Raw genomic sequence first — 43586 nt, 5'->3', positions numbered from 1 at the left:
TGCGTCATGAACACCGCTTCCAAAGCGGACAGCGGCGATTCGGCTGTCGCTATGGCGCGGTCGACTCGCGCCAGTAGGCGATCGGCGACCCAGGAGATGACCGCCTGCCAGATTGCATCCTTGCTGGGGAAATGACGAAACAGCGCCCCTTGCGTGAGGTTCATTCGCTTGGCAATGGCGGCAGTTGTGATTTCGCTTGGATTCTGTTCGGCGGCCAGCGCGACAACCGTCTCGACCGTGACGGCCCGGCGCTCTTCGGCTGGGAGGTTTCTGGGCCTGGATGGCATAGCAAGTTCCCTAGGAAAGATAGTAATTGATTACTCACATAATGCACCTTTATCGAAATGGCAAGGCTGGTCCAAGGGATGCCGTGTTTGATCATGGAGAAGGGGAGCGGGGTTGCCCGCATCGAGACGCAAGTCTCAGCACCTCCGCAACTTTCAGTGGAATGGTATTCGCCAGGTCGGCATCAAAATCCGCCTGCCTGAAGCCGCTCGTGGCGGTGATCTTTTCCACGAGCGACATGGGCGACCAAGACTCGTCCTTGCCGGGGGCGGCCCACCAGACGTGCCAGAGCGGGATCATGTATTGATGGATCAGGGCGAGATCGGCATAAACTCTGACTTGGCGGCGTCCGCCCGCGGCGAGTGCCTTGTTGATCGCGAGATCCGCCATGTGTAGCCGCCAGCCGAACATATCGTCCGGTACCGGCTGGAAGAAATTCCAGGTGCCCGATTGCAGCCACTGAATGCGGGTGCTGGCCTCCCCCTCTTTGAATACGGTAGCCTCAAAAAGACCTCCGAGCGGACGAACAACTTCAACGGCCAAGCCTGCGGATTTTAAGGCGGCGATATCTCTCTTGGCGACAGATGCGATGTCTGCGGCGCCGCATGGCCGAGGGGCTACGGGGCGACAAATGCTCGATTTCCGGCGGCAAATCGAGATTGTCCAGTGGGTTTTCCTGTCCGGATTGCCGCGTCGGTCGCAGCAATTTGATGATTGGCGTCATCAGGCTATCTTGATCCCACAAGTTTAGGTTGTGTTTCGCGTTAGCGCTCCGACCCGGATCATTATCGCTTAATTTCTCTCGCAGACGATCCATTCCGCGCTGGAATCTAAGATCGTCATGACCCGTTCGTGGAGCGGAACCGTCGGCGCAGCGGGCGACAATCGGCAGGCTTGGCTGAATAACGCGGGCCGGTCCGTCCGCGGTCAGCTCACCAATCGTTCCCGGTTTTCCCAGAACGGCCTGCGCAGTTCGCGCTTGAGAATCTTGCCGGCTCCGGAGAGCGGCAACGGGCTCTCGCTGATCTCGATGCTGCGCGGGCATTTGTAGCCGGCGATCAGCGTCTTGCAGAATTCGATCAGTTCGGCGGCCGAGACCTGCGCGCCGCTCCTGGAAACGACCACGGCATGGACCTGTTCGCCCCATTGCTCGTTCGGAATCCCGATCACGGCGCATTGGGCAACCGCGGGATGCTGCGCAATCGCGTTCTCGACCTCGACCGAATAGATATTCTCGCCGCCGGATATGATCATGTCCTTGACCCGGTCGACGACGTAGATGAACCCGTCATCGTCCATATAGCCGCCGTCGCCGGTGTGCATCCAGCCATTGACGACGGCTTTCGCGGTCTCTTCGGGACGCTCCCAATAGCCCATCATGACGTTGTCGCCGCGCGCCACGATCTCGCCGACCGTGCCGCGGGGCACCGGCTCGTCGTCGGTATCGACAATGCGAACTTCGCAACCGAGCGTGGGCCGACCCGCACCCCGATGCCGCCCCTTGGCGCGGCCGTCGCCGGTGTGCTCCTTCCAGTGCAGCAGGGTGGCGATCGGCGACAATTCGGTCATGCCGTACGCTTGCGTGAACTGCACGCTCGGGAGTGCCGCCATGGCTCTGCCGAGCACGGCCTCGCTGATCGGCGACGCGCCATAGATCACATTTTTCAGTGACGACATGTTGTAGGAACCCAGCGCGGGATGGTCGACCAGCATCTGGATCATGGTCGGGACCAGAAGCACGTCGGTGACCCGATCGTTCTGTACCGCGGCCATTACGCCTTCCGGCGTGAACGCCTGAATGATGACGTTGGAGCCGCCGCTCAGCAGCAGCGAATACATCGCCGCACCGTTGGCGAGATGAAACATCGGCGCGGCATGAAGATAGATCGCCGAGGCCGGAAACAGGCCTTCGCCGAGCGCATTCAAGGCGTTGGCCATCAGGTTGCCGTGGCTGAGCATCACCCCTTTGGAACGGCCGGTGGTGCCGCCGGTGTAGAAGATGCCGGCGAGGTCGGCACCGGTGCGCATCGCGTCCGGTATCGGCTCGCTTCGCGCGAGCAAGGTTTCGTAACTTTCCATTCCGGCCGGCACGTCGCCGTCGTCAGCATAGACCAGATTCAAAGCGGGAAGGGCTTTCGCCAGCCCGGCGCCCGTCGATGCGAACGCCTTGTCGACCACCAGTACGTCGGCGCGGCAATCGCGCAGGGCGTCCTCGTTTTCAAGCGGGCTCCACCTGATGTTGAGCGGAACGATCACCGCGCCGGCCCATGCGGTCGCCAGATAAAGCTCGAGATACCGGTCGGAGTTGAGCGACAGGATCGCGACGCGGTCGCCGGGATTGGCGCCGAGCGCCCGCAGGCCAGCCGCCAGCCGCGATACCCGTTCGCCGATCTCGCGCCAGTTCCGTTGCCTGTCGCCGAACACGGTGGCGAGGCCGTCCGGATTGATCTGTAAAGCGCGGCGCAATCCCTGCGTTGTGTTCATCGTATTCCCCCTCGTGATGGTTTCTTCTTCGCGACGGTTGAGGCTGTCTTCTTCACCGGTCGTGCCGCCAGCCCCTCGGTGAGCCGGTCCGTGAATTCGTCTGCGATCGCCGTTGCCGACATCGCCCCGTCCGGCTGAAACCAGTGACCGATCCAGTTCAGGGAACCGGCAATGGCGAATGCGGTCATCTTGGGGTCGCACGGCTTGATCGATCCGTCGGCGATTCCGTCGGCGATGTATTTCCGGAACGTCCGGTCGATGCTTTTTTTGCCGGCGCGGACGATCCTGCTGTTTTTTTCGCTCAGGTCGCGCGGGTCGAACCGCACCAGGCTGGCGCCGTGGTCGGTCGCCATGTTCTCGGCATAGGCGTGCACCAGTTGCCGCAGCTTGACGAGGCCGGTGCCGCCGCGGGCGTTGATCCCGGCGATGAAGCCGTCGACCTGCTCCTGTCCGACAGCCCAGCACTCGAACAGGATTTCTTCCTTGCTGCGGAAGTAATTGTAGAGCGCGGGCTTGGTGATGTTCAGGCGCTCGGCGACCTCGTTCAGGGTGGCGCGATGATAACCCTGCTCGAGAAACAACTGCACCGCGGTCCGCAGCACGGCGTCGCGCTTCTCGTCGCGGGCGCGGCGGCGGTTCTCGAACGGCAGCCAGGGTGAGGATTCGGGAGAAGGGGGCAGTGCGTCCATATCGAATTCCGGCGAGTCGCATTGACTCGGTTGTTGTTGCCCGTATATTACCCATCGGTAATAAAAAGTCCAACGGGTCATTTTCGGAGAATTCAATGTCATCTCGCGCTTATGTCGTCGGCGTCGGCATGATCCCGTTCGTCAAGCCGGGCGCCAACGAGCCGTATAATGTGATGGGCGCGGAGGCGACCAGGCTGGCGCTCAACGACGCCGGCCTCGACTATGGTGCGATCCAGCAGGCCTATGTCGGTTACGTTTACGGCGATTCGACCTGCGGGCAGCGCGCGTTGTACCCGGTCGGGATGACCGGCATCCCGATCGTCAACGTCAACAACAACTGCTCCACCGGTTCGACCGCGCTGTTCCTCGCCCGTCAGGCCATCGAATCCGGTGCCGCCGATTGCGTGCTGGCGCTCGGCTTCGAGCAGATGAAGCCCGGGGCGCTGGGGGCGGTGTTCACCGATCGGCCGAGCGCGTTCGATGAATTCGACGCGGCCGCGAACAAGCTGGTCGATGCGCCGGGCGTTCCGCTGGCGCTGCGCTATTTCGGCGGCGCCGGCCTCAGCCACATGAAGAAGTACGGCACGCCGCTGACGTCCTTTGCCAAGGTCCGCGCCAAGGCGAGCCGTCATGCCAGGAACAACCCGCTGGCGCTGTTCCGCAAGGAAGTCACCGCCGACGACGTCATGAACGACCAGGTGATCTGGCCGGGCGTGATGACCCGGATGATGGCGTGCCCGCCGACCTGCGGCGGCGCGGCGGCAATTCTGGTCTCGGAGAAGTTCGCCAGCCAGCATGGCCTGCGCAAGGACGTCCGGATCGCCGCCCAGGCGATGACCACCGACACGCCGTCGACGTTCGAGGCCGGCGACATGATGCAGGTCGTCGGTTTCGACATGGCGCGCGAGGCTGCGAACAGGGTCTACGAGGCGGCCGGCGTCGGGCCGCAGGATCTCGACGTGGTCGAACTGCACGATTGCTTCGCCCAGAACGAGCTGATCACCTACGAGGCATTGGGACTGTGTCCCGAGGGCGATGCTGCGAAGTTCATCGACGATGGCGACAACACCTACGGCGGCAAGTTCGTCACCAATCCCTCCGGCGGTCTGCTGTCGAAGGGACATCCGCTCGGCGCGACCGGATTGGCGCAATGCTATGAACTGACCCGCCAATTGCGGGGAACCGCCGACATCACGCAGGTCGATGGCGCGCGCCTCGGATTGCAGCACAATCTCGGCCTTGGCGGCGCCTGCGTCGTGACGCTGTACGAACGCGCATAGGAAAAAGCCATGGTCGACCAATCCGCCGTCGGGCGTAGCTTTACGCCGGTCACCGCGCGCGTCGAGCCCGGACGCCTGCGCTATTTCCTCGACACGCTCGCCGAGCGTAATCCGGTCTATCGCGATGAGGCGGCCTCACGCGCCCAGGGCTACCCGGCGACACCGGTGCCACCGACCTATCTGTTCTGCCTCGAGATGCTGGACAACGAGCGTCCGTTCGAGTTCCTGACCGAATTGAAGATCGATCTGGGTCGCGTGCTGCATGGCGAACAGCGCTTCACCTACCACGCGCCCGTCGTCGTCGGCGACACCCTGACCTTCAAGTCACGCGTCACCGGCGTCACCGACAAGAAGGGCGGCGCGATGACGATGGTGGCAGTCGAAACCGAGGTCATCAACCAGGACGGCGTTCATGTCGCCGATACCGCGCGCACCATTGTCGTGCGGAATTAGGAGGAAGCATGAGCGCAACCGCAACCAGCCATCCGGCGGTCGGCGACCGCATCGTTCACAAGACATTTCCGCCGATCACGCGCCATACACTCGCATTATACTGCGGCGCTTCCGGCGATCATAATCCGATGCATGTCGATATCGATTTCGCAAAAGCCTCGGGTTTTCCGGATGTGTTCTCGCACGGCATGCTGGTCATGGGCTATCTCGGCCAGGCGCTGACCGATGCGGTTCCGCCGGGCCGTATTCGCTCTTTTTCGACTCGCTTCGCTGCGATCACGCAGCTCGGGGCACGACTGAGCTGCGAGGGCCATGTCACCGAGTTGATCGAAGACAAGGGCGAGAAGCGAGCCAGGCTCGCACTGACCGCCAAGGACGAGACCGGCGAGGTCAAACTCGCCGGGGAAGCAATCATCGCGCTCTGATCGAGGATGCCAAATGTCGAAACTCAAGGGAAAAGTCGCGCTCGTCACCGGTTCGGGGCGCGGCATCGGGCGCGCCATCGCGCTGAAGCTCGCAAGCGAGGGCGCCAGGGTCGTGGTCAATGACCTCGATGCGGCGCCCGGCGACGCGGTTGCCGCCGAAATCAAGGCGGCCGGCGGCGAGGCGATCGCGGTCAACGGCAGCGTATCCGAGGCCGGCTTCGCCGACCGTTTCGTCGGCGCCGCCATGGAGACGTTCGGCGGCCTCGATATCATCGTCAACAATGCCGGCTACACTTGGGATTCGACGATCCAGAAGATGACGGACGAGCAGTTCCAGGCCATGCTCGACGTGCATCTGGTCGCGCCATTCCGCCTTCTGCGCGCCGCCGCCGAGCCGATCCGGATCATGGCCAAGAAGGAAGCCGAAGCCGGACGCGAAATGTTCCGCAAGGTCGTCAACATCTCCTCGATCGCGGGACTCTACGGCAATGCCGGGCAGGCGAGCTATTCGTCGGCCAAGGCGTCGCTGGTCGGGCTGACGCGCACGATGTGCAAGGAGTGGGGACGCTACAAGGTCAACGTCAATTGCGTGGCCTTCGGCCTGATCAACACCCGCCTGACCCAGCCGATCGAGGCGCAGCAGAAGACCATCGACGTCGCCGGGCGCGACATCAAGGTCGGGGTGCAGCCCCAGATGCTGGACGCCATGGCCCGGATGATTCCGCTCGGGCGCGGCGGCACGCCGGAAGAGGCCGCCGACGCGGTTTACCTGTTCTGCAGTCCGGAATCGAACTACATCAGCGGGCAGGTCGTTGTCGCTGGCGGCGGCCTGCTGATTTAAGGTACGGATGCATCCAGTCGGAAGCACTGGTCTCGCCGCGGATAGTGGCGTTACATGGGCTAGCTGTTGGGCTTGCTGCCGTGCAACGCGTTGTTGCATCCATTCTCTCGTGCGAGGCGATACCGAATGACCTACCGTTCCTCCTGGATGACCGAAGAGCTGGACGTGTTTCGCGATCAGTTCCGCAGATTTCTCGCCAGGGATCTGGCTCCGCATGCCGACAAATGGCGTCAGCAGAAATTGGTCGATCGTTCGGCATGGCGGGCCCTGGGGGAGATGGGCGCCTTGCTGCCGAGCGTGCCCGAGGCCTATGGCGGTCTTGGCGCCAGCTTCGCCTATGACGCCGCCGTGATCGAGGACATCGAAAGCGTGGTACCGGAAGTAACGACCGGGGTTTCGGTGCACAGCGGCATCGTCGCGCACTACATCCTGAACTACGGTTCCGAGGAACAGAAACTGCGCTGGCTGCCGAAAATGGCGAGCGGCGAGTTCGTCGGAGCCATCGCCATGACCGAGCCCGGCACCGGGTCCGACCTGCAAGGCGTGCGGACCACCGCGAAAAAGCAGGGCAACAATTATGTGATCAACGGCCAGAAGACCTTCATCACCAACGGCCAGGCCGCCGACCTGATCATCGTGGTGGCACGCACCGGTGGACCGGGCGCCAAGGGCCTTTCCCTGATCGTGGTCGAGGCCGCCGGCAATGATGGCTTCCGGCGCGGGCGAAACCTCGACAAGATCGGTCTGCAGGCGTCCGACACCTCCGAGCTGTTTTTCGACAACGCCGTGGCGCCGCCCGAAAACCTGCTCGGCGGCGAGGAAGGCAGCGGCTTCGTTCAACTGATGCAACAGTTGCCGCAGGAGCGGCTATTGCTCGCCATCGGCGCCGTGGCCTCGATGGAGCGCGCGGTGCGGTTGACGGTCGACTACACCAGGGAGCGCAAGGCATTCGGTCAGCCGATCATCGAATTCCAGAACACCGCCTTCACCCTCGCCGAGCGCAAGACGGAAGCCACCATCGCGCGGGTGTTCGTCGACTGGTGCATCGAGCGTCTCATCGTCCGCGATCTCGACACCGTCACGGCGTCGATGGCCAAGTGGTGGTGTTCGCAGAAGCAGGTCGAGACCGCCGACGAATGCCTGCAGCTGCACGGTGGCTACGGCTACATGCAGGAATATCCGATCTCCCGGATGTTCGTCGATGCGCGCATTCAGAAGATCTACGGCGGCACCAACGAGATCATGAAGCTGTTGATTGCGCGCTCCCTGTAGCGGGCGTCCGGCCGCCCGCGGCGTGCCTCAAGTCTTGGCAGCGGGACCCTTCAGTGCCTTCCACGCGGCCTGATTGGCTTCATCGAAAGCCCTGCGCGATTCCGTCAACGCGTCGCTCAGCACCGACCAGGAACTGCTTCCGGCCTGCCTGAGCTTTTCAAGTCGCGCTTCGGCTTCGGAGGCGTCCGACTTCATTTGCTTCAGCGCGGCATCGATATCGGCGCGCCGGGCGGTCGCCACCTGGCTCGCCGCGTCATGGAACTTGTCCGCTGCCTCGCGCCAGGCCTTGCCTTGTGCGGCGGCGATGTCCTTGAAGGTTGCCTGCTGCTGCTCGATCTGCTTACCGGCGCTTTCGAAGTAGGTTTTGACCTGGGCCTCGAATCCGTTCCACTGCGGCTCCAGATCTGCCTTGGCGCGGGCCCACGTGGCTTCGGCGGCTTCGGCCTGAGCCTTCAGCGAGGCCTGAAATTCGTCGCGCCGCTTTTTCAGATCGGCGATCAACTGGTCGGCCTTCACCTTGGAATCGGCGCTTGCCTGCGTCGCCTTGACCTCGAGCGACGCCAATGCAGCATCCATCTCGTCGATCCGCTCCTTGGCCCAATTCAGGTAATAATGCATTCTGCTCTGCTCTGGCATGACAGTCTCCCTTGATTGGTACGCGCTCGGCTTATTATTCTCGAACTTGGCATTGCTCACATTGACCTGAGTCAAAATGAGAACACGACATTGACGTTCGCTGTCCAGGCCGGGATACAAGGCGCTGGCGCAGGGTATCACAAGCGCAGCTGACGGCCTCGTATGCCGCCGTTCTCAGTCCTTCTTGCCGGCGGTGTCGCCGTCGTCGTCCTTGACCAGCGGCAGCAGCCTCAGCGTCAGGAACGTGAAGGCCGCGACCGTGACCGCCACGTCGAAAGCGCCGAGCCCCACCGAAACGCCGATCGCGCCGGTGGCCCACAGGCTCGCCGCCGTGGCGGTGCCGAGCACGGTAGTGCCCTGTTTGAGGATGGCTCCGCCGCCGATGAAGCCGATGCCGGTGATCAGACCTTCGATGACTTTCGCCATGCCGTCCGGGGAATGCACCAGCAGGCTCTCGCTGGCCTGCACGAAGCCGCAGCTCGCCATGGCGACCAGCGGAAACGTTCGCAGGCCGGCGCTGCGGGCTTTCTTCTCGCGATCCCAGCCGATCGGCGCCGCGAGCGCGAGGGCTGCGGCCAGGGCAATGATGTGGGGAAGAATCTGCAATTTGTCCAAAGTGCGCACTCGACGGGCTACGGAAGGAATTCAAAGCCTTAGCCGGCGTTTTGGTTCCATCGTTCGTGATCGCGTCGATCTGCCGGAGGCGGAATCGGGCGGCGGAACCCGGTCACGCCGGCCGCGGTGGAGTCGCCCCGCTAGCCCACTGCCCGTAAACTGCGCTCTCGATATATCGCATCAAACGTTCAGTCGCCGCTGCTGCGCCGTCGGGATTTCCCTTGGCAATCTCCCGCGCGATCTCGACATGACTCTCCACGCCTTCGCGCGGCAACGTCCTGCCGTGATGCATGAACCAGAACCGGCGGTTCAGCGTGCCGATGAGGCGCATCATGGAGGCGGCGGTGGTGTTGAGGCAGGCGACCAGACACAACTGATTGAACTCGGCATCGAGCCGAGCGAAGGCGATGAAGTCGTCGGCTACCAATGCATCGGCCATCGAGTTTGCGATGTTCTCGAATTGCCGGCGCTGCTCCGGATTGGCGCGCAGCGCCGCCGCGCGAGCAACGAGCAGTTCAAGCGGGCGCCGGACTTCGATGACGCCCAGTTCGTCCTCCAGCCGGCACTCCGAAACGATGCAGCCGCGGCGCGGCAGGATATGGAGCAACTGCTCACGCGCCAGCCGCTGCATGGCTTCGCGGACCGGCGTGCGGCCAATACCCAGACGGGTACATAGCTCCGCCTCGGATATCAGTGCGCCGGGACGGAGCTGGAGCGTGGCGATCATCTCCTCAAGCTGCAAATAGGCCTGTTCGGTCAGGCTTGCGAGTTCGTCTGCTCTGGCCGGCCGTTTTGGCGCCTTGGGTTGCGCCTTGGGTTGCGCCTTGGATTGCGCCTTGGAATGCGCCTTGGGGGTCGCTGCGGTGCGTTGACGCTTGCTCATATATCAGCTAATATATCTGTAGAGCGTGAGAACGGAAGGGGAGGGCATGGCGCGAGTTCCTGTTGCGGACTGGTCGTCGGATTGGGACCATCTTGATCCGGCATGGGTCGTCGATCCATACCCGATCTGGCAGCAATTGCGCGAAACTTGCCCGGTCGCCCACACCACGCGCTATCGGGGCGTCTATTTTCCGACCCGTTACGGGGATATCCGCGATGTCGCCTACGATCCCGAGCGGTTCTCATCCCGACGGGTGGTGATCCGGGAGGGCGACTACCGGGTCAATTCGCCGCCCATCACATCCGATCCGCCGGAACATCGGCCGATGCGGATGGCGCTGATCCCGCCTTTCACGCCGCAGGCCGTGGCAAAGCTCGAGCCGCAAACGAGGATCCTCTGCAACGAGCTGATCGACCGCATCATCGGACAACGCCATTGCGATGCCGCGGTCGACTACGCCCAGCACATTCCTGTCCGGCTCATTGCCCATATGCTCGGGATTCCCGCCGAACAAGGCGACCAGTTCCGCACCTGGATCAAGATGGCTTTGCAGGACGGGATTACCAACCAGGCCGCGCTGAAGCAGGCCGAGGAGGAGATCTCCGCGTATTTCGCAGAGCAGATCACGAAACGGCGCGGCGATGGGCCAGGAGACGACCTTGTCAGCTTTCTCATCAAGGCGCGCCTTCCTGACGGTGAGCCGTTCTCCGACCGGCAAGTGCTTGGGGCGTTGCGTCTGCTTCTCGTCGCCGGCATCGACACGACGTGGAGCGCGATCGGATCATCGATCTGGCATCTCGCGACCCACCCGGGCGACCGCGAACGTCTCGTTCGTGAACCCGATCTGATTCCCGGCGCAATCGAGGAGTTTCTACGCGCCTATGCGCCGGTGACGATGGCGCGCGAAGTCGTCGAAGATGGCGAGCTTGGCGGCTGTCCGATGCGGAAAGGCGAGATGGTGCTGCTGTCTTTTCCGTCCGCCAATCGCGATCCCGAAAAATTTTCGGACGCAGGTGAGGTGAGGATCGACCGCAAGGAGAATCCGCACGTTGCGTTCGGCCTTGGGATTCATCGCTGCATCGGATCGAATCTGGCGCGCATGGAGATGCGGGTCGCGCTGGAGGAATGGCTGAAGCGGATCCCGGATTTCGAGCTCGACAGTACGCGACCCATGACCTGGTCCGAAGGCACGGTGCGAGGTCCGCGCTTGCTGCCCATCACCATCGCCCCGCGATGATGCAAGGCTGATCCTTCCACACTGGAGACCACATGTTCTTCCTCCGAAAGCACGACATTCTGATCGGTGCGCCGCCTGAGGCCGTGTTCGACTACGTATGCAATCCACATTCCTGGCCGGAATGGCTCGCCGCATCGCACAAGATCGAAGGTCCGGATCGTGCGCTGGAATTGGGGCAGACCTTTCGTGAAGAATGGCAGATCCGGCGTGGCGTGATCGCGCTTCATTGGAAAGTGACGGAAAGCAATCGGCCGGGCGCCTGGACGTGCGAGGCGGACACCGATTTCATCGGTCCCATCGTCATTCGCTATACCTTCGAAAAGGAAGGGGGCGATACCCGTTACACCCGCCAGCTCAGCAATCCAAAGCGCCCCTCGGAGCCCACCGAAGATCAGCTCGATCGCATGGACGAAGAGGCCCGCGTTGGTCTTGCCAACATCAAGCGGCAGGTCGAGCAACGTGCCGTGGCTTTCAATTCCACACTTCAACCGCGTTGAGCCGCCGCATGCAAACCATGGGAATGCCTTATCGCAAGTCGACTGGGATCAAAGGCAGCTTCGATGCCGTGGTCATTGGCTCGGGAATGGGCGGGCTCAGCGTCGCTTCCCTGCTCGCCCAAAACGGCCGCCGCGTGCTCGTTCTGGAGCAGCACAATGTGATTGGCGGCCTCACGCAAAGCTACACGCGGAAGGGCTACCGCTGGACCGTGGGCCTTCACTATATCGGCGACGTTGGTTCGCCGGCGACAACGACCTGGAAACTGTTCGACAAGGTCACCGGCGGAGGAGTTCGGTGGGCGCCGCTTCCGGACATCTACAATCGCATGGTGATCGGCGGCCGCCGTTACGACATTCCGGCCGGTGCGGCGCCCTATGCCGCCGCGCTCAAGGGTTATTTTCCAAAGGAAGCCGCTGCTATCGACCGGTATCTCGGCCTCGTTCGCAGCGTCTCGAAAGCGTCCGCCGGCTATTTCGCGCAAAAGGCGCTGCCTCAATCCCGAGCCGAGGACGTCTATGATCGTATGTGCGGGGACTTCCACGATTACTCCGACCGGCTCACCATCGACGTGCTCAGAGAATTGACGGCTGATCGAGAACTGATCGCCGTGATCTGCGCCAACTGGGGCGACTACAGCCTGGAGCCCACCAGGAGCTCCTTCGCCATGCACTGCATGCTGGCAAAGCACTATCTCAACGGAGGCCATTATCCGGTCGGCGGCGGGGCTGCCTTTGCGCGATCCATCGTTCCAATCATCGAAAGCGCAGGCGGCGTCGTGTTGCACAGCGCCGAAGTCGCAGAGATCATGGTCGCGCAGGGGCGGACGACCGGTGTCCGGCTTGCCTCCGGAGAAGAGTTCGCCTGTCCGCTCGTGATCAGCAATGCCGGTGTGCAAAATACCTTCGGGCGCCTGCTGTCGGCGCAGGTGAAGACCACATCGGGGCTTGACCATGCGACTTCGCAGGTTGTCGAAAGCTATGCCGTCGTCGGGGTCAATATCGGCTTCAACCGCCCGGCAAGCGAACTTGGCTTCGACGGCGCCAACATCTGGGCACACCCGTCGAACGACTTCGAGGCCAATCTCGAAGCTCACCGCCGCGACTTCGAAGCACCCTTCCCATGGACGTTCGCAACGTTCCCGTCGGCCAAGGATCCGTCGTGGGACGATGACTATCCCGGCAAGGCGACGGTGGAGATGTACGGCTACACCGACTTCAGGCATTTCGAGAAGTGGTCGGCAACGCAATGGATGAAGCGGGGCGAGGACTATCTGGCCCTTAAGGAGAAGATCAGGGAGCGTCTGCTCGAGGAGCTGTTTCGCCACGTGCCCGCGGCGCGGTCGGCGCTTGACTATGTCGAGGTTTCGACCCCGTTGAGCTACGAGACCTTTGTCAAGCGTGAGCGCGGCGGCTTCATGGGAATCGAGAGCTCGCCACAGCGCTTTCGCCAGAGCTGGCTGAGGGCCACCACTCCGATTGATGGACTGTATCTGTCCGGTCAGGACGTCTCGACGGACGGTGTCATCGGCGCCCTCGTGGGCGGCGTTCTGGCAGGCTCCGCTGTACTGGGACGCGACCTCATGCGCGACATCAGGACCCCGATTGAACCGGTGAGTGCCTAGGAAGGAAGCGCGATGACGACTGGAATCACCGTTCGTGTCGATTCAGACAAATGCCAGGGCCACGCCCGCTGTAGTGCGCTCGCCCCGGAACTGTTCCTGCTCGATGAATTCGGCAATGCGCGAGAAGCCCGAAGCGGCTGCGTTCCCGCTGAACTCGTCGACAAGGCCTACATGGCGCGGGCGAACTGTCCGGAAGAGGCCATCATTGTCGAGTCCGAAGACTTGGTCTGACCGCGAGACCAGTTGCGAGGCCATTCAAAAGGTCAAGTGCGGCGCCTACGTCCGAGGTCGTCGGGCCACGACGAGCCGTGAACCTCCGGCCGGCCGCATGGCGCGACTGCCGTAGTGGCAGGCCGGCAACCAAAATGTTGCCAGCCTGCGATGAAGCGTTGAACGCTCCGGCCGGATTCGAAGCCGTTACGGCTTGAACACAAATCCCGGTCCGATCGCCACGTCCGCCGGGATCGGCGGCAGATCGGCGAACAGTTCGGGGCTGTCCTTCATGACCTTCAGGATGTGCTTCGGCTCGATGTGCTTGTTGACGTCGAACGTGGTCTTCAGGATGCCGAGGCGGTTGAGGCGTTCTTCCGCGCTCCACAGCGCCCGGTAATTATTCGCCGAAAGCCGCCGGTCAGCCTGCTGGATGTTGAACTGCATCGCGGCTTCGGCGATTTCCGGTTTCAGGCCGGGAATCCAGCGGGTCGCGATCTGGGCGGCCTGTTTCGGATTCTTGCGCATCCACTGGTCAGCTTCCGAGACGGCGGCGAGGAATTTCTCGATATTCTCGCCGTTCTTCTCGACCCAGGGACGCAAGGCCACGTTGAAGCCGAGATAGGAGATCACGTCGCCGCCGCGGATGATTTCGATCGCGCCCGGCACGTCCTTGCTCGCCACGATCGGCCAGGGATCCCATCCCGAAAAGGCGTCGATGCCCTTGGCGAGCAGCGCCACCGTCATGTCCGGCGGCGGCGTATTCACCAGTGTCACGTCCTCCGGCTTCAACCCGGCCTTTTCCAGAATGGCCAGGATGTAGAGGTGATTGATGGTGCCGAAGGAAGCGGCGATCTTCTTGCCCTTCAGGCTGGCGAGGTTGCCCTTGACGATGCCGGAACCCTCGCGGGCGATGATGGCCATGGTGGCATCGGAGCCGGCCTTGGTGGCATTGCCGCTGTAATTGCCCAGCGCCACCAGATCCATGCCGCGCAGCACGGCGCCGATCATGGGGACGCCGACCTGCACGATCTCGCTTTCACCGGCCTGCAACGCGTTGAGCGCATCGACGCCGGTGGCATAGGGGCGGGCGATGGTGACGTCGAGCCCGCGCTTCTCGAAGAAGCCGCGCTCCAGAGCGATCGGCAATCCGATCTGGTCGAAGCCCGAGACCATCCCGGCCTTGAGCTTCGTCATGGTCTGCGCCGCGGCCGCCGTGCAGCCCAGCGCCAGTGCGACACCAAGTACAAGTAGTCGTTTCATTTCAACCTCCCTCTTTTATCGGTCCAACGCTCGTCACCCAGTAAGGCCGGGCAACCGCGTTGAGATCCGTTCGTTTCACGCCACGTAGTTCTATCGAATGGCCTTCCGCGCCGGAGACCCTTCCATATTGCTGAAACGCCAGAACGTGGAAACGTTCCGGCGTAAATGGCAGTTCGATCTGGACGTTGACCTTCGGCGAGGTGCCGTCGAGTTCAGCTGAAATCTTTCCGGGCGCCGCCAGCGTCAGCCACAGCTGAAACATCAGCCACGCCGCGATCACGCCGAGGATGAAGCGCGCCCTGGACGAGCCGGCGATTTCCGGAACGATACTCACGCGGAGCGCACCATGTGCAGGACGTGGGCCGACAGTCGCTTGAACGTCTCGTCCTCGATCAGATCGTCCCAGACCCGCGGCCGCGGCAGCGCGACCTCGACCTCGTCGAGCACGCGGCCTTTCGACAGCACGACGACGCGGTTGGCCAGGAACACGGCTTCCGCGACGTCATGGGTGATGAAGATGACCGTCGGCCGCCGCTCCTGCCAGATCCGGGTCAGTTCTTCCTGCAGGGTCATGCGCGTCTGCGCATCGACACTCGCAAAAGGCTCGTCCATCAACAACACTTCTGGATTGTTGGCCAGCGCCCGCACCACGCCGACGCGCTGCTGCATACCGCCGGAAAGCTCGTTGGGGTAGCGGTTGGCGGCATGCGACAGGCCGGCGAGTTCCAGATATTCGTGCGCGATCCTGTCGCGCTCGGCCTTCGGTACGCCGCGCATCTTCGGCCCGAAGCCGACATTGTCGAGTACGGTCTTCCAGGGAAACAGCGCAAAGGACTGGAACACCACGCCGCGCTCGGGGCCCGGGCCGCTGATCGCCTTGCCGTTCAACAGAATCTCGCCGCCGGAATGCGGGATGAAGCCGGCCACCATGTTGAGAATCGTGGTTTTGCCGCAGCCGGACGGTCCGACCACGGAGACGAAATCTCCCTGCTGCACGTCGAGCGAGACGTCGTGCACCGCGGTGACATGGGATCCGGCATAGGGATCGAAATAGGTCTTTGCGAGGTTGCGAAGCTCGAGGGTTTTCATGACGTCACCAATCCCCAGCGCTGGCCCGTCGCGCGCTCGATCGGCGCAAGGATCCAGGCGTCCACGATATACCAGAGCAATCCCAGGATGATCATGCCGAGCAGGATCTCGACCACGGAGCCGGAGCGGCGTGCGTCGAACATCAGAAAGCCGATGCCGCTGGTGCCGACGATCATCTCGACGGCGATCAGTGCGCGCCAGCCGTAGCCGAGACCGTTGCGCAGACCGGTGATGATATTGGGCAGCGCGCCGGGCAGGGTGACTTCCCACAGCACGCGCGCTGGCGAGGCGCCGAGGCTGCGCGCGGCGCGGGCGAGGTCACGCGGCACCGATTCGACGCCGAGCACGGTATTGAGCACCACGGGGAACAACACAGTGTAGACAATGACAAAAGTCATGGTGGTGAGGCCGAAGCCGAACCAGATCAAGAGGATCGGCAGCCAGGCGATGTCGCCGATGGCCTGGAAGAACAACAGGATCGGCCACGATACGCGGTGCGCCCATCTGCTGGTGCCAATCAGGACGCCTAAGGGAATACCGATGAGCATGCCGAGTGCCGCGCCGGTGAACAGGCGCACCAGGCTGTCCTGCAGATAGTCGGGCAGGATGCCGCGGTAGGTCAGGCTGAAGAACGCTTTTACCACCTCGACCGGCCCCGGCAGAAAAGCGCGCGGAAACATCCCGGATTCGGTGACGGCGACCCAGAGCGCGATGACGGGGATGAACGGCACCAGCGCCGCGAGCCCCGGCCAGCGCGCGGTGGCGCGGGTATAGGCGCTCCAGCTGCGCAACAGGATATTCATGCGCGCCTCACCATGCCCCAGCGCTCGATCGTCGAACGCTCCAGCGGAACCAGCAACAGGCGGTCGATCAACAGCCAGATCGCGCCGATCACGATCATGCCGAGGATGATCACCTCGGTGCGGTAGAAATCGCGCGCCACGAACAGCATGTAGCCGAGGCCGACATTGGTCGCGATCATCTCCGCCGCGATCAGGCCGCGCCATGCAAAGCCGAGCCCGGTGCGGATACCAGTGACGATGTTGGGCAACGCGCCCGGCAACAGCACCTCGGTCAGCAACGCCCATCGCCCCGCGCCCAGCGAGGCCGCGGCGTTGCGAAGGGTGAGGGGAATGGTCGAGACCCCGAGCAGCGTATTGTAGGCGACGACAAAGAAAACCGCGTTGAAAATGACAAAAATGATCGCGCCGAAACCGTAGCCGAACCACAGCGTCGCGATCGGGATCCAGGCGATGCCCGCCAGCACCGAAAAGAAACGAAACAGCGGCGTCAGAAACGTCGAAACCGCCGGGCTGACGCCCATCGCAATCCCGAGCGGCACCGCGGTCACGATTCCGATCAGCGTTCCCAACCCGACGCGGAGCAGGCTCGCGCCGATGTGCTCGATCAGGGAACCGTCGCGGATCGATTCCATCGCAGCCCCGGCCACCGCGGCAACCGAGGGGAAGACGCGGGGATTGATGTCGAACAGCGGCACCGCAATCGCCCAGATCAGCACCAGCGCCAACAGCGGCGCAACGAACATCGCCGCGCCACCGGCCGACGCCAGGCCGCGCGTCAGCCAGCGCGGCTGCAGGGCACTCACGTCACGCTGCATTGCGCTTCCCTTTGACTCTCGCGGCGGCCTTCGCGGCCGGCTTGCGCGATTTCGCCGTTGTGCGTTTCGACAGTCTGAGCTGCGTATAGCCCAGCACCTGCTCCATGGCGGCGCGGGCCTTCCTGGCATTGCCCTCGTCGATGGCGCGCGCGGCGACGGCGTGATTGGGCAGATTGTCCTCGAACCAGCCGGTGGTGCCGACCGCGACCAGAAACACCGCGCTCAGAATGGTATCGATCGCGCCGCGAAACCCCTGCAGCACCGGATTATGCGTCGCATCGAGGATGGCAAGGTGGAATGCCTTGTCGGCGGCGGTGGCGCTGGCCTGATCGTGCGAGGTTTCCATCGCCACCAGCGCGGCATTGATGCGCTGCCGGTCGGTCTTGGTCGCCCGCTCGGCAGCGAGGGCTGCGGCTGCCGGCTCGATGATCAACCGCACTTCCTGAATCGCCAGCAGCAGTTCGCGGTCGGGCTCGCGGCTTCCGGCCAGCCATGTCAGCACGTCGCGGTCGAGCAGGCTCCAGTCCCGGCGCGGCCGCACATGGGTGCCATGCCGTGGCCGCACGCTGACGAGACCTTTTGCCGCGAGTGTCTTGATCGCCTCGCGAACCACGCCGCGTCCGACCCCGAAACGGATTTCCAGATCATGCTCGGGGGGCAGCGCCTCGCCGACCGCGATGACATCCTGCGCGATCTCGCTGCCGAGCGTCGTCAGCACCGCATGAATGCGGCCCGGTTTTGTACCCTTGTCGGCGGATTTCGTGCGCGTCCTCAGCAAGACGTTTCGGCTCCCGGTGTCCGGCTCTAGGGGCCGGTCAGCCGGCAACCTATCATGCGGCCGATTGCCGGCGCAATCATCCGATGTTAAACATCGGATGATTAAGCGCATGTTGCGATGCGAAAGGTTCTCGCCCGTGACATTCCACTTCGGTATGCCTAAAAAGCCGAGGAAGCGCGGACCAGACCGGGGGCTAACGCACACCATGACGACTGAAAAATCTCCTTCCGAATTCGACTACGTCATCGTCGGCGCCGGCTCCGCCGGTTGCGTGCTCGCCAATCGGCTCAGCGCCGACGGCAAGCATTCGGTGCTGCTGCTCGAAGCAGGACCGAAGGACAGCAATCTCTGGATCCACGTGCCGCTCGGCTATGGAATGCTGTTCAAGGAGAAGACCGTCAACTGGATGTACCAGACCGAGCCCGAGCCGGGATTGAACGGACGCCAGGTGTTTCAGCCGCGCGGAAAAGTGCTGGGCGGGTCGAGCTCGATCAACGGCCTGCTCTACGTTCGCGGCCAGCACGAGGACTACGATCGCTGGCGCCAGCACGGCAACACTGGCTGGGGTTTCGACGACGTGCTGCCCTATTTCAAGAAGGCCGAAGACCAGGAGCGCGGCGCCGATGATTATCACGGCGCCGGCGGTCCGCTGCCGGTGTCCAATATGCTGCATGCCGACCCGCTGTCGGGCGCCTTCATCAAGGCGGCGGTCGAATCCGGTATTCCTGACAATCCCGACTTCAACGGCGCGACGCAGGAAGGCGCAGGCTGGTTTCAGACCACAACGCGCAACGGCCGGCGGGCGAGCACGGCGAGGTCGTATCTGAAGCCGGCCAAGGGACGTCGCAACCTGCATATCGAAACCGCGGCGCTGGCGCAGCGTATCCTGTTCGAGGGCCGGCGCGCCGCCGGCGTCGAATACCGCCAGAACGGGGCGTTGCGCACGGTGCGGGCGCGCAAGGAAATCCTGATCTCGAGCGGTGCCTATAATTCGCCGCAACTGCTGCAGCTTTCCGGTGTCGGACCGGCGGAACTGTTGAAGAGCCACGGCATCGACGTCGTGCTCGACGCTCCCGGCGTTGGCAACGACTTGCAGGATCACATGCAGGTCCGCATCGTCATGCGTTGCTCGCAGCCGATCACGCTCAACGACATCGTCAATCATCCGGGCCGCCGCATCATGGCCGGCGCGCGCTATGCCGCGTTCCGCACGGGGCCGCTTACCATCGCCGCTGGCACCTCGGGCGCGTTCTTCAAGACCGATCCGCGGCTGGCGTCACCCGACGTCCAGATCCACTTTCTGCCGTTCTCGACCGACAAGATGGGCGAGAAGCTGCATCCCTATTCGGCGTTCAGCGCATCGGTCTGCCAGGTGCGGCCGGAGAGCCGCGGCACGCTGCGGATCAAGAGCGCCGACCCGATGGCGGCGCCGGAGATCCGCATCAACTATCTCGCGACTGAAACCGATCGAAACGTCAATGTCGAGGGCCTCAAGATCCTGCGCAAAATTCTGGCCGCGCCGGCGCTGAAACCTTTCGTGGTCGAGGAGGCCGACCCCGGCGCGAAGGTCGTAAGCGACGAGGATCTGCTGGCGTTTTGCCGAAAGCGCGGCAGCACGGTCTATCATCCGACCTCGACCTGCCGGATGGGCAACGACTCGCTTGCGGTGGTGGATCAGCGGCTTCGCCTTCGCGGGATCGAAGGCCTGCGTGTCGTCGATGCCTCCGTCATGCCGGATCTGGTATCGGGCAATACCAACGCCCCTGTCATTATGATCGCCGAGAAGGCGTCGGACATGATCCTGCAGGATGCTCGCTAGCACGGAGGCACCGTGACGACCACGGCGATGTCGTTACTGTTTCAAACAGTGAGACCTTGTCCGCACAGTCCTCCAGCCTGGCGATAAGGTCGAGCGGTAGCTCAAAAAACGGAAATTCCAAACGGGCTGGGGTCGGAATTTCTGTTTCAAGCACCGGCTCATTCACATCATTGATGAGGGTGCAATCTCATCGCGAATAATCGACCCCAACTGGAGCGCACCTGTCTGTACAATATTGATCAGATGGCGGCAAAATCCCCAGCTTTATCTGCCCGATAGCGGGCATTTGGCGCGCCGGAAATACCGTCAGAAGATCTTGCCGGGATTGAGAATGCCGGCCGGATCGAGCGCCGTCTTTAGTCGCCGCATCACCGCCATTTCGGTGTCGCTTCTGCACACCGATAGATAGGGCTTCTTCTCCAGTCCAATACCATGCTCGGCCGAGATGGAGCCGCCGAGCTTGCCGAGCGGACCGTAGACCACGGCTTCGATCTTCGGGCGTAACGCCAGGTAGTCCTTGAGCTGCACCTGCACGATGACGTGCAGGTTACCGTCGCCGAGATGACCGAAGATCCAGAGTCTGTGCTCGCCGATGGTCGACTGCAGGTCCTGGCTCAAGGTGGCGACATATTGCTCCATCGCGTTGATCGGCAAGGAAATGTCGAACACCACGGGCATGCCGCCGACCACGACTTGGGCGACGTCGTCGCGTAGCGCCCAGAACGCGCGCCGGTCATTTTCGGATTTCGCTACGGCGGCATCTGAAATCAGGTTGGCTTCCAGCGCCGATCCCAGCGCGGCGACGAAGCGTTCGGAGTCGGGCCCGGCGTTGGCCCCGAGGCTTTCGACCAGGACATAATAGGGATGGTCCTGGCTGACCGGCGGCTTGCCCTTGGCGGGCGCCGACGTCACCAGCCGATAGAACGATTGCCACATCACTTCGAAGGCCGACAGCGATCCGCTGAGGCTCTGATCCATGTGCTTCAACAGCTTGGGCAGGCAATCGAAGTCCGGTACTGCGACGATCGCGACGTCCTGCGCGGCCGGCTTTTCCCGCAGCCGCAGCACCAATCGTGTGATCACCCCGAGCGTGCCCTCGGAGCCGATGAAGACCTGTTTGAGGTCGTAACCGGCATTGTTCTTGATCAGGTGATTCATCGAGGAGACGACGGTACCATCCGCCAGCACTACTTCGAGGCCGAGGATCATGTCGCGGGTCATGCCGTAGCGGATCACCCGATTGCCGCCGGCATTGGTTGCGGCGTTGCCGCCGATGGTCGCGCTGCCGCGGGCGCCGAGGTCGAGCGGAAAACTCAGATCTTGCGCCTCGACCGCTTCCTGCAGCGTCTGCAGCACCACGCCAGCCTGAACCACGGCGGTGCGCTGCACCGGATCGATCTCCTCGATTTCGCGCATCCGCTCCATCGACAGGATCACTTCAGTAGGCGCGGCATCGGCACCGTGAACGAGGCCGGTTAGGCCGCCCTGGGTTACCACCGCGACACCATGGTCGTGGCACCAGCGCAGTACGCGCGCGACCTCGCCGGTGGTTTTCGGGCGAACCAGTGCCTGCGCCTGCAGCGTGTCCCAGCGCAGTGCGCCTGCGGATCGCCTGGCGACCTCGGCGGCGTCCAGCACGCCCCCTTCTCCGACGATTTCCGTAAGGGCATCGATCACAGCCATGGCCGGCTCCTTCAGATCATCGCCTCGATCAAGCGCGGTCCCCTGTGCTTCATCGCCGACTCGTATTGCGCGGCGAACTCCTCCGCCGTGGTGGCGCGGCTGGCCTCGACGCCGAGACCATCGGCGATCCTGGTCCAGTTCATTTCCGGATTGTGCAGGTCCATCATCGACAGCGCATTGACGCCGGGCGTCCCGGCGCCGACGCGCTGCAGTTCGTAATTGAGGATCGCATAGGACCGGTTGGCGTAGATCACGACGGTGATGTCGAGGTTTTCGCGCGCCATCGTCCATAGGGCCTGCATGGTATAGGCGGCGCCGCCATCGCCGTGCGGGCAGACCACCTTGCGGTCGGGTGCGGCCAGCGCCGCCCCCACCGCGAGCGGCAGGCCGAGACCGATCGAACCGCCGGTGAGCGGCAAATGCGTGTGCGGGCGAGCCTGCGACAGCGTCATCAATAGCGGCAGGCTCGCGGTGTTGGACTCGTCGGCGTAAATCGCATGGTCCGGCGTCAAGCGGGCGATGACCTGCGCCGCGCTGTAGGAATTGAGCCGTCCCTTCGGCAGATCGGGCAGTTTCAGTTCGGTGTAGAGCGCTGGTTTGCCCGGCGCGCCGAGCGCGTCGGCTAGATTTTGCAGAGCGGTGGCGCCGTCCTCATGCGGGTGCGCCAGATGAATTAGCTCGCAAGCCTCGGGCACGCACCAACTCGGCTTGCCGGGATAGGCAAAGAACGACACCGGCGGCTTGCTGCCGACCAGGATGATTTGCTCGGTGCCGGCGAGAAACGCCGTGATCTGCTCGCCGAAATACGGAATCCGCTCGACCGGCACCCGCCCGGCGCCCGGTTCGGAATGCGGCGCGAAATTGTCGCAGATCAGCCGCACGCCGGTTTTGGCGTGAATCCGCCCGGCGGCCGCGAGTCCGATGTCGATCAGGCCGTTGCCCCGCAAAAGCATCGCGGTCTTCTTGCCGTTCGACAGCAGCTTGGCGACCGCCCCGATGGTATCGGCGCCGACCCGGGCTGGCCCGATATCCGGCAAGGGCGGTGCGGCGCGGTCGGCCGGATTCCAGGCGGTGTCGGCGGGTAGGATCAGTGTGGCGACGCCGCCCGGTGCCGCGCGCGCGGCCTGCACCGCCCGCGCCGTATCGCTGGCCACGGTTTTGGCGCTCCTGGACTCGTGGATCCAACTCGAGACCGGGCGGGCAAAGCCCACAATGTCGGAAGTCAGCGGCGCATCGTATTGCAGGTGGTAGGTCGCGTGATCGCCGACGATATTGACGACCGGCGTCGCGGCACGACGGGCATTATGCAGGTTGGCAAGGCCATTGGCCAATCCAGGCCCGAGATGCATCAGCGTGGCCGCGGGTTTGCCGGCAATACGACCATAGCCGTCGGCGGCCCCGGTGGCGACGCCCTCGAACAGACACAGTACCGGGCGCAGTCCCTTGACGAAATCGAGCGCGGCCACGAAGTGCATTTCCGACGTGCCGGGGTTGGCGAAACAGACTTCGACACCGCAACCGACCAAGGTTTGCACCAGCGATTGTGCGCCGTTCATTTGCCCATTCATGCCCATCCCCAATTCCACCGGTCTGGGAAAACTACTGCACGGGCAACAAGCTGCCATTGATATTTATCAAGCGGGTTCTTCGTTCCGACGCCCGCCATTGGTTCCGCCGCTGCCGATGGAACCTGGAGATCGCCGGCGCGTTATACTTTCATGGAGACGCAAAATGGCTGAGAAATTCAATCCCGCCCCGCATGACAAGCATGCGGACGATCCCCGCGAAGCCGCGCTAGCCGACCGGGAAATGCATACCAAACTCGAGGCCGGGCTGGTGGACAGCTTTCCGGCGTCGGATCCCGTCAGTGCGGTGCAGCCGGCGCCGTCGAAGCCCGATGGCGATCGAGAAAATGAATCGCTTTGGGACAAGGTGAAATCGGCGTTCCGCTGAGTTTGCGCGGCGCAATCCGCCGCAATGCGCCGATCGGCCGCTGATATGCAAACGAAGTTCAATCACGCCGCCAACGATTCCCCGCGAAGCGGAAGTTCGAAGCAGGTCACGCACATTGGGTGGTTCTTCGTCATCGTGCTCACCGTCGCTGTCGTGATCTGGTTTGTCGTCAGGTCGTAACGGCTGATCGCGCAGTCAGTCGTCGATCGGCTGCGGAACAATAGCCGTCGGCGTGAATTGCCCCCCGATAATTCACACATTGAGGAGCATGCAATGATCAAGCGTTTTGCAATCGTAAGCCTCGCCGTGGCCGGAATCTGTCTTGCCGTGCCCGCCACTGCGCAGGTTGGCGTTGGCGTCGGCCCGAACGGCGTCGGCGTGACAGTCGGATCCAGTCCTGACCGCGTCCGCGAGCGAGAGGTGATCCGAGAGCGCCATTATCGTGATCGTGACGAGACCGTGGTGATCAAGAAGAATCGCGGCGATCGCGATTACGACCGGGATCGCAAGACCGTCATCATCGAGCGCGATTGATCGCATCGGTTGAGATTGAGTCGAACGGCCTCCTTGCGGAGGCCGTTCTCTTTGTGGCTTTCGGGGTGCGTTAGCCGCGCTCTAGTAATGCGGCGGCGGCTCGTCGGTCGCGCCCGGCGCGCTAGCTTCCGCCTCCTGCAGCCGTTCGCTCAGGCCCGCGACCTGCCGCGTCAAGGCGTCGATCTGCTGCCATTGCGCTGTTATGGTCTTGTTCAGCGTGTCGATGGTTTCGTCCTGGAACGAGAGCCGGATTTCGAGTGCGTCGATGCGGTCGCTGAGCGTCTTCGTGTCAGTCATCTGAATCATGCTCCGTTCGGCGTTCACGCAGGCCGTGGCCGAGCGCGACGCGGTCATCGAAGACGAAACATTCGCCGCGCCAGCGGCTCTCCGCCTCCGGCACGCCTTCGAGGTATTTGAGGATGCCGCCCTTGAGATGATAGACCTCGGCAAAACCACGCCCGAGCAGCCAGGCGCTGGCCTTTTCGCAGCGGATGCCACCGGTGCAGAACATTGCGATCTTCTGATGCTTCGCCGGGTCGAGCCGCTGGGTGGCGAAATCCTTGAACTGCCCAAAATTCCTGATGCCGGGATCGACCGCGCCGGGGAAGGTGCCCATCGCCACCTCGAATTCATTGCGGGTGTCGATCACGAGCGTGTCGGGGGCGGCGATCAGCGCGTTCCAGTCGGCGGGGTCGACATAGATCCCGACCTGCCGGGTCGGATCAACCGTGGGATCGCCGAGGGTGACGATTTCCTTTTTCAGACGGACCTTGAGGCGCCGGAACGGCATTTCCTCGGCGCCCGAGAATTTTAGTTCGAGATGGTCGAGCCGGCCGCCGAACAGTGCACCATCGCGCAATTCCGCGATCAGGCCGCCGATATCGCCTTCGCTTCCCGCGATCGTGCCGTTGATGCCCTCATGCGCCAGCAGCACGCTGCCTTTCAGTTCCAGACCGGCGCAGATCGCCCGCAGCGGCTCCCGGAGTTCGCGGAAGTCCGGCAAGGCGGCAAACTGGTAGAAAGCGGCGACGGTGAAGGGCATGGCGGAGGCTTATCAGGCGGGTGGGGCAGGGGAAAGACCGCAAACCGTCGCCCTGCGAACGAACGCAGGGGCCTATAATCCCGGGCGCTCATCGTGAACCAAGGTCTCCGGCTCCGTCTTCCTATCGATGGGCCGCGGTGGATGGGTCCCTGCGTTCGCAGGGACGACCAAGAGAGGGCCCCATGCATCCCTGAGCATTCCCATCGGTTCCCAAATATGCCAAGTAAACCCGCGCCCGAAACCACGACAAAATCGCAAAAGTGAGCAATTTGGCATGAGGAATTTCCATCTCGCCGGCCGGTCCACGGTCCACGCCCAGAACGGAATGGTGGCGACGTCGCATCCGCTGGCAGCCCTTGCGGCGATCGAGGTGCTGAAAGCCGGCGGCACCGCCGCCGACGCCGCGGTGGCGGCCTGCGCGCTGCTGGGCGTGATCGAGCCGCAATCCACCGGGATTGGCGGCGACTGCTTCGCGCTGCTGCAGCCCAAGGGCGAGGGCAAGATCGTGGCCTATAACGGCTCGGGCCGCGCGCCGCAGGCGGCGACGCCGGAATGGTATCTCGAGCGCAAGATCAAATCGATCCCGCTGACCTCGGCACACGCGGTCTCCATCCCGGGCTCGGTCGATGCCTGGGCCACCATCCTGCGCGATCACGGCAAGCTCGGGTTCGATACCCTGCTGCAGCCCGCGATCAAGGCTGCCGAAGATGGCTATGTCGTCTCGCCGCGCATCGCCTTTGACTGGAACAACCAGTTCGACAAGCTGAAGAAGGGCACCAACACCGAGCGCTATCTGCTGCCCAACGGCAAGCCGGCGATGGCCGGCGACGTGATCCATCAGCCCGAACTCGGCAAGACGCTGCGCGCGATCGCCAAGGACGGCCGCGACGCGTTCTACAAGGGCGACATCGCCGAGGACATGGTCGAGACCCTGCGCGGCATCGGCGGGCTGCACACGCTGGACGATTTTGAGGCGCACACCACCGAGACCACCTCGCCGATCGGCACTTTGTACAAGGGCCACGACGTCTGGCAATGCCCGCCGAACGGTCCGGGGATCACCATGCTGGTGATGCTGAATATCCTGTCGCGCTTCGATTTGACGAAATTCAAACCCATGAGCGTCGAGCGCTTTCATCTCGAAGCCGAGGCCGCGCGGGTCGCGTATTTGATGCGCGAGCAGTACGTCGGCGATCCCGCTCAGGTCAACGTCGATGTGACGCGTATCCTGACCCCGGAATTCGTCGATGAATACGTTGGCAAGATCCGGATGGACGGCATGCTCGATCTGCCGGTGGTGACGCCGCCGATCAATCCCTCGACGGTCTACATCACCGTGGTGGACAGGGATCGCAACGCCTGTTCGTTCATCAACTCGGTCGCGCATTCCTTCGGTGCGGCCATCGTGTCCAATAAGACCGGCGTTCTCCTGCAGAACCGCGCCGGCGGTTTCCGCATCGAGCCCGGCCATCCCAACTGCATCGCGCCCCGCAAGCGGCCGCTGCACACCATCATTCCGAGCCTTGTGACCAAAAATGGCCGCGCCGTGATGCCGTTCGGCGTGATGGGCGGGCAGTACCAGCCGGTCGGGCAGAGCCATGTGTTGACCAACATGCTCGACTACGGCTGCGACGTGCAGGAAGCCATCGATATGCCGCGCGGCCTGCATTACGAGGGCGTCTACCAGCTCGAGGACGGCATCCCCGCTGACATCGTCGAGGGCCTGAAGAAGATCGGGCACAAGACCACCAGCGTGGTTGGGCCGCTCGGCGGCGGTCAGGCGATCTGGATCGACTGGGACAAGGGCACGCTGACCGGCGGTTCCGACCCGCGCAAGGACGGCTGCGCACTCGGCTATTGAGTGATTCGGTTCCCGGTGGCGAAACCGCTCGCCGCCGGGAGCCTGTGCGTTCCCAAGACAGATTGCGGAACGGGCTTCGTTTCCGGGCATTGACCTCCCACGGGAGACAAACCAATGCCCGTTTTTCATTTCGATATTGTCGACGGCGCGCGGTTCGGGGATCCGGTCGTGCTCGATTGCGCCAATGAAAGCGATGCCCGGAAAGCCGCCGATCTGATCGCCCGTCAAATCGCCATCGATCTGGATGCGGCGACCTCGACCGGTCCGCTACACGACGCCGGTCAAGAGCTGCGGTTGCCGCGTCCGTCGTAGCAGCATGACCAGCTCAGTGCCGGAACCGGAGTTTGCGCAAGGACCGGGACGACGCATATGGCAGCGTCTGGAACCCTCGGAATTCTTGCGAGTTATCCATGCAGTCCAAACACAAGGAGGCTGACATGGGTTTCGGTAAAGGTGCGCTGCTCTGGCTGATCGGAATTCCGCTTCCGATCATCCTGCTTCTCGCGTTGTTCATGAATCGCTAGCGTCTGATATCGGAGTTCGGCTGCGGCCCCAGGGCCGCGACCGAGCTGCGAGACGCTGGCTGACAATGTCGGGTCGATGACGAAGAAGAATTTCCGCTATGTTGAAATCTCAACGCGGGAACCCCTCCAAGTCGTAAATGTTGGAATGGCGCAACCCGTTTTCGGGTTCCAACCTTTCAATGGAGGATGACGTGGGTTTCTTTTCCAAAGACATCAAGACGATGGACGACCTGCTGCTGCATGGCTTGCAGGATATCTACTATGCCGAACAGCAGATTACCAAGGCGCTGCCGAAGCTGATCGATCAGGCGACCAATCGTGATCTGGCGCAGGGTCTGAAACTGCATCTCGAAGAGACCAACAAGCAGATCGACCGGCTGAACCAGGTGTTCAAGAAGCTCGGCAAGGAGCCGTCCGGCACCGATTGCCCGGCGATCGATGGCCTGATCAAGGAAGCCGACCAGACCGCCGGCGAGGTCGAGGACAAGTCGGTGCTCGATGCCGCGATCGTGGCGAATGCGCAGGCCGTCGAGCATTACGAGATCGCCCGCTACGGCACGTTGATCGCATGGGCGGAAGAACTCGGCCATGACGACATCGTCCGGTTCCTGACCACCAACCTCAACGAGGAAAAGGCAGCGAACACCAAGCTCAACACCGTTGCGCTGCGCAAGGGTGTCAACCGCAAAGCGGCCAGCTGAGGACCGCACTTGGGGAGCAGCAACGAACAGGCCCGCCGCCTCGCAGCGTCGGGCCTCAATTCCATTGCGGGAGCAGGCATCGAGATGGGCACCAAAGCGGGCAAGCCACCGCAGGGCAAGCGCAAGGGGGCCGATCGTTTCAGCCGGTTGTTCGGCGACATCGCCAACGGGACCTCGCTGGCGGCAGGCCGCGCGTCGACCTTCATGCTGGCTGCTGGCGTGGTGCTGGTATGGGCGATCACCGGGCCGCTGTTTCAGTTCTCGGACACCTGGCAGCTCATTATCAAAACCGGCACGACCATCGTCACGTTCCTGATGGTGTTTCTGATCCAGAATTCGCAGAACCGCGACAGCGCCGCCATCCAGGTCAAGCTGGACGAGCTCATTCGGGTCAGCGCCGCGCAAAATTCGCTTGTCGGCATCGAACATCTGACCGACGAGGAGCTGGAAGAAATCCGCAGCAAATGCGAGCGCCGGGCCGAGGTCGATAACAACGACGATCAGGACGGCAAGGATTCTGTGAGGCGGACCGGCGACAAGGCCACGAAGGCCGCAGAGCGCGCCGTGGCTGCCGAATGAGCAGCCGGTGCGTTGCGATCAGCGTTGCTGCCGTCGCGTGCGCGCGGGCAGTATTGGACGCGATGGAGCAATCGACTTCGCGATCGCACGATGTCGCAAGCGCACGCTGTGGATTGCGCTGAAACGATGTGTGCGGCGCCGGACAGTGCGAAATTGCAAATGCGATCCCGGAACAAACGTTCCCGCTGCACATTGTTGCGGCACTCGTAACATGTTTGGCCAGCTGGGAGCGCGCGATGATCGATACTGTAATTGTCCAACCGGGGACCGAGACCGGTGAACCCTCCATCGCCGGTGTGTCATGGCCCGCGGTCGCCGCCGGCGCGGTGGTGAGTTGCGCGCTTACGCTCGTCCTGCTTGCCTTCGGCACCGGACTCGGTTTGTCGGTGGTATCGCCATGGGCCGGCTCGGGAGTATCGACCACCACGTTCAAGATCGGCACCGGCCTCTATCTTCTCGTCATCGCCATGATCGCGCCTTCGCTCGGCGGCTACATCGCCGGCCGGCTGCGAACGCGATGGGTTGGCGTTCACAGCGACGAGGTGTACTTCCGCGACACCGCGCACGGCTTCATCGCGTGGGCGTTCGCTTCCGTGCTGGGCGCTGTGCTGCTCGCCACGCCAGCGACCAGCCTGCTCGGCAGCGCCGTAACGGGCGCCTCGCAGGGTGCGGCGACCGCCGCGAGCCAGTCGGGTCCGATGGACGGCTATGTCGATACGCTGTTCCGTTCCGACCCTTCCTTCGCGCCGAACGCTGGCAACGGGCAGGAATCGCGCGGCGAAATGGTGCGGCTGTTTACCAGCAGCTTCCGCAACGGCAGCGATCTGAAGCCGGCCGATCGGCAGTATGTCGCCAGGGTGGTGGCTGCGCGCACCGGACTCAGCCAGGCCGATGCCGAGAAGCGCGTCGATGAAGTCGTGACCGAGGCCAAGACCGAACTCGATGCCGCCCGCAAGGCCGCCATGCAGCTCGCATTCTGGCTGACGGCCTCGCTGTTGCTCGGTGCCTTCTGCGCCAGCCTCGCTGCCACCGAAGGCGGCGGACTGCGCGACGGTACCTGGGGCCGCAAGGTCCGCAACTGATTTCAACCAGGAAAGGAAAACTCCATGCCGATTCTTCTTTGGCTGCTCGGAATCCCGATTCCGGTGATCATCCTGATCCTGCTGCTTCGATAAATCGAGCGTCGTGGCAGATCTGCCCAGGCACTGGACCACCCATGTCGGGCAGGCGGCGGGACATCCCGCCGCCTTCCTTGGTGTTGTCGCCTACGGCGCATTGTGGCTGGCCTTCAGCCGGGAGAGTTTTGGCTGGGAGGCCATTGGAACGCTGGCGATTTTCATGATGACGCTGTTCATCCAGCGCGCCAACCGCCGAGACAAGCTGGCGTTGCATGCCAAGCTCGATGAACTCCTGCGCGTCGATCACGCCGCGCGGTCGGAGTTGACGCATCTTGACGAGCAGGAGCCTGAAGACATCGAGCAGCATCGTGACGAAGAGGTGCGCAAGTCCGATGCCTGACCGGATCGCATGCACGGCAGTGACGCCACCGGATCAGGTGTCGCGAGCGGCTTGATTTTCTCGATCGTCCATCCCATTGGGAGACGCCGGGCCCGGCGTTTTTGCGCCTTGCATGGGCTGGATACGGCAGGGGCGTTGCGCTAGACACAGTTCGATTTGCACGGGAAGGATATCATGGGAATGCGACGTCTTACGCGCGCGACACTATTGACCTTATCGGCGATTGCCCTGGCAACCGCCGGAGCGGCCTGTCCAACCATAGCAGCGGCCCAGACCGCAGGGAAAACCATGACCACAGCATCAGGATTGCAGATATCGGACAGCACCGTCGGCACTGGCGCTTCGCCGAAGCCCGGCCAGATCTGCGTCATGCACTACACCGGCTGGCTCTACGAGAATGGCCAGAAAGGCAAGAAGTTCGACAGTTCGGTCGACCGCAACGAGCCGTTCGAATTCACGATCGGGCAGCGCCAGGTGATCGGCGGCTGGGATGAAGGCGTCGCCACCATGAAGGTCGGCGGCAAGCGCACTCTGATCATTCCGCCCGCGCTGGGCTACGGCGCCCGCGGCGCCGGCGGCCTGATTCCGCCGAATGCGACGTTGATGTTTGACGTTGAATTGCTGGCTGTGAAGTAATCGCTCGGGCGCCATCGCTTGCTGCTGCCCCCACCCCAACCCTCCCCCGCAAGCGGGAGAGGGGGCTCACTGCGAACGCTGACAGAGCGAGGATAATTTCTCTCACGCTATTGTTTGGCACCAGGCTCTCCAGGAATCCTGTGCGACTCCCTCTCCCGCTTGCGGGGGAGGGCATAGGCGGCCAATGGCCGCCGTTCCTGATACAAGAACGCCGATGCGAAGCATCGGCTAGGGTGGGGGCGCTTCGCCGGGCGATATCGTTTAGGCAAAAAGAGAACCGGCCCACCGGGCCGGCCCTTCAATTCGATATTCAGTTGATCAGAGGTTCCTGTTGGCCGCGGCGGCCGCCTTGTTGACGGCGTCCTTGGTGGCTTCCTTGGCGTCGCCGAGAGCCTGCTGGCCCTTGCCTTTGACTTCCTGGATCACACCTTCGCCCTGCAGCCTGTCGGAGCCGACGGCTTCGCCGATGCCCTGCTTGGCCTTGCCGATGGCTTCGTTGGCGGTACCTTTGACCTTGTCGGTGGTCGCACCCATGGTAACTCTCCTTTGATTTGGCGTCACCGAAACAACCGCGAAGCTTACGGAAAGTTCCTGACCGCGGCTGGTTTGCGATCACGGTTTTATGTAGGGTTCGCCCATTGAAGTTGAACGGAAGCAGCGCGATGACTGGCCACCACGACCATCTCCATTCGGATCATTCGCACGATCACGGCGATGCCGAGCGCTGGAAGCACGACGGCGTTCGCGTCATTCCCGGCGATCAGCTCGATCCCAACGTGCCCTCGACCGCGGGGATGGATCGCAAGGCGGCGATCAACTTCGCGCGTGTCGGCGCGCAGAAATTGTGGGCGGGCACCGTGACCATCAGGCCGGACGCCAAGACCGGCGCGCATCATCACGGCCATCTCGAGAGCATCATCTTTGTCGTCAAGGGCAAGGCACGGATGCGCTGGGGCGAGAAGCTTCAGTTCACTGCGGAAGCGGGGCCGGGCGATTTCATCTTCATCCCGCCTTACGTTCCGCATCAGGAGATCAACGCCAGCCCGGACGAGGTGCTGGAATGCGTGCTGGTGCGCAGCGACGGCCAGGCGGTCGCGATCAATCTCGACATCGAGCCGGTGGAAAAGCCGGAGACGGTGCTGTGGATCGATCCGGTACACCGGGATCCCGCCGAGGCGAAGTGACGAAGGCATTCCCGGCGCAAGCGCCTCGCGCTTGTCGCTCGGGTTCGCGTTTTCGCGCCCTGGAATGACCAGGGGGCGACAGGGAAACTTTCGATGCCGCTGACGCGTGGTCGCATTGTAGGGTATGACGACGAACGCTTGGCGTTCGGATTTACCATGCTGAACGACGGCGAGACCGTCGACTGCCAGATCAGCGACGCCGCGATGGACGAGCTCGCAGGCGTGCGGGGCTCGCCGAGCACGGCGCGGCAGGGGCAGTTTCTGCAATATCGCGACGCCATCGAGGCAATCGCTTCCCGGCTGTTCGACGATGTCAGGCCCGTGAAGGGCGCTGTAGTACGCATTTTCACCAAGCATATTCCGGCCAGACGGAGCGCGGGTACCGGTTCGCGGCCGTAACTCCGTCGCTGCGCCCCTCGCAATGACGGGGACGGTCGATCCGCCCTCGAAAAAAAATCCGAGACCCGTGTCGGGACGGTCACCGGCCGCTCGTCCTTTGGCCGAGCCGCGTGATGGATGTCGCCGCAGCAACGGCTGCACAGTCCGCGATGGCCGGCGCCTGATAATTTGAGTCACATCATCATCCGGGAGTTCAACGATGTCCAAGATTTCCCCCTGCCTGTGGTTCGACGGCGAGGCCGAGGAGGCCGCGAATTTCTACGTGTCGCTGCTGCCGGATTCCAGGATCGAGAAGGTGCAGAAGAACCTCGTCGACGGCCCCGCCGGCAAGGCCGGGACAGTGCTGGTGGTGGACTTCATGCTGGCCGGCCAGCGCTTCATGGCGTTGAACGGCGGCACGCGGTTCGAATACACCCATGCCATCTCGTTCTTTATCGATTGCGCCGACCAGGCCGAGGTCGATCGTCTCTGGGATGTGCTGTCGGCCAATGGCGGGTCGGTCGAGCAATGCGGCTGGCTGAAAGACCGTTATGGGGTGTCGTGGCAGATCGTGCCGGCCGCGCTGATGAAATATATCGGCGGCCCCGATGCCGCCGGCGCCCAGCGGGCGATGCAAGCGATGCTGGGGATGGTCAAGCTCGATATCGAGGGCTTGCGCAGGGCTTATGAGGGCAAGGCGGTGGCGTGATCCGACGCGCCAGCGCAGGCATTTGGTCACGCGTCAGTACGTAATCCGCAGCCCGACGCCGCCGTGCAGGGTGTTGCCGACCGGCTGCGGGCCGGCGGTGCCGTTGAGGAAGAGGTCGGCAATCCAGCCCTTGGTGATGCGGTAGCCGACCCGTCCGCCATATTCGAACCAGCTCTGGTTGCCGATCGTCGGCACCACGGTGCCTTCACCGGTGACGGTGGCGACGATGCCGGAGCGGGTTGCAAAGGATTGCACGAAGCCGCCGTTGATATTGGTCTCGATGCTGTTGCCCCACAGATGCGTCCACTGCGCGCCGATCTTGACGAGATTGGTCTTGTCGGTGCCGGTGGCGATGTTCGCGTCGAACGGATTGAATGCCACGGCGGCTGGATCGCTGTAGCCCTTGACCCGCTGCCACATCTGCCAGACCTCGACCGAGGCGGCGACCTCGTCGCGCGGTGATATGCGGCTGATCCAGCCCGCGCGGCCATAGACGCCGTAGTTCTCGCTGGTGGTTTCGCTGTCGAGCGACACCGGGCCGAGGCTGGTCTGGTAGCTGCGGCGGTAGCGCACCTTCTGGAACGGCGACAAGATGGCGCCGATGTCGAAGAACGGCCGCGATGAACCCCAGTCGGTGAAATCGTAGCGCAGCGCGAAGGCGCCGATCGGGGCGCTGGTGACGCTGTAGCCGCCTTCGCTGTACTGGGCGTAGGCGATGCCCGCCAGCAGCGCCAGGTTGGACGTCAGGTTCTTGCGGCCGTGAATGCCGGCCGAGAATGAGCCCGCGGAGCCGAACGCGCTGACGCAATCGCCGCAGTTGACCTGTTCGTTGACGCCGAGCAGTACCGTGCCGAGCACCCGGTTGGTGATCATCTGGTTGAAGCGTTGCTTGGCCAGGTCCTTGACCGATCCAGCGCTGGAATCCGAACCGGTTGGGGTCGGAGTGGGCGTTGGGCTCGGGCTTGGTGATGCGCTTGGCGTCGGGGTCGGTGATGGAGAAGGGCTGGGCGAAGCTGACGGCGTTGGGCTCGGCGACGGACTCGATGAATATGTAGGATTTGGCGTAGGCGGGTATTCTGAATTCACCACCGTCACCGTTTCCGCGGTCAGTGCCAATGCGGGTAATGGCTGCGCCGGTATCAGCAGCAGCGAAATCGCCGCCGTGAGCGCAGTCGATACGACAAAACTGCGGGTGAATTTTGTCATCGTCAGCGCCCGCACAGCATGCCGGTGGGATCGCTGCCGTCATCGACAGGCGGCGTAATGGTAGGCGTCGCATCGGCATATTGCGTGGTGCTGCAGAGGCCCGCGGCGGCGCCACAGGCGAAGGTCCAGGGCGGCGTGCTGGATTTTTGGATGGTGTATTTGCCGCCGGCGAAGGTGATAACAGCGGTGTCGCCGGGCTTGGTCAGCTCGATGCATTGGAAGGTGAGGGTGCAGACCCGCGAAGCGCCATTGTCCCGCAGCACCACGGTGGTCTTGCCGCGCTGCGACAGGATATCGAGGATGGTGCCGCGCACGCCGATGGTCGCGACCTGGGTCTGGATCTTGTAGGCGCCCTTGTCCGAATTGCCGGTGACGAAGCGAAACGCGCCTGTGGTCAGCTTGATCGAGATGTCGCGATAGCTGTGCGCGTCGTCGAATACGGTGCGGTCGAGCTTGAGCGTGGAATTGGGGCCGAGCGACAGATTGGTGCTGTCGGCCATCACCAGCCGGGTCGCGCTGTCGGTGCCGGTGCGCACGGTTTCGTCGCGCACCACGCTATCGCCGACATTGATCGGAGTGGTCCCCGACGCCATGACGCGGACGACTTCGTTCTTGACGACGGCGGCTTCGCCGACGCGCGTTTGCGCGCGAGCAGGCCCAGCCGCCAGCGCGGCTGACAGACAAAACGCGCAAACAAGGAAAACGCAGTGACGCCAATTCATTTCATGACCGATCGATTTGTCCCGCATCGTACCGGATCGCGCGCCCATGCGATGTTGTAAAAATATCACAAGCGGCGGCATATGACCCCGATGGTTAGTGACGGCGAAAACGAATTGCGTTCAATGCGGTGGACTTAAAAATGCGGCCCGCCCACACTCGACATTTCGATAAAGCCATGAATCCGTGAGTCCTGTGCGCGAATCATCTTCTGTTCCGGAAAAATCGGCGGCACGGAGCGCGGTGATTGCCGCGGTCATTTTCATTATCGCCCATCTCGCGCTGCTGGTTGGCATCACGACGCCGGAAAAATTCTACTTCGATGAAGTGCATTATGTGCCGGCAGCGCGGCAAATGCTCGAGCCGGTGATGCCGAGCCCGATGCTCAACCCGATGCATCCGCCGCTGGCCAAGCAGCTGATCGCGGTGTCGATCCGCGCTTTCGGAGATGTGCCGCTGGGCTGGCGCTACCCCGGCGTGCTGTTCGGGGCGCTTTCGATCGTCGCGATGTATCTTTGCGGCCTCGCGCTGTTCGCGGCGCAAGGCCCCGCGATTGCGACGGCTCTGCTCGCGTTCTTCAACCAGATGGTGTTCGTGCAGTCGCGGATCGCGATGCTGGATATATTTTCGCTTTCGTTCGGCCTGTTGGCGGTCGCGGCGTTCATGCACGGTTTTCGCCAGGCGCGGCCGCATCGCTGGTTCGCGCTCGCCGGCCTCGCCTTCGGTCTTTCGGCGGCCTGCAAATGGAGCGGGCTGTTTCCACTCGCCGTTTGCATCGTGATCGTCGCCGTGATCCGGCTGATGCAGAGCTGGCGCACGCAATTCGCCGATGGCAATGCCAGCGACTGGTACCGGCCGGGCCTGTGGCCCGATTTCAGATCCTATCATTTCGCCGCCTGCTTCGTGCTGGCCCCGGCGGTCGGCTATCTCGCGACCTTCGTGCCGCTTTACGGCCTGTCGCTTCCCGACCTGCTCGAAGCCCAGCGCAGGATTTTCAGCGACAACACCACGACAGCGATCGCGGGCCACACCTATATGAGTTCGTGGCCGTCCTGGCCGTTTCTGGTGCGGCCGGTCTGGTACCTGTTCGACAAGGTTGCGGATGACCGGATTGCGGCGGTGGTATTCCTCGGCAATCCCGTGGTGCTGTGGGCGGCGCTGCCGGCGTTAGCGGTCTGCCTGCGTGACTGGATCGTGACGCGCCGGGCCGACGCGTTCCTGATCCTGTCGTTCTATGCCGGACCCTATCTGGCCTGGGCGCTGCTGCCGCGGACGCTCGGCTTCCTGTATTACTATTTGCCGGCCGCTACCTTGGCCAGCCTTGCACTGGTCTACGTGCTGCGGCGGGGCAACAGCCCGCGCTGGCTGTTATGGGCCTTCGTCGCGACCGCAGGCGCGGGCTTCGCCGCGATGCTGCCGATCACGGTGGCGTTTGTCGGGACGTCGATGGAGACGTTTGTCCGGCTGATGCTGTTCCAGAGTTGGATATGAGGTCGCAGATACAATCAGCCCGCGCGAGACCGGCGCGGGCTGAAATGACTTGTCGCGGATCGAGCGTTACTTCGAAGCGGTCTTGGTTTCCATGTTGACGACCTGAACGCGACGGTTGGCCGGGTCGGTCGGCGTGCCGGTATCCTTCGGCTTGCTTTCGCCGTAGCCGACGGTGACGAGGTCGGCGCCGTTGATGCCGTATTGTTCGGTGAGGAAGCGCTTGATGGTGTCGGCGCGGCGCTCCGACAGTTCCTGATTGTAGGGCTCGCTGCCGACCGCATCGGTATGGCCGGCGACCACGAAGGTCGAGCCCTTCAGGGTCGAATTCGAGAGCGCCTTGCCGAGTTCCTGCGCCGCCGGCATCGAGCTCTTGCTGATATCGGCGGAATTGTAGTCGAACTGGATCTCGAGATCGATCTTCGGCTTGGTCGCCGCGATCTCGGCGATTTCCTCGCGCTCGCCGAGCGAGAGCGAGCGGGTCTTGCGGTTGCGCAGGGTATCGACGAAACGGATCTGCTTGGCTTCGACGGCCGGATCGGCCTGCGGTCCCGCCGACAGTCCGCGGGTCAGCGGCTTCTTCGGCTGCAGCGCATTCAGGATCTGGTCGGCGGAAACCTTCTCGCCGGCAATGGCCAGGCCTGCCGTCATCGACAGCGCGGCACTGAGCGTGATCGCCGAGAGGGCGGAAAGTCTGTAGAAGCTGGTCATTGTCGTGGTCCTCACTGTGACGCCTGATGGCGCTTTGATGGTTGAACGATAAACCGGGCGACAGGCCGTGGATGTGACTTGGCTCACATTGGTAAACGGACCATACGCCCGGGCTCCTCCGTCCGTCGCGGCGTCCGGCGCCCCCGTTCGATCGGCCTTCTGCCAGCGTGATATGGATTACACAGTTCGTGCGGATGCACCGAGATCAACACTGCCGTATCCTAATTGACATGTGGAGCACATGTGAATAGGTTTTGCGCATGACAGCGATGATTCAAATTCGCAACGTGCCCGATGCGCTGCATCGCCGGCTTAAGTCGCGCGCGGCGCTGGCGGGCATGTCGCTCTCCGACTATTTGCTTAGCGAGATCCGTCAGGTAGCTGAACGCCCCACGATAGATGAGCTACGTGCTCGCCTCGATCGGCGTTCTACGGTGACCCTATCTATAGAGCCGGCCGAGGCGGTCCGCGCCGAACGCGATCGTTCATGATTGTCGTCGATGCTTCCGCGATGCTCGAAACGCTGCTTCGTAGGCCAGCCGCAGCGGCGGTGGAAAAGCTTCTCTTCGAACCCTTCCAGATATTGCACGCGCCTCATTTGCTCGACGTCGAAGTGGCGCAGGTGGTGCGCCGGTTTGCAGCGAACGGAGAGATTGATGCCGAGCGAGGCCGCGCGGCACTCGCCGACCTCGCTGACTTCCCGTTGCGTCGGTATCCGCACGATCTCCTCTTGCCGCGCGTCTGGGATTTGCGGAACAATCTCACGGCCTATGACGCCATGTACGTCGCCTTGGCGGAAGCGCTCGATGCTCCGCTGTTGACCCGTGACAAACGCCTTGCCACCGCCCCGGGACATCACGCGCGCATTGAGTTGGTGTGACGTCTTCAGTTCGCGGCTGCCGTGCTCATGTCGAAGGAGCTGCCGGCGGGCTGATCGCCTCGATCCCTGTCGCAATGCCGTCGCCGCGGTGCCGAGCTGCGAACAACAAATCGGCCAGATAGGCCGCCAGAAATATCGCCTACAGAGCAGACCGCAAACCAGCGACGCAGGATCCGTGTGTTTCCATCAGCCAAAAGGCAATATGACTATCAGGGGTACCGCGCCGGCCGACCGGATCAGGCGGGTTCCACTGGTTCGATGCCGGTCCTGATCGGCGCGGCCATGATCGCGGCGGCGATCCTGCTGTCGACGCTGATCACGGCGCTCGGCTCCCGCTATGTCGGCATGGAGAGCCCGACCGAGGAAAGCGCCTGGCTGATCGACCGTCTCACCGGCCATGTCTATCGCTGCCAGGCCCCGGTACGCGGCAGGGCGTCGTGCGACGCCGAGATCGCGACGGGCTCGATTGGCGCCCCGCCGAAGCGGTGACCGGGCTGAGCCTGGCAAGCACGCCTCGCCCTCGAATATCGCGCGCCCGCGAATCCGGCTACATTCCCGCGCGATGCCCCGTACTGCAAGCCCCTCCCAGCCCCTGAGCACGACCGAGGCCCGCCGGATTTGGCTGCGCGCCCAGCGGCTCGACGTAGCCGCACCATTCGGCGAGGGGCCGCAGGCGACCGCCGCCGCTGTGGCGCATCTCGGCTATGTGCAGATCGACACCATCAACGTAATTGAGCGCTGTCACCATCATATTCTGTGGAACCGGATTCCCGAATACCGCCGCGCCGATCTGCGGCAGGCCCAGAGCGTCGACAAGAGCGTGTTCGAATACTGGACACACGCGCTGTCCTATGTGCCGTCGAAGGATCTGCGCTTCTTTCTCCCGGCGATGCGGCGCCACAAGCGCGAGGGCCACAAATGGCTGACCTCGGTCAAACCGGCGGATTTGCGCAAGGTGCTGCGGCTGATCCGGCGCGGCGGCGCGCTGACCATCCGTGACATCGACGACGACGTGCTGGTCGACAAGGAGCATCTGTGGGCCAGCCGCAAACCCTCGAAGCGGGCGCTGCAGCTGTTGTTCTACACCGGCATGCTGACGATCTCCGAACGCATCGGCATGCTGAAAACCTACGACCTGATGACGCGGCACTTCGGCTGGGACAAGCCGCCAAAGCCGGCCTCGGTGAGCGACACCACCGCCTATCTGCTCGACCGCGCCTTGCGCGTGCAGGGTATCGTGAGCGTGGATTCGATCTGCCATCTCGATGCCCCGAGCAAGCCGGCGATCCGGCGAATGATCCAGACGCGGGTCCGCCGCAACGAGCTGGTGCCGATCGCGCTTGAAGGCGCCGGCAAACAGGAGCATTGGGCGGAGCCCGCGACGCTGGAGAGCGGGAGGGGCAGCGCTTCCGATCAGGTCCACATCCTCTCCCCGTTCGATCCCCTGATCATCCAGCGCAAGCGCACCGAACTTTTCTTCGACTATGGCCACCGCTTCGAGGCCTATGTGCCGAAGGAGAAGCGGGTGTTCGGCTACTTCGCGCTGCCGGTGCTGGTCGGCGACAATATCGTCGCAGCCCTCGATCTGAAGACCGACCGCAAGAGCCGCAAACTGCTGGTGCAGAAATGGAGCTGGGTCGGCGCGGGAGCGGCCAGGGGCGCGCGCAAGGATCTGAAGACGCGCATCGAGCAGGAACTGCATCGCTTCGAGCGGTTTCAGCTGGCGGAGTGAGGGCTATCCGACGCTGGTCCTGGACGGGCGGACATGGCGAGATGATCGAACGACACTCCCAAAGCAATCCCGACGCCATACGCGACCATATTCCACATCGAAAAAATACGGCCGAGCAGCAGCGCGCCCGGCAGGGTCAGCCGAAACGCGTCGAGCCAGGGAAAATGCACCAGCCGGAACAGTTCGACGCCGATGGCGATCACGGCAGCGACCAGCGCGATGCGCGGCCGGGAAAGCGTTGAAGCCGCCATCGCCAGCAGAAAGAACACCATCGTTCCCCACAACACCGAGCCGCCATACTTGACGACGAAGGCGGGCAGGCCGAGGCCAAGTCCCCATCCGCGCAAGGCGAGGCCGCTGGCGATGATGGCAAGGCACAGGCCGGCGCGGGCGATGGTGAGGGATTTTCGCGTTTGTCTGTCGCAGTCGATCGAAACGCCGGGCATCAGGAGGCCGCGGCGTCGGTCAGGGGAAATGTCAGCTCGAAGGCGGTCCCGTGATCGGATTCGATCAGCCTGACCGCGCCGCCGTGGGCGTCGAGCATCGCGCGCACGATGGCCAGCCCCATCCCGGTGCCGCCGCTGTCGCGCCTGGTGGTGAAGAAGCTGTCGAAGATCCGGGCCCGGTTGTTGGGAGAGACGCCTTCGCCGTCATCGCTGACGGTGACTTTCAGCTGATCGCCCTGCCGCGTCGCCGATACATCGAGCGATGAACTGCCGTGATGCACGGCGTTGTCGGCCAGATTGGACAAAATGATCAGGACATTGTCCTCGGAGATCCGCATCGGCGTATCGAGGTCGCCGCTGGCGCGGACATCGAGCGCGGGAAAGGCCGAACGCAGGCCCGCGACCGCGACCGACAGGTTTGCCGCGCCGAGCGCGACGGGGTTTTCCGCTCGGGCGAAATCGCGCAAGCGGCCCGCGATCGTTCCCAGCCGGTCGGCGTCGGCAATGATGTTGTCGAGAAACTTGCGCCGGTCCGCATCGTCCATGTCGGGCGCATCGACGTCCTCGCGCAGCAGTTCAGCCGCGCCCTTGATCGAGGTGAGCGGCGATTTCAACTCGTGCGAGACATGGGTGGCGAAGGTCGAGATGAAGCTGGAGCGCGTGTTCAGCCGCCGCGCCATATCCAGAAAACTCTGCGACAACAGGGCGATCTCGCTAGTGCCGTGGCGCTTCAGCGGCCGCAGTGCGTCGCGATCGCCCTTGCCGACCAGATTGGTGCGCTCGACCAACTCGCGCATCGGCCCGGTGATGGTGCGGTGAAACAACACCCCGATCAGCAGCGTGGGCAGGATCATCGACAGGATAGCGAGAATGACCTTGGTGCGCTGTGCGTACAGGTCACGGAAGACGTTGCTCGGCGTACGCGATGCATAGACCACGCCGGCGACCTGGTCGCGCACCATTACCGGCATGGCGGTAAAGATGCGCATCCCGGTGCCGCGGCTCATCGAATAGAGCGAGGGCTGTTCGTTCTTGGAGATGCGCACCCGCAGCACGCCCTTGAAGCGGCCTTGCAGCGCCTCGCTCACTTCCTCCAGATGCGCCAGAGACAGCCCGACTTCCTCGCGGCCGGCGATCACGACGCCGTTGGGATCGAGCAGCCGGAAGCCGGCCAGCGTCACCTTCTGGGTGGCGACCAGATCCGGCGCCATGCGCGCGCCAAGCGCGGCGAAGGCGGGATCGGCCGGCGCCGTTGGCGGGCGCGCCGCGGGTCGCGGCGGCAGCACGCTGTCGCTGACCAGTTCGAGTTCGGGCCAGATCGGCTGATACGGCTCCTCGGATGGTTTTGGCGCGGCAGGCGGGACCCTGGCGCCGAGCGCAACACCTGGCGGAATTCCGGTCTCCACCTCGCGGCGGAAGGTGGCGGCGAGCGCGGCGCCTTGCGCAATCAGCTCGGCTTCGGCCTGCTGGATCAGCTGGTTCTGGTAGACTTTCAGGAAGTAGATGCTGAACAGCGGCAGCACGAGCACGCTGGTGAGAACGACGAAGACGACAAGACTGAGGCTTGGTCGCCATTTCCGGCTGGTGTTGGCCCCTTGCTCGCTCAACGCGCGGCCTCGCAGCGTCCCAGCTTGAAGCCGACGCCATGGACGGTCTCGATCGCGGACTCGCAGCCGGCGCCGGCAAATTTTGCGCGGATGTTCCTGACATGGCTGTCGATGGTGCGGTCCGCAACATGAATATTGCCGGCATAGGCGGCATCGAGGATCAACTCGCGCGTAAAGACAAAACCCGGCCGCGCCAGCATCGTGCGCAGGATGGAGAATTCCAGCGCCGTCAGCGCAATCGGTGTCTCCTTGAAGCTCGCGGTGCGTGCGTCCGGATCGAGCGTGAGCCCGCCATGGTTCATGGCCTTGCTTTCCACCGGCGCCGGGGTATTTCGCGTCCGCCGCAGGATAGCATTCACCCGCGCCACCAGTTCGCGCGGACTGAACGGCTTTGTCACATAGTCGTCGCCGCCGATTTCGAGGCCGAGGATGCGATCGATCTCCTCGTCGCGCGCCGACAGGAACAGGATCGGCGTATCCGAGGTCTTCCGGATCTGGCGGCAGACCTCCAGCCCGTCCATTTCAGGCATGCCGATGTCGAGCACGATGAGGTCGTGGACGTTGCGGTCGAACCGGGCCAGCGCCTCCTTGCCGTCTTGCGCAATGGAAATCGCCATGCCGGTCTTCTCGAATGCGAAGCGCACGACGTCGCGGATATGGGGGTCGTCGTCGACGACGAGAATGGAATGAGCCACGTTCGCTAGCCTTTGTCGCCGTCGAGGGGTTTTTGCGCCATGCCGGGATTGTTAGCCAAATATCGTTGCAGGCGCCATGTCCGAAAATCCATGGCTCGCCAGTTTTCCGAACGCCGCCGCCGGTTCTCGCAAATGTCGGGACCGGCCCGCAATTTTGAAACCGTGGACTGGAGCGCCGGAATCTGCGGCAAGTGCGGTTCGAGGACGGGTAAGACCTCTGGACCCAGCGAATGCAGATAGTCCTTGTCGAGCCAGGGACCGGTGCCACCGGCTTCCCGCGAGTGCGCCACGTTGTAGGCTGCCACCAGCCTCGGCGCGTTGATGAAGCAGCACCCGTACAGCACCAGCGCCAGCGATACGGCGTTCGCGGTGACCAGCCAGGAAACCGGCTTTCGCTTGATGATCTGGATCAGGATCAAGCACAGTCCCGTGGCCACCAGCAGCATCCAGATGAAGGCCGCGAGCCGCAGAAAGGTGAGCGAGTAAGCGGCGACATAGAGGTCGAGCCGGAAGATCGACGAGATGACGAGGAGGATGTTCTGTCCGATCCATGCCAGCACCAGCGGGCGGATCAGCCTGGATTGCTCCGCAGGTCCGCCCGGCCGCATCGCGATCAGGACGAAGCCGGCGGCGAGCAGCGCGGTCGCGATCAGGGGATAGGCGCCGCGGTGGGCATAATGCGCGTAGCTCATGCCGTCGGGCAGGGTCGCGCCGCCCCAGAGATAGACGAGATCGAGTCCACTCTGCAGCGCGAACAGCGCATTGAACAGGATCAGCGAGCGCGACATGGCCTGGACGCCGAG

General features: G+C 63.2%; 52 protein-coding genes (1 of these 52 cut by a window edge). 27 read left to right on the top strand and 25 right to left on the bottom strand.

Annotated elements, in window-relative coordinates; translation table 11 throughout:
• The 4 genes from Q7U29_RS02335 to Q7U29_RS02320 form a co-directional block, all read right to left on the bottom strand.
• On the bottom strand, positions 1-287 hold a 287-nt coding region (locus tag Q7U29_RS02335), incomplete at its 3' end, for a TetR/AcrR family transcriptional regulator (protein WP_304737891.1).
• A gap of 91 nt (positions 288-378) precedes the next feature.
• Positions 379-828 (bottom strand): hypothetical protein, encoded by a 450-nt coding sequence (locus tag Q7U29_RS02330; RefSeq protein ID WP_304737890.1) that lies wholly within the window; start codon positions 826-828, stop codon positions 379-381.
• Positions 829-1212: 384 nt separating this feature from the next.
• Entirely contained in the window at positions 1213-2769 is a 1557-nt protein-coding gene (locus Q7U29_RS02325; protein ID WP_304737888.1) for a long-chain fatty acid--CoA ligase, read from the bottom strand.
• A complete protein-coding gene (locus tag Q7U29_RS02320) occupies positions 2766-3458 on the bottom strand; it encodes a TetR/AcrR family transcriptional regulator (protein ID WP_304737886.1) in 693 nt (230 codons plus the stop codon). Before Q7U29_RS02320 ends, Q7U29_RS02325 begins: the two co-directional genes overlap by 4 nt.
• Positions 3459-3553: 95 nt before the next feature.
• Between Q7U29_RS02320 and Q7U29_RS02315 the strand changes: the two genes are divergently transcribed.
• The 5 genes from Q7U29_RS02315 (at position 3554) to Q7U29_RS02295 (ending at position 7729) form a co-directional block, all read left to right on the top strand.
• Complete coding sequence (locus tag Q7U29_RS02315; protein WP_304737885.1) at positions 3554-4738, top strand: lipid-transfer protein; 1185 nt, start codon at positions 3554-3556, stop codon at positions 4736-4738.
• A 9-nt stretch (positions 4739-4747) separates the two neighbouring features.
• Positions 4748-5191 (top strand): MaoC family dehydratase N-terminal domain-containing protein, encoded by a 444-nt coding sequence (locus tag Q7U29_RS02310; RefSeq protein ID WP_304737883.1) that lies wholly within the window; start codon positions 4748-4750, stop codon positions 5189-5191.
• Between the two features lie 8 nt (positions 5192-5199).
• A complete protein-coding gene (locus Q7U29_RS02305; protein ID WP_304737881.1) occupies positions 5200-5616 on the top strand; it encodes a MaoC family dehydratase in 417 nt (138 codons plus the stop codon).
• 13 nt (positions 5617-5629) lie between these two features.
• Entirely contained in the window at positions 5630-6457 is an 828-nt protein-coding gene (locus tag Q7U29_RS02300) for an SDR family NAD(P)-dependent oxidoreductase (protein WP_304737879.1), read from the top strand.
• A 126-nt stretch (positions 6458-6583) separates the two neighbouring features.
• Positions 6584-7729, top strand: coding sequence for an acyl-CoA dehydrogenase family protein (locus Q7U29_RS02295; RefSeq protein WP_304737878.1), 1146 nt, complete (start codon positions 6584-6586; stop codon positions 7727-7729).
• Between the two features lie 27 nt (positions 7730-7756).
• On the opposite strand, the gene Q7U29_RS02290 is transcribed toward Q7U29_RS02295, so the two are convergent.
• The 3 genes from Q7U29_RS02290 to Q7U29_RS02280 all read right to left on the bottom strand — a co-directional run bounded on the left by Q7U29_RS02290 (position 7757) and on the right by Q7U29_RS02280 (position 9863).
• Positions 7757-8365, bottom strand: coding sequence for a hypothetical protein (locus tag Q7U29_RS02290; RefSeq protein ID WP_304737902.1), 609 nt, complete (start codon positions 8363-8365; stop codon positions 7757-7759).
• 174 nt (positions 8366-8539) lie between these two features.
• A complete protein-coding gene (locus Q7U29_RS02285) occupies positions 8540-8980 on the bottom strand; it encodes an MgtC/SapB family protein (protein WP_304737876.1) in 441 nt (146 codons plus the stop codon).
• 112 nt (positions 8981-9092) lie between these two features.
• On the bottom strand, positions 9093-9863 hold the full coding sequence (locus tag Q7U29_RS02280) for a GntR family transcriptional regulator (RefSeq protein WP_304737874.1): 771 nt from the start codon (positions 9861-9863) through the stop codon (positions 9093-9095).
• A 46-nt stretch (positions 9864-9909) separates the two neighbouring features.
• Between Q7U29_RS02280 and Q7U29_RS02275 the strand changes: the two genes are divergently transcribed.
• Genes Q7U29_RS02275 through Q7U29_RS02260 form a run of 4 tightly spaced genes read left to right on the top strand, consistent with a single transcriptional unit; the run spans position 9910 to position 13450 of the window.
• Positions 9910-11100, top strand: a complete 1191-nt coding sequence (locus tag Q7U29_RS02275; RefSeq protein ID WP_304737873.1) for a cytochrome P450 — start codon at positions 9910-9912, stop codon at positions 11098-11100.
• Positions 11101-11132: 32 nt separating this feature from the next.
• On the top strand, positions 11133-11597 hold the full coding sequence (locus Q7U29_RS02270) for an SRPBCC family protein (RefSeq protein WP_304737871.1): 465 nt from the start codon (positions 11133-11135) through the stop codon (positions 11595-11597).
• An 8-nt stretch (positions 11598-11605) separates the two neighbouring features.
• Positions 11606-13219 (top strand): NAD(P)/FAD-dependent oxidoreductase, encoded by a 1614-nt coding sequence (locus tag Q7U29_RS02265; RefSeq protein WP_304737870.1) that lies wholly within the window; start codon positions 11606-11608, stop codon positions 13217-13219.
• A 12-nt stretch (positions 13220-13231) separates the two neighbouring features.
• The gene (locus Q7U29_RS02260; protein WP_304737869.1) at positions 13232-13450 is read left to right on the top strand and encodes a ferredoxin; all 219 of its coding nucleotides are present in this window, start codon (positions 13232-13234) and stop codon (positions 13448-13450) included.
• Positions 13451-13636: 186 nt separating this feature from the next.
• On the opposite strand, the gene Q7U29_RS02255 is transcribed toward Q7U29_RS02260, so the two are convergent.
• The 6 genes from Q7U29_RS02255 to Q7U29_RS02230 are packed head-to-tail and all read right to left on the bottom strand — an operon-like array spanning position 13637 to position 18177.
• Positions 13637-14692, bottom strand: a complete 1056-nt coding sequence (locus Q7U29_RS02255; RefSeq protein WP_304737868.1) for an ABC transporter substrate-binding protein — start codon at positions 14690-14692, stop codon at positions 13637-13639.
• Between the two features lies 1 nt (position 14693).
• Entirely contained in the window at positions 14694-15026 is a 333-nt protein-coding gene (locus tag Q7U29_RS02250) for a hypothetical protein (RefSeq protein WP_304737867.1), read from the bottom strand.
• Complete coding sequence (locus Q7U29_RS02245) at positions 15023-15781, bottom strand: ABC transporter ATP-binding protein (RefSeq protein ID WP_304737866.1); 759 nt, start codon at positions 15779-15781, stop codon at positions 15023-15025. The genes Q7U29_RS02250 and Q7U29_RS02245 overlap by 4 nt, the downstream gene beginning before the upstream one ends.
• Positions 15778-16584: an ABC transporter permease gene (locus tag Q7U29_RS02240; RefSeq protein WP_304737864.1), complete on the bottom strand. Its 807-nt coding sequence runs from the start codon at positions 16582-16584 to the stop codon at positions 15778-15780. Before Q7U29_RS02240 ends, Q7U29_RS02245 begins: the two co-directional genes overlap by 4 nt.
• Positions 16581-17399, bottom strand: a complete 819-nt coding sequence (locus Q7U29_RS02235; RefSeq protein ID WP_304737863.1) for an ABC transporter permease — start codon at positions 17397-17399, stop codon at positions 16581-16583. The genes Q7U29_RS02240 and Q7U29_RS02235 overlap by 4 nt, the downstream gene beginning before the upstream one ends.
• Positions 17389-18177, bottom strand: a complete 789-nt coding sequence (locus tag Q7U29_RS02230; RefSeq protein WP_304737861.1) for a FadR/GntR family transcriptional regulator — start codon at positions 18175-18177, stop codon at positions 17389-17391. Before Q7U29_RS02230 ends, Q7U29_RS02235 begins: the two co-directional genes overlap by 11 nt.
• 205 nt (positions 18178-18382) lie before the next feature.
• On the opposite strand from Q7U29_RS02230, the gene Q7U29_RS02225 reads away from it, so the two are divergent.
• Positions 18383-19996, top strand: a complete 1614-nt coding sequence (locus Q7U29_RS02225) for a GMC family oxidoreductase (protein WP_304737860.1) — start codon at positions 18383-18385, stop codon at positions 19994-19996.
• Positions 19997-20302: 306 nt separating this feature from the next.
• On the opposite strand, the gene Q7U29_RS02220 is transcribed toward Q7U29_RS02225, so the two are convergent.
• Together Q7U29_RS02220 and Q7U29_RS02215 are read right to left on the bottom strand one after the other, a co-directional pair.
• Positions 20303-21679, bottom strand: coding sequence for an FAD-binding oxidoreductase (locus Q7U29_RS02220; RefSeq protein ID WP_304737858.1), 1377 nt, complete (start codon positions 21677-21679; stop codon positions 20303-20305).
• A gap of 11 nt (positions 21680-21690) precedes the next feature.
• Positions 21691-23235, bottom strand: coding sequence for an acetolactate synthase large subunit (locus tag Q7U29_RS02215; protein WP_370691679.1), 1545 nt, complete (start codon positions 23233-23235; stop codon positions 21691-21693).
• Between the two features lie 175 nt (positions 23236-23410).
• Between Q7U29_RS02215 and Q7U29_RS02210 the strand changes: the two genes are divergently transcribed.
• Positions 23411-23632 carry a hypothetical protein gene (locus tag Q7U29_RS02210; RefSeq protein WP_304737855.1) on the top strand — a complete coding sequence of 74 codons (222 nt, stop codon included), beginning with the start codon at positions 23411-23413 and terminating at the stop codon, positions 23630-23632.
• 273 nt (positions 23633-23905) lie between these two features.
• On the top strand, positions 23906-24166 hold the full coding sequence (locus Q7U29_RS02205) for a hypothetical protein (protein WP_304737853.1): 261 nt from the start codon (positions 23906-23908) through the stop codon (positions 24164-24166).
• Between the two features lie 81 nt (positions 24167-24247).
• Here the strand turns inward: Q7U29_RS02205 and Q7U29_RS02200 are convergent, their stop codons facing one another.
• Together Q7U29_RS02200 and Q7U29_RS02195 are read right to left on the bottom strand one after the other, a co-directional pair.
• A complete protein-coding gene (locus Q7U29_RS02200; protein ID WP_304737851.1) occupies positions 24248-24463 on the bottom strand; it encodes a SlyX family protein in 216 nt (71 codons plus the stop codon).
• Positions 24456-25208, bottom strand: a complete 753-nt coding sequence (locus Q7U29_RS02195) for a rhodanese-related sulfurtransferase (RefSeq protein WP_304737850.1) — start codon at positions 25206-25208, stop codon at positions 24456-24458. Before Q7U29_RS02195 ends, Q7U29_RS02200 begins: the two co-directional genes overlap by 8 nt.
• A gap of 274 nt (positions 25209-25482) precedes the next feature.
• Between Q7U29_RS02195 and ggt the strand changes: the two genes are divergently transcribed.
• From ggt to Q7U29_RS02160, 7 genes are all read left to right on the top strand, one after another.
• Positions 25483-27069: a gamma-glutamyltransferase gene (ggt, locus tag Q7U29_RS02190; protein WP_304737848.1), complete on the top strand. Its 1587-nt coding sequence runs from the start codon at positions 25483-25485 to the stop codon at positions 27067-27069.
• A gap of 114 nt (positions 27070-27183) precedes the next feature.
• A complete protein-coding gene (locus Q7U29_RS02185) occupies positions 27184-27381 on the top strand; it encodes a hypothetical protein (protein WP_304737846.1) in 198 nt (65 codons plus the stop codon).
• Between the two features lie 403 nt (positions 27382-27784).
• Positions 27785-28294 (top strand): ferritin-like domain-containing protein, encoded by a 510-nt coding sequence (locus Q7U29_RS02180; RefSeq protein ID WP_304737845.1) that lies wholly within the window; start codon positions 27785-27787, stop codon positions 28292-28294.
• A gap of 84 nt (positions 28295-28378) precedes the next feature.
• A complete protein-coding gene (locus Q7U29_RS02175; protein ID WP_304737900.1) occupies positions 28379-28873 on the top strand; it encodes a low affinity iron permease family protein in 495 nt (164 codons plus the stop codon).
• Between the two features lie 236 nt (positions 28874-29109).
• A complete protein-coding gene (locus Q7U29_RS02170; RefSeq protein ID WP_304737843.1) occupies positions 29110-29955 on the top strand; it encodes a hypothetical protein in 846 nt (281 codons plus the stop codon).
• 103 nt (positions 29956-30058) lie between these two features.
• A complete protein-coding gene (locus Q7U29_RS02165) occupies positions 30059-30391 on the top strand; it encodes a low affinity iron permease family protein (RefSeq protein ID WP_304737842.1) in 333 nt (110 codons plus the stop codon).
• Between the two features lie 180 nt (positions 30392-30571).
• Complete coding sequence (locus Q7U29_RS02160; RefSeq protein WP_304737840.1) at positions 30572-31027, top strand: FKBP-type peptidyl-prolyl cis-trans isomerase; 456 nt, start codon at positions 30572-30574, stop codon at positions 31025-31027.
• A 318-nt stretch (positions 31028-31345) separates the two neighbouring features.
• On the opposite strand, the gene Q7U29_RS02155 is transcribed toward Q7U29_RS02160, so the two are convergent.
• The gene (locus Q7U29_RS02155) at positions 31346-31561 is read right to left on the bottom strand and encodes a CsbD family protein (RefSeq protein ID WP_304737838.1); all 216 of its coding nucleotides are present in this window, start codon (positions 31559-31561) and stop codon (positions 31346-31348) included.
• 128 nt (positions 31562-31689) lie between these two features.
• On the opposite strand from Q7U29_RS02155, the gene Q7U29_RS02150 reads away from it, so the two are divergent.
• The 3 genes from Q7U29_RS02150 (at position 31690) to Q7U29_RS02140 (ending at position 33298) form a co-directional block, all read left to right on the top strand.
• Positions 31690-32211: a cupin domain-containing protein gene (locus tag Q7U29_RS02150; RefSeq protein ID WP_304737836.1), complete on the top strand. Its 522-nt coding sequence runs from the start codon at positions 31690-31692 to the stop codon at positions 32209-32211.
• Between the two features lie 93 nt (positions 32212-32304).
• Positions 32305-32610, top strand: coding sequence for a DUF1488 family protein (locus Q7U29_RS02145; RefSeq protein WP_304737835.1), 306 nt, complete (start codon positions 32305-32307; stop codon positions 32608-32610).
• Positions 32611-32809: 199 nt separating this feature from the next.
• Positions 32810-33298 (top strand): VOC family protein, encoded by a 489-nt coding sequence (locus Q7U29_RS02140; RefSeq protein WP_304737833.1) that lies wholly within the window; start codon positions 32810-32812, stop codon positions 33296-33298.
• A 33-nt stretch (positions 33299-33331) separates the two neighbouring features.
• On the opposite strand, the gene Q7U29_RS02135 is transcribed toward Q7U29_RS02140, so the two are convergent.
• Entirely contained in the window at positions 33332-34519 is a 1188-nt protein-coding gene (locus Q7U29_RS02135; RefSeq protein ID WP_370691678.1) for a hypothetical protein, read from the bottom strand.
• A complete protein-coding gene (locus Q7U29_RS02130) occupies positions 34507-35226 on the bottom strand; it encodes a FecR domain-containing protein (protein ID WP_370691681.1) in 720 nt (239 codons plus the stop codon). The genes Q7U29_RS02135 and Q7U29_RS02130 overlap by 13 nt, the downstream gene beginning before the upstream one ends.
• Before the next feature lie 193 nt (positions 35227-35419).
• Here Q7U29_RS02130 and Q7U29_RS02125 point away from each other — a divergent pair, with 193 nt between their 5' ends.
• Complete coding sequence (locus Q7U29_RS02125) at positions 35420-36715, top strand: phospholipid carrier-dependent glycosyltransferase (protein WP_370691677.1); 1296 nt, start codon at positions 35420-35422, stop codon at positions 36713-36715.
• A gap of 66 nt (positions 36716-36781) precedes the next feature.
• Here the strand turns inward: Q7U29_RS02125 and Q7U29_RS02120 are convergent, their stop codons facing one another.
• Positions 36782-37423: an OmpA family protein gene (locus Q7U29_RS02120; RefSeq protein ID WP_304737827.1), complete on the bottom strand. Its 642-nt coding sequence runs from the start codon at positions 37421-37423 to the stop codon at positions 36782-36784.
• 260 nt (positions 37424-37683) lie between these two features.
• Between Q7U29_RS02120 and Q7U29_RS02115 the strand changes: the two genes are divergently transcribed.
• The 4 genes from Q7U29_RS02115 to Q7U29_RS02100 all read left to right on the top strand — a co-directional run bounded on the left by Q7U29_RS02115 (position 37684) and on the right by Q7U29_RS02100 (position 40035).
• Positions 37684-37914 carry a hypothetical protein gene (locus Q7U29_RS02115; protein WP_304737825.1) on the top strand — a complete coding sequence of 77 codons (231 nt, stop codon included), beginning with the start codon at positions 37684-37686 and terminating at the stop codon, positions 37912-37914.
• Complete coding sequence (locus Q7U29_RS02110; RefSeq protein ID WP_304737823.1) at positions 37911-38303, top strand: type II toxin-antitoxin system VapC family toxin; 393 nt, start codon at positions 37911-37913, stop codon at positions 38301-38303. The genes Q7U29_RS02115 and Q7U29_RS02110 overlap by 4 nt, the downstream gene beginning before the upstream one ends.
• Before the next feature lie 258 nt (positions 38304-38561).
• A complete protein-coding gene (locus Q7U29_RS02105; protein ID WP_304737821.1) occupies positions 38562-38792 on the top strand; it encodes a hypothetical protein in 231 nt (76 codons plus the stop codon).
• A gap of 73 nt (positions 38793-38865) precedes the next feature.
• On the top strand, positions 38866-40035 hold the full coding sequence (locus tag Q7U29_RS02100) for a winged helix-turn-helix domain-containing protein (protein WP_304737819.1): 1170 nt from the start codon (positions 38866-38868) through the stop codon (positions 40033-40035).
• Here Q7U29_RS02100 and Q7U29_RS02095 read toward each other — a convergent pair.
• The 4 genes in view from Q7U29_RS02095 to Q7U29_RS02080 are tightly spaced (at most 5 nt apart) and all read right to left on the bottom strand, a layout consistent with a single transcriptional unit that may run on beyond the window.
• On the bottom strand, positions 40020-40481 hold the full coding sequence (locus Q7U29_RS02095; protein WP_304737817.1) for a DUF2809 domain-containing protein: 462 nt from the start codon (positions 40479-40481) through the stop codon (positions 40020-40022). The two genes, Q7U29_RS02100 and Q7U29_RS02095, sit on opposite strands and share 16 nt — an antisense overlap.
• Positions 40481-42088 carry a HAMP domain-containing sensor histidine kinase gene (locus Q7U29_RS02090; RefSeq protein ID WP_304737815.1) on the bottom strand — a complete coding sequence of 536 codons (1608 nt, stop codon included), beginning with the start codon at positions 42086-42088 and terminating at the stop codon, positions 40481-40483. The genes Q7U29_RS02095 and Q7U29_RS02090 overlap by 1 nt, the downstream gene beginning before the upstream one ends.
• Positions 42085-42783, bottom strand: a complete 699-nt coding sequence (locus Q7U29_RS02085; RefSeq protein ID WP_304737814.1) for a response regulator transcription factor — start codon at positions 42781-42783, stop codon at positions 42085-42087. The genes Q7U29_RS02090 and Q7U29_RS02085 overlap by 4 nt, the downstream gene beginning before the upstream one ends.
• A gap of 5 nt (positions 42784-42788) precedes the next feature.
• On the bottom strand, positions 42789-43586 hold the 3' portion of the coding sequence (locus Q7U29_RS02080) for a DUF4173 domain-containing protein (protein ID WP_304737812.1). 717 nt of this gene lie beyond the right edge of the window; 798 of the gene's 1515 nt are visible here — the last part of the coding sequence; its start codon lies off the right edge, out of view; the stop codon is at positions 42789-42791.

It is taken from the genome of Bradyrhizobium sp., assembly GCF_030654605.1.
Classification (GTDB): Bacteria; Pseudomonadota; Alphaproteobacteria; order Rhizobiales; family Xanthobacteraceae; genus Bradyrhizobium.
This window is presented reverse-complemented; position numbering and strand designations above follow the sequence as displayed.

Bases quoted from the DNA above. Each gene is read 5' to 3' on its own strand.
- Q7U29_RS02325 (WP_304737888.1), bottom strand. From the start codon at position 2,769: ATGAACACAACGCAGGGATTGCGCCGCGCTTTACAGATCAATCCGGAC.
- Q7U29_RS02320 (WP_304737886.1), bottom strand. From the start codon at position 3,458: ATGGACGCACTGCCCCCTTCTCCCGAATCCTCACCCTGGCTGCCGTTC.
- Q7U29_RS02315 (WP_304737885.1), top strand. From the start codon at position 3,554: ATGTCATCTCGCGCTTATGTCGTCGGCGTCGGCATGATCCCGTTCGTC.
- Q7U29_RS02310 (WP_304737883.1), top strand. From the start codon at position 4,748: ATGGTCGACCAATCCGCCGTCGGGCGTAGCTTTACGCCGGTCACCGCG.
- Q7U29_RS02305 (WP_304737881.1), top strand. From the start codon at position 5,200: ATGAGCGCAACCGCAACCAGCCATCCGGCGGTCGGCGACCGCATCGTT.
- Q7U29_RS02300 (WP_304737879.1), top strand. From the start codon at position 5,630: ATGTCGAAACTCAAGGGAAAAGTCGCGCTCGTCACCGGTTCGGGGCGC.
- Q7U29_RS02295 (WP_304737878.1), top strand. From the start codon at position 6,584: ATGACCTACCGTTCCTCCTGGATGACCGAAGAGCTGGACGTGTTTCGC.
- Q7U29_RS02290 (WP_304737902.1), bottom strand. From the start codon at position 8,365: ATGCCAGAGCAGAGCAGAATGCATTATTACCTGAATTGGGCCAAGGAG.
- Q7U29_RS02280 (WP_304737874.1), bottom strand. From the start codon at position 9,863: ATGAGCAAGCGTCAACGCACCGCAGCGACCCCCAAGGCGCATTCCAAG.
- Q7U29_RS02275 (WP_304737873.1), top strand. From the start codon at position 9,910: ATGGCGCGAGTTCCTGTTGCGGACTGGTCGTCGGATTGGGACCATCTT.
- Q7U29_RS02270 (WP_304737871.1), top strand. From the start codon at position 11,133: ATGTTCTTCCTCCGAAAGCACGACATTCTGATCGGTGCGCCGCCTGAG.
- Q7U29_RS02265 (WP_304737870.1), top strand. From the start codon at position 11,606: ATGCAAACCATGGGAATGCCTTATCGCAAGTCGACTGGGATCAAAGGC.
- Q7U29_RS02260 (WP_304737869.1), top strand. From the start codon at position 13,232: ATGACGACTGGAATCACCGTTCGTGTCGATTCAGACAAATGCCAGGGC.
- Q7U29_RS02255 (WP_304737868.1), bottom strand. From the start codon at position 14,692: ATGAAACGACTACTTGTACTTGGTGTCGCACTGGCGCTGGGCTGCACG.
- Q7U29_RS02245 (WP_304737866.1), bottom strand. From the start codon at position 15,781: ATGAAAACCCTCGAGCTTCGCAACCTCGCAAAGACCTATTTCGATCCC.
- Q7U29_RS02240 (WP_304737864.1), bottom strand. From the start codon at position 16,584: ATGAATATCCTGTTGCGCAGCTGGAGCGCCTATACCCGCGCCACCGCG.
- Q7U29_RS02235 (WP_304737863.1), bottom strand. From the start codon at position 17,399: ATGCAGCGTGACGTGAGTGCCCTGCAGCCGCGCTGGCTGACGCGCGGC.
- Q7U29_RS02225 (WP_304737860.1), top strand. From the start codon at position 18,383: ATGACGACTGAAAAATCTCCTTCCGAATTCGACTACGTCATCGTCGGC.
- Q7U29_RS02220 (WP_304737858.1), bottom strand. From the start codon at position 21,679: ATGGCTGTGATCGATGCCCTTACGGAAATCGTCGGAGAAGGGGGCGTG.
- Q7U29_RS02215 (WP_370691679.1), bottom strand. From the start codon at position 23,235: ATGAACGGCGCACAATCGCTGGTGCAAACCTTGGTCGGTTGCGGTGTC.
- Q7U29_RS02210 (WP_304737855.1), top strand. From the start codon at position 23,411: ATGGCTGAGAAATTCAATCCCGCCCCGCATGACAAGCATGCGGACGAT.
- Q7U29_RS02205 (WP_304737853.1), top strand. From the start codon at position 23,906: ATGATCAAGCGTTTTGCAATCGTAAGCCTCGCCGTGGCCGGAATCTGT.
- Q7U29_RS02200 (WP_304737851.1), bottom strand. From the start codon at position 24,463: ATGACTGACACGAAGACGCTCAGCGACCGCATCGACGCACTCGAAATC.
- Q7U29_RS02195 (WP_304737850.1), bottom strand. From the start codon at position 25,208: ATGCCCTTCACCGTCGCCGCTTTCTACCAGTTTGCCGCCTTGCCGGAC.
- ggt (WP_304737848.1), top strand. From the start codon at position 25,483: ATGAGGAATTTCCATCTCGCCGGCCGGTCCACGGTCCACGCCCAGAAC.
- Q7U29_RS02185 (WP_304737846.1), top strand. From the start codon at position 27,184: ATGCCCGTTTTTCATTTCGATATTGTCGACGGCGCGCGGTTCGGGGAT.
- Q7U29_RS02175 (WP_304737900.1), top strand. From the start codon at position 28,379: ATGGGCACCAAAGCGGGCAAGCCACCGCAGGGCAAGCGCAAGGGGGCC.
- Q7U29_RS02170 (WP_304737843.1), top strand. From the start codon at position 29,110: ATGATCGATACTGTAATTGTCCAACCGGGGACCGAGACCGGTGAACCC.
- Q7U29_RS02160 (WP_304737840.1), top strand. From the start codon at position 30,572: ATGCGACGTCTTACGCGCGCGACACTATTGACCTTATCGGCGATTGCC.
- Q7U29_RS02155 (WP_304737838.1), bottom strand. From the start codon at position 31,561: ATGGGTGCGACCACCGACAAGGTCAAAGGTACCGCCAACGAAGCCATC.
- Q7U29_RS02150 (WP_304737836.1), top strand. From the start codon at position 31,690: ATGACTGGCCACCACGACCATCTCCATTCGGATCATTCGCACGATCAC.
- Q7U29_RS02145 (WP_304737835.1), top strand. From the start codon at position 32,305: ATGCCGCTGACGCGTGGTCGCATTGTAGGGTATGACGACGAACGCTTG.
- Q7U29_RS02140 (WP_304737833.1), top strand. From the start codon at position 32,810: ATGTCCAAGATTTCCCCCTGCCTGTGGTTCGACGGCGAGGCCGAGGAG.
- Q7U29_RS02130 (WP_370691681.1), bottom strand. From the start codon at position 35,226: ATGAATTGGCGTCACTGCGTTTTCCTTGTTTGCGCGTTTTGTCTGTCA.
- Q7U29_RS02120 (WP_304737827.1), bottom strand. From the start codon at position 37,423: ATGACCAGCTTCTACAGACTTTCCGCCCTCTCGGCGATCACGCTCAGT.
- Q7U29_RS02115 (WP_304737825.1), top strand. From the start codon at position 37,684: ATGACAGCGATGATTCAAATTCGCAACGTGCCCGATGCGCTGCATCGC.
- Q7U29_RS02110 (WP_304737823.1), top strand. From the start codon at position 37,911: ATGATTGTCGTCGATGCTTCCGCGATGCTCGAAACGCTGCTTCGTAGG.
- Q7U29_RS02105 (WP_304737821.1), top strand. From the start codon at position 38,562: ATGCCGGTCCTGATCGGCGCGGCCATGATCGCGGCGGCGATCCTGCTG.
- Q7U29_RS02100 (WP_304737819.1), top strand. From the start codon at position 38,866: ATGCCCCGTACTGCAAGCCCCTCCCAGCCCCTGAGCACGACCGAGGCC.
- Q7U29_RS02095 (WP_304737817.1), bottom strand. From the start codon at position 40,481: ATGCCCGGCGTTTCGATCGACTGCGACAGACAAACGCGAAAATCCCTC.